The 49,597-nt window shown below is 46.2% G+C and carries 43 protein-coding genes and 2 pseudogenes; 23 read left to right on the forward strand and 22 right to left on the reverse strand.

Annotated features, from left to right (window positions below; translation table 11 throughout):
* Positions 1-257: 257 nt before the first annotated feature.
* The gene (gene ftsH / locus QUA71_RS03480) at positions 258-2,192 is read right to left on the reverse strand and encodes an ATP-dependent zinc metalloprotease FtsH (protein ID WP_333282186.1); all 1,935 of its coding nucleotides are present in this window, start codon (positions 2,190-2,192) and stop codon (positions 258-260) included.
* A gap of 322 nt (positions 2,193-2,514) precedes the next feature.
* Here ftsH and QUA71_RS03485 point away from each other — a divergent pair, with 322 nt between their 5' ends.
* The gene (locus tag QUA71_RS03485; RefSeq protein WP_190734354.1) at positions 2,515-3,060 is read left to right on the forward strand and encodes an NADPH-dependent FMN reductase; all 546 of its coding nucleotides are present in this window, start codon (positions 2,515-2,517) and stop codon (positions 3,058-3,060) included.
* Between the two features lie 159 nt (positions 3,061-3,219).
* Here the strand turns inward: QUA71_RS03485 and QUA71_RS03490 are convergent, their stop codons facing one another.
* Complete coding sequence (locus QUA71_RS03490) at positions 3,220-3,450, reverse strand: hypothetical protein (protein ID WP_006635545.1); 231 nt, start codon at positions 3,448-3,450, stop codon at positions 3,220-3,222.
* Between the two features lie 132 nt (positions 3,451-3,582).
* Here QUA71_RS03490 and psb32 point away from each other — a divergent pair, with 132 nt between their 5' ends.
* Complete coding sequence (gene psb32 / locus QUA71_RS03495) at positions 3,583-4,305, forward strand: photosystem II repair protein Psb32 (RefSeq protein WP_333282188.1); 723 nt, start codon at positions 3,583-3,585, stop codon at positions 4,303-4,305.
* A 59-nt stretch (positions 4,306-4,364) separates the two neighbouring features.
* Here psb32 and QUA71_RS03500 read toward each other — a convergent pair whose 3' ends face one another.
* Entirely contained in the window at positions 4,365-4,748 is a 384-nt protein-coding gene (locus tag QUA71_RS03500; protein ID WP_190657611.1) for a DUF4346 domain-containing protein, read from the reverse strand.
* A 338-nt stretch (positions 4,749-5,086) separates the two neighbouring features.
* Here QUA71_RS03500 and QUA71_RS03505 point away from each other — a divergent pair, with 338 nt between their 5' ends.
* Positions 5,087-6,049 carry a DNA (cytosine-5-)-methyltransferase gene (locus QUA71_RS03505; RefSeq protein WP_333282193.1) on the forward strand — a complete coding sequence of 321 codons (963 nt, stop codon included), beginning with the start codon at positions 5,087-5,089 and terminating at the stop codon, positions 6,047-6,049.
* A gap of 57 nt (positions 6,050-6,106) precedes the next feature.
* Here QUA71_RS03505 and QUA71_RS03510 read toward each other — a convergent pair whose 3' ends face one another.
* The 4 genes from QUA71_RS03510 to QUA71_RS03525 form a co-directional block, all read right to left on the reverse strand.
* Positions 6,107-6,490 carry a hypothetical protein gene (locus QUA71_RS03510; RefSeq protein ID WP_333282196.1) on the reverse strand — a complete coding sequence of 128 codons (384 nt, stop codon included), beginning with the start codon at positions 6,488-6,490 and terminating at the stop codon, positions 6,107-6,109.
* A gap of 326 nt (positions 6,491-6,816) precedes the next feature.
* Positions 6,817-7,227 (reverse strand): hypothetical protein, encoded by a 411-nt coding sequence (locus tag QUA71_RS03515; protein ID WP_333282199.1) that lies wholly within the window; start codon positions 7,225-7,227, stop codon positions 6,817-6,819.
* Between the two features lie 235 nt (positions 7,228-7,462).
* Positions 7,463-9,271, reverse strand: coding sequence for an aspartate kinase (locus QUA71_RS03520; RefSeq protein WP_333282202.1), 1,809 nt, complete (start codon positions 9,269-9,271; stop codon positions 7,463-7,465).
* Positions 9,272-9,564: 293 nt separating this feature from the next.
* A complete protein-coding gene (locus tag QUA71_RS03525; protein WP_333282205.1) occupies positions 9,565-10,329 on the reverse strand; it encodes a Uma2 family endonuclease in 765 nt (254 codons plus the stop codon).
* A gap of 111 nt (positions 10,330-10,440) precedes the next feature.
* Between QUA71_RS03525 and QUA71_RS03530 the strand changes: the two genes are divergently transcribed.
* Positions 10,441-11,100 carry an HAD family hydrolase gene (locus tag QUA71_RS03530; RefSeq protein ID WP_333282208.1) on the forward strand — a complete coding sequence of 220 codons (660 nt, stop codon included), beginning with the start codon at positions 10,441-10,443 and terminating at the stop codon, positions 11,098-11,100.
* Positions 11,101-11,508: 408 nt separating this feature from the next.
* Positions 11,509-14,850 carry a PAS domain S-box protein gene (locus tag QUA71_RS03535; RefSeq protein ID WP_333282211.1) on the forward strand — a complete coding sequence of 1,114 codons (3,342 nt, stop codon included), beginning with the start codon at positions 11,509-11,511 and terminating at the stop codon, positions 14,848-14,850.
* A gap of 579 nt (positions 14,851-15,429) precedes the next feature.
* On the opposite strand, the gene QUA71_RS03540 is transcribed toward QUA71_RS03535, so the two are convergent.
* The gene (locus QUA71_RS03540; protein ID WP_333282214.1) at positions 15,430-17,643 is read right to left on the reverse strand and encodes an iron uptake porin; all 2,214 of its coding nucleotides are present in this window, start codon (positions 17,641-17,643) and stop codon (positions 15,430-15,432) included.
* Positions 17,644-17,807: 164 nt separating this feature from the next.
* Between QUA71_RS03540 and QUA71_RS03545 the strand changes: the two genes are divergently transcribed.
* Positions 17,808-18,539: a sucrose-phosphate phosphatase gene (locus QUA71_RS03545; RefSeq protein ID WP_333282217.1), complete on the forward strand. Its 732-nt coding sequence runs from the start codon at positions 17,808-17,810 to the stop codon at positions 18,537-18,539.
* Positions 18,540-18,949: 410 nt separating this feature from the next.
* Positions 18,950-19,303 carry a DUF6464 family protein gene (locus QUA71_RS03550; RefSeq protein ID WP_190657625.1) on the forward strand — a complete coding sequence of 118 codons (354 nt, stop codon included), beginning with the start codon at positions 18,950-18,952 and terminating at the stop codon, positions 19,301-19,303.
* Between the two features lie 82 nt (positions 19,304-19,385).
* Here the strand turns inward: QUA71_RS03550 and QUA71_RS03555 are convergent, their stop codons facing one another.
* Entirely contained in the window at positions 19,386-19,736 is a 351-nt protein-coding gene (locus QUA71_RS03555) for a hypothetical protein (protein WP_333282220.1), read from the reverse strand.
* Between the two features lie 74 nt (positions 19,737-19,810).
* Entirely contained in the window at positions 19,811-20,119 is a 309-nt protein-coding gene (locus tag QUA71_RS03560; RefSeq protein WP_190657629.1) for a DUF1830 domain-containing protein, read from the reverse strand.
* 1,615 nt (positions 20,120-21,734) lie between these two features.
* Between QUA71_RS03560 and QUA71_RS03565 the strand changes: the two genes are divergently transcribed.
* From QUA71_RS03565 to QUA71_RS03575, 3 genes and pseudogenes are all read left to right on the forward strand, one after another.
* A complete protein-coding gene (locus tag QUA71_RS03565) occupies positions 21,735-22,757 on the forward strand; it encodes a reverse transcriptase domain-containing protein (RefSeq protein WP_333282223.1) in 1,023 nt (340 codons plus the stop codon).
* 25 nt (positions 22,758-22,782) lie between these two features.
* Positions 22,783-22,917 (forward strand): annotated as a pseudogene (locus QUA71_RS03570) (group II intron maturase-specific domain-containing protein); the annotation flags it as partial.
* An 84-nt stretch (positions 22,918-23,001) separates the two neighbouring features.
* On the forward strand, positions 23,002-23,391 hold the full coding sequence (locus QUA71_RS03575; protein ID WP_333282226.1) for an HNH endonuclease signature motif containing protein: 390 nt from the start codon (positions 23,002-23,004) through the stop codon (positions 23,389-23,391).
* Between the two features lie 138 nt (positions 23,392-23,529).
* On the opposite strand, the gene QUA71_RS03580 is transcribed toward QUA71_RS03575, so the two are convergent.
* From QUA71_RS03580 to QUA71_RS03595, 4 genes are all read right to left on the reverse strand, one after another.
* Positions 23,530-23,916 carry a response regulator gene (locus QUA71_RS03580; RefSeq protein ID WP_333217374.1) on the reverse strand — a complete coding sequence of 129 codons (387 nt, stop codon included), beginning with the start codon at positions 23,914-23,916 and terminating at the stop codon, positions 23,530-23,532.
* A 551-nt stretch (positions 23,917-24,467) separates the two neighbouring features.
* A complete protein-coding gene (locus QUA71_RS03585; RefSeq protein ID WP_333282229.1) occupies positions 24,468-27,914 on the reverse strand; it encodes a PAS domain S-box protein in 3,447 nt (1,148 codons plus the stop codon).
* 269 nt (positions 27,915-28,183) lie between these two features.
* A complete protein-coding gene (locus tag QUA71_RS03590; protein ID WP_333282276.1) occupies positions 28,184-30,106 on the reverse strand; it encodes a response regulator in 1,923 nt (640 codons plus the stop codon).
* A gap of 200 nt (positions 30,107-30,306) precedes the next feature.
* Entirely contained in the window at positions 30,307-31,593 is a 1,287-nt protein-coding gene (locus QUA71_RS03595; RefSeq protein ID WP_333282232.1) for a chemotaxis protein, read from the reverse strand.
* A gap of 631 nt (positions 31,594-32,224) precedes the next feature.
* Here QUA71_RS03595 and QUA71_RS03600 point away from each other — a divergent pair.
* The 4 genes from QUA71_RS03600 (at position 32,225) to QUA71_RS03615 (ending at position 36,070) form a co-directional block, all read left to right on the forward strand.
* Entirely contained in the window at positions 32,225-34,771 is a 2,547-nt protein-coding gene (locus QUA71_RS03600) for an ATP-binding protein (protein WP_333282235.1), read from the forward strand.
* Positions 34,764-34,937 (forward strand): hypothetical protein, encoded by a 174-nt coding sequence (locus tag QUA71_RS03605; protein ID WP_333282238.1) that lies wholly within the window; start codon positions 34,764-34,766, stop codon positions 34,935-34,937. Before QUA71_RS03600 ends, QUA71_RS03605 begins: the two co-directional genes overlap by 8 nt.
* A 23-nt stretch (positions 34,938-34,960) precedes the next feature.
* On the forward strand, positions 34,961-35,326 hold the full coding sequence (locus tag QUA71_RS03610; RefSeq protein ID WP_190734244.1) for a four helix bundle protein: 366 nt from the start codon (positions 34,961-34,963) through the stop codon (positions 35,324-35,326).
* Between the two features lie 66 nt (positions 35,327-35,392).
* The gene (locus QUA71_RS03615) at positions 35,393-36,070 is read left to right on the forward strand and encodes an N-acetylmannosamine-6-phosphate 2-epimerase (protein WP_333282279.1); all 678 of its coding nucleotides are present in this window, start codon (positions 35,393-35,395) and stop codon (positions 36,068-36,070) included.
* Between the two features lie 174 nt (positions 36,071-36,244).
* Here QUA71_RS03615 and QUA71_RS03620 read toward each other — a convergent pair whose 3' ends face one another.
* Entirely contained in the window at positions 36,245-36,604 is a 360-nt protein-coding gene (locus QUA71_RS03620) for a phage holin family protein (protein WP_006635567.1), read from the reverse strand.
* Between the two features lie 214 nt (positions 36,605-36,818).
* On the opposite strand from QUA71_RS03620, the gene mrdA reads away from it, so the two are divergent.
* Entirely contained in the window at positions 36,819-38,633 is a 1,815-nt protein-coding gene (gene mrdA, locus QUA71_RS03625; protein ID WP_333282241.1) for a penicillin-binding protein 2, read from the forward strand.
* 96 nt (positions 38,634-38,729) lie between these two features.
* Here the strand turns inward: mrdA and QUA71_RS03630 are convergent.
* From QUA71_RS03630 to QUA71_RS03640, 3 genes and pseudogenes are all read right to left on the reverse strand, one after another.
* A pseudogene (locus tag QUA71_RS03630) lies at positions 38,730-39,179 on the reverse strand (Uma2 family endonuclease); the annotation flags it as partial.
* A gap of 135 nt (positions 39,180-39,314) precedes the next feature.
* On the reverse strand, positions 39,315-39,470 hold the full coding sequence (locus tag QUA71_RS03635) for a hypothetical protein (RefSeq protein ID WP_333282244.1): 156 nt from the start codon (positions 39,468-39,470) through the stop codon (positions 39,315-39,317).
* 309 nt (positions 39,471-39,779) lie between these two features.
* A complete protein-coding gene (locus tag QUA71_RS03640) occupies positions 39,780-40,811 on the reverse strand; it encodes a hypothetical protein (protein ID WP_333282247.1) in 1,032 nt (343 codons plus the stop codon).
* A gap of 103 nt (positions 40,812-40,914) precedes the next feature.
* On the opposite strand from QUA71_RS03640, the gene QUA71_RS03645 reads away from it, so the two are divergent.
* Both QUA71_RS03645 and QUA71_RS03650 read left to right on the forward strand, forming a co-directional pair.
* Positions 40,915-41,850 carry a metallophosphoesterase gene (locus tag QUA71_RS03645; protein ID WP_333282249.1) on the forward strand — a complete coding sequence of 312 codons (936 nt, stop codon included), beginning with the start codon at positions 40,915-40,917 and terminating at the stop codon, positions 41,848-41,850.
* Positions 41,851-41,877: 27 nt separating this feature from the next.
* Positions 41,878-42,360, forward strand: a complete 483-nt coding sequence (locus tag QUA71_RS03650) for a PD-(D/E)XK nuclease superfamily protein (RefSeq protein WP_333282251.1) — start codon at positions 41,878-41,880, stop codon at positions 42,358-42,360.
* Positions 42,361-42,446: 86 nt separating this feature from the next.
* Here QUA71_RS03650 and QUA71_RS03655 read toward each other — a convergent pair whose 3' ends face one another.
* Positions 42,447-43,322 carry a DNA adenine methylase gene (locus QUA71_RS03655; protein WP_333282254.1) on the reverse strand — a complete coding sequence of 292 codons (876 nt, stop codon included), beginning with the start codon at positions 43,320-43,322 and terminating at the stop codon, positions 42,447-42,449.
* A 274-nt stretch (positions 43,323-43,596) separates the two neighbouring features.
* On the opposite strand from QUA71_RS03655, the gene QUA71_RS03660 reads away from it, so the two are divergent.
* From QUA71_RS03660 to QUA71_RS03675, 4 genes are all read left to right on the forward strand, one after another.
* Positions 43,597-43,800 (forward strand): DUF751 family protein, encoded by a 204-nt coding sequence (locus QUA71_RS03660; protein WP_190657763.1) that lies wholly within the window; start codon positions 43,597-43,599, stop codon positions 43,798-43,800.
* A gap of 341 nt (positions 43,801-44,141) precedes the next feature.
* Positions 44,142-44,534 (forward strand): PadR family transcriptional regulator, encoded by a 393-nt coding sequence (locus QUA71_RS03665; RefSeq protein ID WP_190657761.1) that lies wholly within the window; start codon positions 44,142-44,144, stop codon positions 44,532-44,534.
* A gap of 319 nt (positions 44,535-44,853) precedes the next feature.
* Complete coding sequence (locus QUA71_RS03670) at positions 44,854-45,387, forward strand: cofactor assembly of complex C subunit B (RefSeq protein ID WP_190734228.1); 534 nt, start codon at positions 44,854-44,856, stop codon at positions 45,385-45,387.
* A gap of 88 nt (positions 45,388-45,475) precedes the next feature.
* The gene (locus QUA71_RS03675) at positions 45,476-45,655 is read left to right on the forward strand and encodes a hypothetical protein (protein ID WP_333221169.1); all 180 of its coding nucleotides are present in this window, start codon (positions 45,476-45,478) and stop codon (positions 45,653-45,655) included.
* A gap of 70 nt (positions 45,656-45,725) precedes the next feature.
* Here QUA71_RS03675 and QUA71_RS03680 read toward each other — a convergent pair whose 3' ends face one another.
* Positions 45,726-46,049, reverse strand: a complete 324-nt coding sequence (locus QUA71_RS03680) for a DUF3155 domain-containing protein (protein WP_006635576.1) — start codon at positions 46,047-46,049, stop codon at positions 45,726-45,728.
* Between the two features lie 106 nt (positions 46,050-46,155).
* Complete coding sequence (locus QUA71_RS03685) at positions 46,156-46,323, reverse strand: hypothetical protein (RefSeq protein WP_333221171.1); 168 nt, start codon at positions 46,321-46,323, stop codon at positions 46,156-46,158.
* Between the two features lie 121 nt (positions 46,324-46,444).
* Between QUA71_RS03685 and QUA71_RS03690 the strand changes: the two genes are divergently transcribed.
* Complete coding sequence (locus QUA71_RS03690; protein WP_333282260.1) at positions 46,445-47,830, forward strand: GAF domain-containing sensor histidine kinase; 1,386 nt, start codon at positions 46,445-46,447, stop codon at positions 47,828-47,830.
* A 28-nt stretch (positions 47,831-47,858) separates the two neighbouring features.
* Positions 47,859-48,551: a hypothetical protein gene (locus QUA71_RS03695; protein ID WP_333282263.1), complete on the forward strand. Its 693-nt coding sequence runs from the start codon at positions 47,859-47,861 to the stop codon at positions 48,549-48,551.
* Positions 48,552-49,170: 619 nt separating this feature from the next.
* Here the strand turns inward: QUA71_RS03695 and QUA71_RS03705 are convergent.
* Positions 49,171-49,597: ATP-binding protein (locus tag QUA71_RS03705; RefSeq protein WP_333282266.1), on the reverse strand; the 427-nt coding region annotated here is incomplete at its 5' end.

Raw genomic sequence — 49,597 nt, forward strand, 5'->3', positions numbered from 1 at the left:
ATTAGTTAGTAGTGATAGCAATCCTCGCATCATTTGTTAATTTCTTACTCCCTCCCCTTCGTAAGGGGAGGGTTGGGGTGGGGTAAAAATTTACGACTCCTGCAAGGATTGCTATAGTAGTCATTAGTAATTAGTTAAAAGTCATTTTTTTGGGTTTGTAGTAAGGACTAAAGTCCTTATTTTTTGGAGAATGAGGAATAAAGTCCTCACTACAAACTTGAATAACTAATGACTAATGACCAATGACTAATGACTCTTTACGTTGGTGCCAACTCTTTTTTGGTCAACTGGGTGTACCGCTCGACAATTTGGCGGAATTCGTCGCCGTCGATCGTTTCTTCATCCAACAGCGCTTCAACAAGTTTGTCTACCAAAGCTCGGTTTTCGCGGATAATCCGGCGAGCTTCTTCGTAGCACTCACAGGCAATTTCCCGGACATGGCGATCGATCTTGATTGCCATGTCTTCGGAATACTCGGATCGCGAATTCCAGTTCTGGCCCAAAAACACCTCATTGTTCGGACTTTCCAAAGCCACAGGCCCCAAATCCGACATTCCGTAAAGCGTTACCATCTCCCTCGCGAGACTGCTAACTTTTCTGAGATCGCTACCGGCACCGGTGTCGATTTCAGCATCGCCATAAATTTCGGCCTCCGCCGCTCGTCCCCCCAAAGCTACTTTAATTCGGTTTAACAGCAAAGCCCGACTCCTTAAACCTTCGCTGTCGAGCATTTCGTCGTCGAGTACAAAGCTAGTAAAGCCTTCGATGCCGCCGGAACGGGGAATAATCGTTACTTTTTCCACCGGGTCAGCATTTTTGAGCATGGTCGCGACTAGGGCGTGTCCGACTTCGTGGTATGCTGTCATCCACTTTTTCTTGCTGTCCAGCAGCGGGTTGAGGGTAAGCCCGATCGTGATCCGGTCGATCGCGTCGTGAACTTCTAAGTTAGTAATCGTGTCTTTGCGACGCCTCGCTGTGAGAATAGCTGCTTCGTTGAGCAAGTTTGCCAAGTCGGCGCCGGAAAAGCCGGGAGTGCGGCGGGCGATCGTGTCTAGGGCAACTTCTGGGTCGAGTTTTTTGTTGCGCGCGTGAACTTGCAAAATCCCCAAACGCCCTTTGTAACTGGGTAAATCTACCGTTACTTGGCGATCGAACCTGCCGGGCCGCAGCAGGGCGGTATCGAGCACGTCGGGCCGGTTAGTAGCTGCAATCACAATCACGCCGCTGTTACCCTCAAAGCCGTCCATTTCTGTGAGCAACTGGTTGAGAGTTTGTTCGCGTTCGTCGTTGCCGCCGCCGATACCAGCGCCGCGCTGCCTTCCTACGGCGTCTATTTCGTCGATGAAGACGATGCAGGGCGAATTTTCTTTAGCTTTGCGGAACAAGTCGCGGACGCGGGAGGCGCCAACTCCGACAAACATTTCGACAAATTCGGAACCGGAGATGCTGAAGAAGGGGACGGCTGCTTCGCCTGCGATGGCTTTTGCCAGCATTGTTTTGCCGGTTCCTGGAGGCCCGATTAACAGAACTCCTCTGGGAATTTTGGCGCCGATGGCGTTGAAGCGTTCGGGTTTTTTGAGGAAGGTTACGACTTCTTGCAGTTCTTCTTTAGCTTCTTCGATGCCTGCTACGTCGTCGAACATCACGCCGGTTTTAGCTTCCATTTGGAAACGAGCTCTGGATTTGCCGAAGTTCATGGCATTTCCTTGAGATTGGGTCGATCGGCGCAGGATTGCCATCAACACTGCCAACACTGCAAAAATCACTAGCAAGTTTACTACTAAACTGACTGCGGCGGCGTTGTCGGCTGTTTGTTTGACTTCAAAGTCAATCTTTTTGGCGCGGATTTGCGAGTACAGTTCTCGGTTGTTGTAGTCGAACAGACTAACTGATTGGGTCTGATCGCTTTTTTGATTTTTTAGCCTAACCTTGGCAGTTTTTTGAGTTTCGTCTACTTCGATTTTACTGATTTGCCCTTTTTCTATGTTGTCGATCAGTTGGCTGTAACTCATGGTGTTTGGCGCGCTGTCGGCAAACACCGGGGTCGAGAGCAATATTCCTTGAGAAATCACCAAACTGCCCAGGATGCGCCAAAGATTCCGTCCTGGAATTGATTTTTTAGGATTCTGGCTCGACTTGTCTTTGTTTACAGCTAGATGCCCCAGCCATGCGTGTTTCCAAGAATTTTTCATATTGCTTTGCCCAATGTTGAAGACTGCCAAGATTGACCGCTTTTGGTTTGCTACGTTCATTTATTTTAACAAGATGGCGGGTGTTGGACGGGTTTATCTCTCGCGGGCATCTTAAGAGGCCCCTCAAAATAGCGGCTTGTAAACGATCCGAGTCTGTTTTCCCTTACCGGGCGAGCACTCACCCCTCCTACCCATAACCTTGTGTTCTTCCTTCTATTTTCTACATCGGAAACTTTACTTGACAGTTGCCGATCGAACTTGCTATGTTAATCATACTCGTAATGAGTACGCTTTAGTAAATCGGTTTTTGTTTTTAAGCTTTATGGTAAAAATTGTCGGCATTGGTGGAAGTTTGCGGGCTGGCTCCTACAGCCAGTTAGCATTGAAGGTGGCAGCAGAACGGGCGCAAGCCCTGGGCGCGGAAATTGAAATATTCGATTTGCGATCGCTCAATCTGCCATTCTGCAATGGTGAGAATGATTATATCGATTACCCCGATGTGGAAAAGCTGCAGAATGCGGTTAAGCAAGCCGACGCCTTGATTTTGGCAACGCCGGAGTATCACGGTAGCATCAGCGGTGCTCTCAAGAATGCCCTGGATTTGATGAGTTTTGAGCATTTGGACGGGAAAGTTGCGGGTGGGATTAGCGTTTTGGGAGGGCAAGTTAACAACAACGCACTCAACGATTTGCGCGTGATTTTGAGATGGGTGCACGCTTGGGTAATTCCCGAACAAATTGCGATCGGACAAGCTTGGAAAGCTTTTAGTCCAGATGGTAAATTGTTGGATGAAAAACTGTCTGAAAGGTTCGACGAATTTGCTCGGAGTTTGGTAGAAAATACGCGGAAATTGCGAGGAATTTCGTAATTTTATCTCATGACAAATGCCGTCCGGGACGCAACTGGCATAGTCTTTGGCTGCGTCAGTTGCAATAATTGCTCGATTTGAAGAGGTTTTGTCTCTAGTAGAGCAGCCGACAAGCTGTAATGTTAACTGTTAACAGTCAACAGTCAACAGTCAACTGAGTTAAAATGGCATATCGATCATGTCTCCGAAAGGATGGGGTACGTCGATCGGCATTCTTCCGGGTTTTGACTCATATTTGTCTATCCACTTTTTGGCCAATTCCAAAGCTTCCTCCTCAGTCTTGGCATTTTGGACGGCGACGTGGCGGTTGCCGCGACTATCCCAAACCTCGACGTAGAAGACTTTCTGGGATTGAATAATCCAACCTTTATAAGTGTCTGCTGGTTCCATAGTTAGAATCCTAAAATAATAGGGCGGGGAGTTCCAGTGGCTAGCTAATTGTAAATATTGCCCTGCATAAAATGAATTTTACGGGGGTTTCTATAGTATTTTTGGAAAAAAGTCAGTTTTACGGTTAACCTCATGACCCGACTCCTGAAGCAATTATTTAACTGGAGAAAATATCTCCAACCTTTGGCGGCGACGATCGCGATCGCCCTAATCGCATCCCAGATGGCAGTATTGCCGGCATTGGCGACTGGCGTTTACGAAATGCCCGTGTTGTCGGCGGGCGATCGAACTTGGGTGTTCGACAAAGGCGACGTGCTCAGCCGCAGCAGCGAAAGCAATATCAGCAGCGTGCTCGACAACCTGGAAAACAAAACAGGGAAACAAGTCAGGTTTGTCACCATCCACCGCTTAGACTACGGCGAAACGACTGCCACTTTCACCGACCAACTGTTTGAACAGTGGTTTCCCGCAAAAGAAGACCAGACTAATCAAATTTTACTCGTTCTCGACACTGTTACCAACAGCGCGGCAATTCGGACGGGGGAAGGGGTGAAATCCCTGCTACCCGATGAAATTGCCCAGAGTGTAGCTGGGGAAACCGTGCAAGTGCCGCTGCGGGAAGCCAATAAATACAACGAGGCATTTGCGGCTGCAAGTACGCGCATTGCAACTGTTTTGTCGGGCGAACCCGATCCGGGTCCTCCTGAAGTTGTTGACAACATTCAAGTTGAAGGCACGTTTAAAAAAGCTGAAGAAACAGACCAAGGCAATGCCACAGTTGTTGTGGTTGTGCTGTTGGTGTTGGCGACAGTGATTCCGATGGTGACTTATTTCTGGTATCAAGGTTTTTCGTGATCGGGTGCGGATAAATTCGATCGGTTGCCGTTTTGTCAAGAAATTAAGGCAGGGCTGCACTAATCTTGAACGTATTCTCGATCGCTCAACAATGCGATTTCTGCCCGTAAAAATTCCCGTCCCAGATAAGCCGCGTGATCTAACATTGTCACCGGACAGGGGCGGGTTTCTTCTAGGATTTTGACACAAAGTTCTTTGGCGGTTCGGCCGGTAAAAAGTGTGGATTGGGTGCGTTCTACTTTGCCACGGGCGGGGATGGGTTTGCCAGTTTCGGGATCGACGGCGAGGCCTCGATCGTCGATGATGTTGGTGAAATGTTTGGCACAAATTAAGCTGGTTTCGCGATCGAGATAGATGATGAAGTAGCCGCCCGGATCGAGGTCGATGTGGCGTTTGGATAGCTTGTCATCAATTGCGGTGAGGTTTTCCAAGGTTTGACTCATGGTTGGTGAAAGAAAGTAAACAATAGCTGTAATTTTTGCTGCTATTTCTAGTTTAGTCGGCTGCGGGACAAGTTTGGGACATTGGTTGGTTGAATGCGGGGGAAATTTTTGGCGATCGACAATTCCTGCAATTTGCCGATCTCTCCTATGCTACAGTCGATCGGACTCGACAGATAAATTGATGAGTAAACTTAAGACGCGATCGCTGTTAGAACCCCGACTTCTTCAAGAAGTCGGGGATCTGATCATTCTGTTTTTTTAGGCGTTGCTCACTTATCTATGATGCAAAATTGGTTATTATTGTATAGATGATTTGTTTGTGTTAAAGCTGAGCCAGAATGAAATTTATAGATTTGTTTTCAGGAATTGGAGGTTTCAGACAAGGGTTTGAAAAAATTGGCTTTAAATGCGTTTTTTCCTGCGAAATTAACAGCAAATGCCGACAAGTTTACACTGAAAATTTCGGTGAGGTTCCTTTGGGAGATATCAGTAAAATTAATCCCGTCGAGTTAGAAGACTTTGATATTTTAGTCGCCGGGTTTCCGTGCCAACCTTTTAGCATCTGCGGCAAAAAGCTGGGTTTTGAAGATACTAGAGGCACACTGTTTTTCGAGATTTGTAAAATTATCAAAATCAAGCAGCCTAAAGTTATCGTTCTCGAAAATGTCAAGCACTTAATCCATCACGACAAGGGAAATACCTTAAAAGTAATTATTGCCAGTCTTGAAGATTTGGGATACAGCGTGAATTACAAAATGCTGAATGCTAAAGACTTTGGAATTCCTCAACATCGTGAAAGAATATTTATTATTGCGACTAAAGGTAAACCATTCAATTTTTCTCGGCTTAAAACCCAGGTGACTCCAAAACTCAGGGAATTTCTAGACAAGACAGGGGCTTTTGAAATAGTGGATAAATCCGAGTATACTTTAATTGATTATCCGAGAAAGCAAGATTCGGGACTTTTGTTTGTAGGTTACAGAAATAAAGGTACTTGGAAAACTGGCGTGAGGCCAAATACAGAACATTTATCGAGGGTTCACAGACAGCCTAATCGCATTTATTCGGTAGATGGAGTGCATCCGACAATTCCTTCGCAAGAAACATCGGGCAGGTTTTTTATCTACATTCCTGAGCAAGATATGGTGAGAAAGTTGACGCTGAAGGAATGTTACCGTCTTATGGGTTTTCCTGAAAATTTTAAAAGTTATCCAAGTGCGGGGGAAAGTTACAAGCAAATTGGGAATTCGGTTTGTGTACCAGTGGTGGAGGCGCTCGCCAAAGAAATACTGGGCGCTTGAAACCGCCCAGTATTATCAGGGGTTTTTAACCCGGATTTGAGCAGACCACTTGCTAAGCTATGTTTGCGAAGGTTGCCATACGATGCTCGATCTCTCTGCTAACAAATCGGCCCATCTTTCAGCTTTGTCTCGGTCATCTTTCACGTGAGGTAAGCCGACAATCAGAGCGTGGGATGCTGAATCAGGTACTGCATCTAAGCCTAATTCACGAATTTGTCCTACTTGCAGACTAGCAACTCCGTAACAATTTTTGAACTTTGCTGCACATTGTTCGGGGGAACAAACACTGGCAATTCTCACCGATAAATCCGCTTCATTGGTTCGCAGTAAATAAGCGAAAGATAGAACTAAGTTTGCTTCGTCAATCCAGTGTTTGCCGAGTAAAGCTCTATAGACAATAGCACTGTCAGCTAAAGAATCGAATGGATAGTTTGTAGTCATAATTCGTTTGTTATAAGATATCATTCGGAGGGCGTTGCTGAATACAGGTATGAATTCAAGATTTCTCCATTGCTATAAGCCCGCTTGATGGTGAGTTTTGTAACTTCAAGCGAAAAGTTAATTCATACCGTGAATCAGCAACGCCTCATTCGGAGAGCAGAGGGGATAAACTCTGTCTACGAATAATAAATATTATAGCACACGTTTTAACACTTCTAAGAGTGTTTTACAAGAAATATATGAGCTACCTGGTATTTTACTTGCCACTGTAATGAATCCTTAGATATTTATGACTACATCTGATTCCCTCCGAGAATATTTATCGGTTATACCTTATTAAACCACTCTAGCCAATGGGCTAAGGTTGCTGCTGAAGTAATATCTTCCGAGCCATACTCCTCACTCTTTTGATGATAAATGTAAGCTTTCTCATCAGCATTATGCGGGCAGAACAAGCGTACTCTCCGATCGGCATTTACATTTTGCCAAGCAAGTCTGATACTACCTAGATCGTCTGTACCAGTGGATGCTTTAGGAAAATTATCACCCAAAATATCATAGGTTTCTACAATCAATTTCATCGCTGTTCTCAAAGCATACTCAGTCGGTCTCAAAATCCCGTACTCATCGTCTTGTTCTAAATCTAAAAGTTCGAGCAGACGTTCGACAGTGATGCGGAAATTCGATAAACCGCTGTTGCTACTGCTATCAGTAGTTTGTTCCTTTGCTAGAGTCATAAGATTAAATTCATTAAGTCGCTCACTCTTTTTATGCTAACACATTTAGAACTTACGCATCGAGGACGAGAAACCGGGTTTGAGGGAAGAAAATACGCACATTCCACCCAAAAGAAACCGGGTTTTTTGGAAAAACCCGGTTTCTTTGGTCGGAGTGCGTAAGTCCTATGAACTTTTGAAGCTTGTAGTTGCGCTTGAGTCCCGGCCGGCGCCCAAGCGCAACTACAAACCTCGATTAGGCGGGAACTTGGATTTTTTCGGTGCCGGCAAGTTCAAAGGCTGCGTGAATTGCTTTCAAAGCAGTTACACCTTGTTCCTCATCCACAACGCAGCTAATTTTAATCTCGGAAGTGGCAATCATTTGAATGTTGATTTGCTGGCGGGAAAGCGCTTCAAACATCTTTGCCGCTACTCCCGGATGCGCTACCATCCCGGAACCGACAACGCTAACTTTGGCTATTTGTGTATCGACTGCTACTTCGCCCCATCCAAATTCGGGGGCGGCTTTTTCGAGGGCGTTTTTAGCAGCTTCGGCGTCAATTTGTGCTACGGTAAATGCAATGTCGCGAGTTAATATGCCGTCAATATTGTGACAGCGCTGCGACTGAATGATTGTATCTACGCTGATATTTTCCTCGGCTAAAAGTCCGAACAGTTTTGCGGCTACTCCGGGGCGATCGGGCAATTGGCGAATTGCTAGACGCGCTTGATTGATATCCAACGCAACGGCGCGGACTGCAGGCGGTTTTTGGGATGAGGAACGCAGCCCAATAGGGGAGTTGGCAACATCAAATGTTTTGCAGAGTTCGGCAACGGCTCGATCGCAATCTTCGGCATCTATCGCACAACTAACTTTCACCTCGGATGTAGAAATCATTTGAATGTTAATTCCCGCATCCGCTAAAGTCTTAAACATCTGCGCGGCTACCCTCGGACGACCGATCATTCCCGCACCCGCAATGCTAACTTTAGCTATTGGCCGCTCTTCTGCTTTCACTTCCGGTTCTCCCAATTCGGGGCGAGAATTTTTGCCGAGGGCGGGGATAATTGCATCTGCAACTGCGGTGGCTTGTTGCAGAGATTTTCGCGTCACTGTGAAGGCAATATCATTAGTATTTCCTTCATGAATTGACTGGATAATTAAATCAACATCGAGGTTTTGTTGGGCGATCGCACCAAACAACCGCGCGGCTACTCCCGGGCGATCGGGCAAACGCAGCAGCGACACCCCTGCCTGATCTAAGTCAAATTCCACCGCATCCACCGCTGTTGCGAGCTCCAAACCCTCCAAAGGCCGAAGTTTCGGGGGTGGGGACACTACACGGGTACCGGGGGCGTCACTCCAGCTAGAAAGCACTACCAGCGGCACGCCGTAATTCTTGGCAATTTCTACCGCGCGCGGGTGCAGGACTTTTGCGCCCAAACTCGCCAATTCCAGCATTTCGTCGCAAGTGATTTCGTCCATCAATTGGGCGTCGGCAACCAAGCGCGGATCTGTAGTCAGAATTCCGGGCACGTCGGTATAAATTTCGCATCTGTCGGCCCGCAGCGCTGCAGCCAGGGCTACTGCGGTTGTGTCGGAACCGCCACGGCCCAAGGTGGTAATTTCCAATTCTCCGGCATCGGCGATACCTTGGAACCCCGCAACCACAACGACTTTACCGCTTTTTAACTGGCTTTCAAGCCGATTCGGGTCAATTCGCAAAATCCGGGCGCGGGTGTGGGCGGCTTCGGTGACAATGCCGACTTGGGCGCCGGTGAGGGAAATTGCGGGCTGTCCCATTTCCTGCAATGCCATGCTCAAAAGTGCGATCGAGACTTGTTCCCCAGTGGAGAGCAACATATCCATTTCCCGCTTGTTGGGATTTGCGGAAATTTCCTTGGCGAGTTTAACTAAACCGTCGGTGGTTTTGCCCATCGCCGAAAGTACGACAACGAGAGAGTTGCCGAGCTGTGCTGTTTTTACTACTCGTCTGGCTACTTCCAAAATGCGATCGACTGTGCCCACCGAGGTTCCGCCATATTTCTGAACAATTAGTGCCATAGGACTTACACAAAAAGTGATGTAATACTTAAGTTAATATACGCAAATTTTTGATAATAACCGATGAATGTTTATATCGTTTCTGAGGAGGCTGCTAGGCGATCGGGTTTTTACAGCACATGATATTCCTAGGGACACTGAATTGCCGTGTCCCTACCGACATCTGCGACTTATGCGAATTAAGATTTTTGATGGGAGAATTGAAGAATTGCCAAGGACTTATGAAGAACCCAACCCCGATAATCATCAGTCATCCCCAATCTAAAATCTAAAATCTAAAATCTAAAATCGAATTACCGTCCTTCTAACTCTCGCAAACGCGCTTCCAAAGCTTGAATTCGCAACTCAGCTTCTATTCGCTTTTGTCGTTCTCGTTCTGCCTCCAATTCGGCTTGTTCTGCCCGTTCCTCAGCAGCCAGCAGCAAATTGCCGGAAGCATCCCACCAGCGCAGCCAAGGCAATTCTACGCCCTGATAAACCCCTTGCCAAATACCTAATTCCACTCCTATTTGTGCGATCGCGTAATGTCCGCGCTCATTTGGTGGAACTAACTCGAACCGATCTTCTACCAAATGATACACTTCAACTTGTGCCTTTTTGACTTCATAAATGCCGTAAAAAGCAGGTCGAATTATCCGTTCGTAAATCCAGAATTTGCCCTGGCGAGGAGTCCTATCTCTTTCTTCACTGCCATCACCAGAAACAAATTCAAGTACAATCCGAGGCGGCATTAATTCCTGCCACATGACATAGGAGCGACGAAGATTTCCGTCAAGAGTTGGCGGCACGTCAGGCACGTAAAACCAATCAGGCGCTTCGGCTCCTCTTTCTGGCGGTTCCGGGGGCTGAGCCACTCGCCAGTAAATACCGGAATCTTGACCGATGCAGTATTGTCCGTCGGGATGAATTTGGTCTAAAATCGGTCGGATTGATGTTGTTAACAGGATGCTTTGAGGATGTTCTTGGAAGTTTTTTACAAAAGTACCGTCGGAGTCGGGTAATTGAGTGTGGTCAGGGAAATCTGTTGCTATAATTTCTGGTTTTTCGGTGACACTCATGTTGACCTCTTGAATGTTTAAAGATTATACTTATAATTAGTGACTTAGAGATTAATCATGCTATTACGTCATTGAAAACCTCCGATTGCTATATAGAAAATTTTCAGAAATATGAGTAGGTACAAGTTAATTATTTTTGACTTCGACGGCACCTTAGCAATTACTCACAAAGCTATTGTATTTTGCTTTACCAAAACTTTTGAAACTTTCAATATTACCCCGCCTGCTGCTGATACTATTATAAGTACGATCGGCATCAATTTACCAAATACTTTTAAAATCCTGCATCCGGCGATCGAGGAAAGCGCAATTCCTGAATGGGTTGAAACTTACCGCTCTTATTATCGGACGGAAGGTGAAAAGCAGGTAGAGTTATTTAGCGGGACAAAGCCAGTCTTGCAGTTGGCGCGCAAGTCGGGATTGAGCTTGGGAGTTTTTAGCAACAAACACGTTAGTTTTGTAAATTCGTTACTGCAAAAATTGAAAATTCACAGTTTTTTTGATTTGATTTTAGGTGACAACGGAGAAATGATTATGAAACCAGAGGCGGCGGTTTTTCACTCAATTATTAAACCGCTGTTCCCGGACTTGGATAACAGTCAAATTTTAATGGTTGGCGATACAGCGATTGATTTGCTGTTTGCTAAAAATGCTGGGATAGATGTTGGTTGGGCGGCTTACGGATATGGCGATCGCCCTCAGTGTCTCGCCCTAGAACCGACTTTCGCGATCGACGATATTTCAGAACTTGCTGTGTTCGTTCAATATTAATTTTTCCGGTTTTTTTATTGTATCTTTGGAATCGTTTAAATCCTATATCTTTTATTCAAAATATTTCAATAGAGACTCCGGGCATCAGATTTTGATTCACTCAAAAAAATAAATGCCCGAACTTGTAAGCTACCTAAACCCTGCCAAGCAAACCATACCAAAGATAGAGTGATCCCGGCAACAGCTATTATAAATTAACAAGTAGGATTCCTTTGAAGGTAGAAGGCACAAGGCAGAAGCAAAGAGGAAAAAAACGAGGGAAGCCTGATTTTTTTTAGGTAGAATTTACCGCCAAAATTCTGCATAATAGCCTTCTAACTTCTGCCTGTGGAAAACAGGCAATTCTGTTAAAGTCTAGGGTGTGCTGCCAGTCGAGATCTCTACAATAAACTCAATTTATAGAAAATCATGCAGATAGATATAAGCATTCCTTCTGAAACGCTATCGCCGACTCGTACTGGCGGCACACCGAATTTAATAGAAGAAGTATTTCGGCTGTACGATCGCGCCCTGGCAGCTACCAGCAACGGCATCGCGATCGCGGACGCTACCCGGCCGGACAAGCCTATAGTCTACTGCAACGGGGCTTTCGAGCGAATTACAGGCTACAATCGCAGCGAAATAATCGGGCAGAACTGCCGCTTCCTGCAAGGCCCGGATACCGATCGCGCTGCCGTCGATCAAATCCGTGTGGCCCTGAAAGAACAGCATGACTGCAAAGTAGTTCTGAAAAACTACCGCAAAGACGGCACCCCTTTCTGGAACGAACTCAGCATCTCGCCGGTGCGCGACAGCAGCGGGCTCGTTACCCACTTCATCGGCGTCCAATCTGATATCACCGATCGCTTCCAAGCAGAAGAAGCCCTCAAACAAGCCGAGGCAAAATACCGCAGCATCTTTGAAAACGCCACCGAAGGCATATTTCAAACCGCCCCAGACGGGCGCTACCTCAGCGCCAACCAGGCACTCGCCCGAATGTACGGCTACGATTCGCCCTCAGAACTGATCGCAAAATGTTCGGCAAAAAACCTTTACGCCGATCGCGGCCGCCGCGCTTCCTTCATTGCAGAAATCAGCAAAAACGGCTCCCTGAAAGAGTTTGAGTCCTGCGTCCGCCGCAAAGACGGCAGCACTACCTGGATCTCGGAAAACGTGCGCGAAGTCCGCGGCGAAGGCGGCGAACTCCTTTACTACGAAGGAACCGTCGCCGAAATCGCCGCCCGCAAACAAGCCGAAGCAGCGCTGCGAAATCAAGAATACTGGCTGAAAACCGCGATCGACGCCGTGCCCGACGCGATCAACCTCACAGACAGCGAGGGGCGCTGGCTGATTGCCAACGACTGCGCCCTCCAACTTTTGGGCTGGGAAACCTCAGACTACCAGGGCAAAACTACTGCCGAACTCGCTGCCGCCGCCGATCCGAGAGTCAGAGAAATCCTGCTAACTTGGCAGGAAACCGACGAAACCACCTGGGAAGCAGGCACTCTTACCTCCAGTCGCCAAAGTGTCCCCTTGCCCACAGGCGGCAGCAATTTGTTTGAAGTGCGGAAAGTGCCGCTGTTCAACCCCGACGGTTCGCGCAAAGGTTTGGCAGTCGCAGGGCGGGACATCACGCAGGAAGTGGAAGCGGACGCAGCTTTGCGAGACAGCGAACAGCGGTTTCGGGCAATTTTTGAACGCGCTGCGATCGGCATGGTAGTAGCTACCCTCGAAGGTGTTGCGATCGCCACTAATCCGGCATTTCAAGCTATGCTGGGGATCTCGGAAGCTCAACTGCGGGGTGTTGGCCTCGACGACTGCGCGCACCCGGAAGACGCAGAAGTTTCGCGCCAGTTGCGCCAACAGTTGGTCGCGGGCTCCCGCGAAGCTTATCAAATCGAGAAGCGCTACCTCCGCCAAGACGGCAGCATCAGGTGGGGACGCCTCAGCGCCTCTGTCATCGACAGCAGTCAGGGAACGCCACAGTTTATTTTGCAAATGGTAGAGGATATTACCGATCGCAAACAAGCCGAGTCAGCTTTGTTTCAAAATGAGGCTAAGTGGCGATCGCTGATTCTCAACAGTTCCGACATCATTACTATTCTTGACGCCAGCGGTCGCATTGTTTACGAAAGCCCTTCTGTAGAAAGAGTTTTGGGCTACGAACCCGATGAACTCGCCGGTCAAATTGCTCTCGATTTAATCCACCCTGACGACCTTCCCTCGGTGATGTCCGACTGCGAAAAACTGATCGCAAATCCAGGCGATTCGATCGCCCTAGAAGGTCGCTTCCGGCGCGCTGACGGTTCTTGGTGTTTTCTTGAAGGTGTCGGCATCAACTTGCTAGCAGACCCCGCTGTGAAAGGAATTGTGATCAACTCCCGCGACATGACGGCGCGCAGGCAAGCAGAGTACCGCCTCAGCAAAATCAACGAGTGCTTTTTGGGATTCACCACCGACGCCGCTGAGAACATCCAGCGGCTGACATCCTTAGCCGGCGAGCTTTTGGGCGGAAGCTGCGCCATCTACAGCCGCGTCGGTGGCGGTCTGCTGCGCGCGATCGGGACTTGGCAAGCGCCGCCGGACTACCCGCTGGTCGATCGCGCCGAGGGCCACATCTGCACCGACGTATGCAGCAAAGGAAGCGATCGGGCTGTTGCAATTCCTGACTTGCAGAACACGATCTACGCCCAAACCGATCCCGCTGTCATCCGCTACCAACTGCAAAGCTATCTGGGACAAGCAGTGCGGCTGGGCGACAATTACGTGGGTGCGGTGTGCGTTGTCTACACCGAGTCGATCGCGCCCACGGAAGCCGACTGCAAGCTGATCGGAATTATTGCCGGGGCGATCGGAGTTGAGGAAGAACGGGCCGCCGCCGCCGATCGCGATCGGCAAAAATCCCAAGAACTGCAAACAGCTTTGAGCGACTTGCAGCAAACTCAAATGCAGTTAGTACAAACCGAAAAAATGTCTTCCCTCGGACAGGTGCTAGCAGGAATTGCCCACGAAATTAACAACCCAGTTGGCTTTGTCGCTGGCAACCTCTGCCACGTCCGAGGCTACGTTCTAGACTTATTAGAAATCGTACAGGTGTATCGAGAAGAGTACCCAAATCCCCCAGCAAAAATTCAGCAACAAGCCGATGATATAGACTTAGAATTTCTAGCAGAAGACCTGCCCAAATTGCTCAGCTCGATGCAGACCGGATGCGAGCGCATTGTAGAAATTATTCAAACTCTTCGCAATTTCTCGCGGGCAGACGAAGCTAAAATCAAGACTGCCGACATTCACGAAGGTTTAGAAAGTACCTTGTTAATGTTGAACACCAGGCTAAAAGCCAAGGCAAAATGGCAGGGCATTAAAGTTATCAAAGAATACGGAGAACTGCCGCAAATAAACTGTCATCCCGGGCTGCTAAATCAGGTGTTTATGAATGTATTGGCAAATGCGATCGACGCCTTGGAAGAAAGTAGCAGCCAAGCAAAAGACACCGCAAATTCTATCTCTCCTACTATTACCATTCAAACTGAAACGATTGAGGACAAGAGCATTTTAATTCGGATCAAAGACAACGGTATGGGCATTCCCGAAGATCAGATTGTGCGTTTGTTTGACCCGTTTTTTACCACAAAACCCGTAGGTAAAGGCACAGGTTTGGGTTTATCAATTTCGCACCAAATTGTCGTTGAAAAACACAACGGCAAATTGCAGTGCCTCTCAGAACCCGGTAAAGGCACTGAATTTATCATCGAAATTCCAATTCGTTGACATCAGGACGACGCTAATCAGCATATCATATCAATTCCGGTTGCACTCCTCATGATTGTTGACTGTTGACTGTTGACTGTTGGCGGTTAACTCGGGGTCGAAAAACTGAAGGATGGTTGAGTGTTGACTGTTGACTCGATTTTACGCCCGACGATGAAGCGCGGATTTGCTATCAGTGGTTTGACACCCTAGTCTAATATCAATTCCGGTTGCATCGGAATATTCAAATCCAGTCAACAGTCAACAATCACGGATAGATGGTGTCACCGGAATTGATAGAATTTATCTGCGTTAATCTGTGTTTATCTGCCTGTATCTGCGGTTAAAAAAAGAGAATGTATTAACCGCAGAGGACAATGGATTGACGCTGATTCACGCAGAGGTCGAGAAGAGAGATAGGAAGAATTCCGATGTTAACAGATTTGATATAACGCGGTAAGGCGGTTCAGGCATACCTTACATATAGCAGTTTTCCAATGAGTCAGGTAATCTCCAGTCAGCACCCCATTACCCATTATTAATGTTTACCTGACTCAACTGAAAAAAACTATAATTAGGTTCAAGGCAGACCTAATTTACTTAAAAACTAAACTGCGTCCGCAAATTGCCCACAAAAATTGTCGGGTTGTTATCGAAATTATTGGCATTCCAGATCGCATAAAATGCCGGCACGAGCGAAATATTCTCAGTGATAGGGAAATAATAAGTGGCTTCAATTTCGTACTGCTTGCCACCATTCCCCCCGCCAGAAACCAGAAACCTCCGACCGCCCGTAACGTCAAAAGGTACTAAAAATGAGGCCGTAAACACAGCTCCTTTTTTGAAGAAATCAGGAAGTGCAAATCCTAACATATAAGATTGAGTTTTGATCGTGCCGTCGGGTCGGTCAGTCTTGGGAAATATATTGGTTTCGGCGTAGCCGTAGCGACCGAAAAGACCGAAACGGCGGCTGAGTGACCAATCGAAATTAAAGCTATAAGTATTGGCAGTAGCATTGCCGAGACGGCCACCGAAACCGTCATCTGCCAAACCGTTAATCGGCCTGCCATTCGGTGCTCCAATTAGCCCGCCAATTTGCTGGATGTTGGAACGGCTGTACAAAAACCGCAAATTTGCCCGCTCGCTCGGACTGAATGTTAGTTCGGCGGTACTCGTATTTGTCCCACCAAACAAGCCTTGAGACGGATTGGAAGCGGAATTAAACACCGGAGTGGGCAAAAATTCCATACTCTCGCCCAAATAGCCCACACGCAGTTTCAATCGGCGGCTGATATCCCACAAAGCCAAAGCACCTGCGCCGCGTTTGGTAGCAGTTAACAAAGTGCTATTGTTAGAATTAAAACTGCTCGCACCGTCCACGAAAAAGCTAAAATTATTGTTGTCAAAGTAGCGGTAGAAATTAATTCTCGGCCCGATTACTACTTGCAAGCTGTTGCTAACCGGGAACTGATAAGAAAGTTCTCGCAGAATAACTTCATTGGGATTCACCCCAGCAGTCTGGTCTAGAAAAGGAGTGCCAAAGGTATTAAAAAGACCTGGAGAAGTATACTGATTTGCTGGTGCAGTTCCGTTACCTACAGCTAGCTGTGTAATCAATTGGTCTTTCCCTGTAAAAGAAGTAGTGAGGGTTAACCAAACTAAGTGGCTGAAAGTAATTTCTGGGTCGTCCACTCTCTGCACGATCGGTCTGTTGGTGACAGGATCGCGTCCGGGTACTCGATCGAGCGGAGCAGCATTTCCATTTATTGCTTCAACTCGGACTCGCTTGCCCGCAAAAGCTCCACTCAGATTAAACCAAGCAAATGCGTTTAGTTTAGTAGTAGTTGAAAATTGGTTGGCTTCTAATTCGGCAGTCCGGGCTTCCAAAGCATCTACTCGACCGCGCAAGGTAGCTAATTCTGCTGCAAATTCTTCTTGCAATCTTTGCAAAGCAAGTAAATCTTCTCGCTTGACTAAATTACCAGTAGAACCGCCAAGTTGTTTGGTAATTTGGTCTAAGCAAGCGTTTAATCCGGCGGCGAATTCATAGCGAGTCATTGCTCGATTTCCTCGGAATGTGCCGTCTGGATATCCCGCAATGCAGCCGTATCTTTCTACTAGGGATTGTAAGGCTTGAAAAGCCCAATCTGTGGGGCGCACGTCGGAGAGCTGGGAAACAGAGGTGACTTGTGCTGCGTCTTCTTGTATGCTGAGGTCATCAGCGGTGCCCGTCTCGCTGCTGATGTCGGCAACTGTACTGGCTTCAGCAACTTGTTGAGACTGAGGAGAGTTTGCAATTTCTAACTCCTGGGGGGGTAATTCGCGAATTGCCCCCGTTATTTCTGGGGCTGTTGTTGCACGATCGACTGTTGCTATATCTGTTTCGGGTAAAGCACGATCGACTGTTGCTATATCTGTTTCGGGTAAAGCACGATCGACTGTTGCTATATCTGTTTGAGGTAAAGCACGATCGACTGTTGCTATATCTGTATCGGGTAAAGGGCGATCGACTGTGGCTATATCTGTTTCGGGTAAAGCACGATTCACCCATGCTGCATCTGTATCGGGTAAAGGGCGATCGACTGCTGATTTAGTCTCTGCGGCGATCGCCGCTAACGGCGGTATCTCAATCTTAACTGCTGCCAGCGCTGCGTCTGGGGTAGCCTCCGGGACGGCACTCGCTTCTAGCGCAACTTCTGGAGTTGAGGTATCCTGAATTTGAGCTGTTGCTGCGATCGGCCCCAAAGGCACTGCCGCACCAGAAATCAAGAAAGACAGCCAAAAAGCTTTAAGGGAGGTTGAATTATTCACCATACCACTCACACCACTTGTTGAAAATTAAATTTGGCCAATCTTAAACGATAAGCTTGCTTATAAATGTGTTTGGTTTAACAAATTCTTATAAATAGTTAAAAGAATTTTAGGAAGCCCTCGGTTCCAGATCGCTGATGACTACTGACTACTGACTAATTCCCAAAATGAAGTTTTTATTAGTTACAGATTTAGACAACACGCTAGTCGGAGATGACGAAGCAACTCAAGTTTTAAACCAGCGCTTGCAATCAAAGCGATCGCAAATATGTTTGGTTTATGCTACCGGGCGTTCTTATGCTTCAACTTGCGAATTAATTGCCCAAAAGGAACTACTAGCACCGGACTATTTGATCGCAGGTGTAGGCAGCGAAATTTACCAAGACGGAACCCTGGACTTAGATTGGGCGGAATATCTTTCTCAAGACTGGGATAAAATGGCGATCGCCTCTTTAGCTCAGCAGTTTTCCCAGCTTAAACCCCAATCCCTAAAAGAACAAAATCCTTGGAAAATCAGTTATTGTCTGGAACCAGCAGCAGAAAATAGTTCGATTGTCCAGACTTTGCAGCAAAAGTTAACTGAATTGAGACTGCCAGGTCAAATCATTTTTAGCAGCAATCGCGATGTGGATATTTTACCGCAAACTAGCAATAAAGGTAATGCCCTTACTTATTTACAAAAGCGCCTACAAATTCCATCTGAGGCAACATTAGTTTGCGGAGATTCTGGCAATGATATCAATATGTTTGAACAGGATGTCCGGGGAGTAATCGTCGCTAATGCTCTATCAGAACTCTTAGAATGGCATCGCGAATGCGGCACTGAAAATCATTATTTAGCTAGTTCTGCTTGCGCTTGGGGAATCATGGAAGGAATGGCATATTTTTGGGAATTATGATTGCCGAAAATCCGGTTGGGTTTGTAGTGAGCACTAAAGTCCTCATACAAATCACAGGACTGAAGTCCTCAGTACAAACGCACCCGAAGCACCCCAAGTCCTGCAAACCCTTAAAATCTGTTCAGGAATCTCAACCGCGTCTCGATCGAACCTGCGAGTTGCGATACCATCAGCGTCTACTGCTTTATCAAACCTAATCGAACTTAACTTTAGTTACCTCAAGCGAGTTGAAGTTTATTTCCTAGCCTGTTGGTTAGTCGGCTATCCGCCGATCGCCAAAGGTTCTATAGTTAAGTTTAGCGCCTCAACCGAAATTACTCTCTCTAAAAAAAGTTATCTTTCTAGATGAAGAAGATGTCGGTTTAGCTCACTATTTGCCCCTTTAGTTCAGTTCGCGAACGCACCGCCACATGGAACAAAATACTTTACCCGTAGAGGTGATTCTCTCTCACCCCCGCCAATATTTAGGTAGCATTCGGCTGGATTGGACGCCACAACCGGGGAACTATCTAGATTTAGAGGGACAAACCTACGCTGTTTTGGAACGCCACCACCGCTATCAACTCAAATCCGGCCGCTACCGACTGCAAAAAATTGCCCTGTACGTGCAGTCGGCCACACCGCCGACGGAAAGAACTTTTGTAAGCGGCATCTGGGTTATCGGAGATGCTAGCTGCCGTTTTAATGCTCGATCGGAAATTCTGCGCTGTGCTGTCAATCCCAATGGCCCGTGCAACTGCTGCTGCGATTACGAAAAGTCTTGAACCATCGAGTCAGTAAACAATTCCACCTCGCCCAACCGAGAGTGCCGAGAATCTCGGCGTCTCCCTCATTTACAACAAACTATCAAAACCAACTAGCAACTCTCGAATCAAATTTAACTTCTTCAGGCAGGCGGTGATCTATCTTCTGATAGCTGTGCAGCACCTCGCGAATTCCAGTATGAATCAAATTTTCTATGTGCAGCAATTGCTCTGAAGAACAGCGAACCTGAACTGTTTGGTTTGACACCGACTCGCTGGGGTCGATCGCAGTATATCTATTAGGAACTCGGCTGAGCACATAAGCAATTAAATCTTGTCGCAATCCCGAAGGCGAAAAAGCTTGTTGGTAGGGGTGCTTCGGATAAGACTCCAAGATAATTTCTACTTCCTCTGTGACTACAGCTAAGGTAATATTGACAAGATTTTTCTGCATTTTCCCCGTCCCGAAACACTCGTTAACTAATATTTTTGTGGCTGTTCTCGATCTCGTCTGATTTCTCATGAATTTTAACCGGCTAATACAGCCAATCGTTCTTCGGTCATCACCAGCTCGAACTCGGAACTTACCTCTTCTATAACCCGCAGCACGTAGCAGGGAATCTTGTCGGATAAAATAGCACTTGGCACCACACCAGTGTGAACTTCTAAGACTGCTTCTGCAGCAGCTTCAAACATCAGTCGCTGTCCGGGAAACATCACTCTTTCAAAGTACCAATTAGGAATGTTCCCAATCCGAACCACCTGAACTAGGTTGGTAACATTTGCGTAATAGCACAGAATCTGGTTGTTACCTTTATAAGATAGCTGATCAGACATTTAAAAATCTCCACACTCTTTCAAAAACTAACTGAGACTTGACTTTGCCGGTTAGTGGCAATTGCGAGTAGGGCTCTGGACAAAACGACCGACTTATTTGTGGGGTGTTATTCGAGAGCGCGAATCACATCTTCAGTTATTAATTTTTTTACCCTTGAGTTCTCCTGCCAACACTTAGAGGACTGGCGCACAAACCCCGTTTTTCCCCGTTAAAAACCGGGTTTTTGTGGTAGGCACTGCCTAACCCCTGACTTATTCAGGCTGGTTGTTCTGTAGCACCAGTTAATCGAAATTACCGTCACTGCCCCGAACTCTCCTGACAACAGGTTGGCTCTTTGGCAGTGGAATGGTGCTGAGATGGCATAGACTTTCAACTCAAGAGCTTGGACTAAATATTATCTAAAAAATATGAGGAAATTATGAAGACCATAATTTTTTTTGATAAATATACTTTTGCCGAAGCAGGGATTACAACAGTTAGGCAAAAACCTGGTTTTTTAGCCAAAAACTTGGTTTTATCTGTGTTCCTGGGTTAAAAAACCAGGTTTCTGAGGGAAATCTGCGTAAATCTTTGATTAGCAGGCTGAAACCTGGTTTTTTAGCAAAAACTTGGCTGCATCCGTGATTCCGGGTTGAAAAAAATCGTTCTTGAGGCAAGTGTGCGTAACTTCTGGAGGAGTTATTCGGCCTGTAAATACGGTGATAGCCCATCGGCTTTTTAGGTAACAAAAAACCCCGACTCCCTAAGATCATCTCTAGAACTTCTAGGGAATCAGAGTTTAAATTAATCAATCACCGATCGATCTCAAAGCTAAATCAAAAAAATGAGGAAATTATGAAAATAGCCGGAAAAACTAGGAATTTCCTGGACGCCTAAACCGGGTTTTCTAACATAATTGCGTAATTTTCGCAACAATCAAGAGAAGGAGAAAGCGGATTTTTGATCGTCATCCGGCTTTAATGCCTCCTTGATTCTTCCGTCGGGCTGGGCAGACTTTGTGGGTTAGCGCGACCTGAAATGGTCGTTTAGTACGGGAAGCCGACTTCCCTGGAGGATTCACACCCTCCACCCCCACGTAAAAGACTCTCAAAAAAGAGTTTGGTCACGACCTAGTAGGTAACGAAACAGTCGGAGTGCAGACCACGAAAGTAGCCGAAGCTAGCAGCCTAAGCTGGTTAGGAGCAAGGGGGAAAATCTCCAATGGTGAAAAGAAGTTAACTATCGATTAAACTGCGTCATTAAGTAAAGAGCCAAATAAGGCTGATAGGCTCTAAACCAAAAGGTATGTGGAAGGATTCAGGATTTGACCCTTTCTGGATCGTGTGAACAAAACCCACCGTAGAATAGATAGCACCTAAAGGAAGATAGAAAAACTAAATGACACAACAGGGTAAACCCCACAGAGTCTAAAAGAGGTCGATAACTTTTAGTAGGTCTGAGGTAACAAGGACGGAACTCTCTGGAGGGTAAAGGATGGAGGAGAAAGCGAATGCTGGCTTGTAATGAGTCAGATAGGGGTTGAAACATTACTTCTGACCGAAAGGAACAGCAGACTTCCTCTGGGTCTTATGCGGAAGAAACGAGATTAAGGAATCCAATCTAAGGAGAAGTTAGATGATGTCTACTGAGACAACAAACGGACTGAAGAAACGACTTGAAGACTGGAACCAAATCAATTGGTATAAGGTTAACAAGCTCGTTAGAAACCTACATCAAAGAATCTTTCGTGCGAGAAAACTTGGTGACTTCCGTAAGATACGAAGCTTGCAGAAGTTAATGTTACGAAGCTACGCCAACTTACTGCTGTCAGTTCGACGTATCACCCAGACCAATCAAGGTAAAGCAACGGCAGGAATTGACAAAGAAGTAGTCAATACCCCAAAGCAAAGGGTGATTCTGGTAAACAATTGGGATGGGGGCAACCTCAAACCAACTCGTAGGGTGGAAATACCGAAACCTAACGGAAAGAAACGACCGCTCGGCATCCCTACCGTGCGCGACAGAATCGAACAGGCAATAGTAAAGAACGCACTAGAACCCGAATGGGAAGCCGTATTCGAGGCACACTCGTATGGTTTCCGACCGGGAAGAAGCTGTCATGATGCTATAGCCCAATGCTTCAATAGGACAAGAATTGGATATAGAGGCGGTGACACTTGGGTTCTAGAGGCTGACATCAAGGGATTCTTCGACAACATCGCCCATGAATCCATCCTGACTATGGTGAGCAATTTTCCAAAGATAGAACTCATCAAAGGATGGTTAAAAGCGGGTTTTGTGTTCCAAGGTAAAATTAACCCGACAGAACTAGGCACACCACAGGGCGGCGTTATTTCGCCGTTACTTGCCAACATCGGTTTGCATGGCTTAGAAAGCTTTATAAAAGCCACCAATCCGAAGCTTGGAGTGGTACGATACGCCGATGACTTCATCGTTACGGCTAGAGACAAATACAGTCTCGAAACTGCCCAGAACCTAATTCAAGCATGGATGTCTGAACGATCTCTTGAACTCAGTGCTGAGAAGACGGTTATTACGTCAATGGAAGATGGCTTCGACTTCCTGGGGTTCAACTCCCGGCACTACGATGGAAAACTCCTAATCAAAGTCCAAAAGGAAGGTATTAGCCTTCTGTAAACGGATTGGTGAGGAAATCAAAAACCTGAATGGTGTAGAACAGGAAGTTCTAATTAAAAAGCTCAATCCAATTCTCAGGGGTTTTGCAAACTACTACAAAGGTGTAGTAAGCAAAAAAACCTTCGCCTATATCTCACACCGAGTATGGCAATACCTTTGGCGTTGGGCAAAGCGTAGACACCCCAACAAAGGCACTAAATGGGTAACAAAGCGCTACTTCAAAACCATTAAAGGTAATAAATGGATGTTCGCCTGCACAACAAGCGACCGCCGAGGGAAGGATAAAGAACTTGTCCTTTACCAGATAGCATATACAGCCATTGAACGCCATATAAAGGTCAGGGGTGACGCAAGTCCCGATGACCCCTCACTAAAAGGATACTGGGAAAAGCGCCACCAGAAGTATGGTAAATCTCGCTTTGAAAAAGGCTCCAAGCTATATAAGATAGCAGAAAACCAGAACTGGAAATGTCCAGAATGTGGCGAACTCTTATTCAACGGAGAGGAAATCGAAACCCATCACATAGTATCTGTGGCAGAAGGTGGAACTGACGACATGGAAAATCTTCTGCACCTGCACTCTTCGTGTCATAAGCAGATACACAAAACCCAAGTCAAATCTCGCTTGAAGTAAGGCTTGAGCCGTATGAGTGCGAAAGTCTCATGTACGGTTCTTAGGGGAGGGGAGAGTGGCAACGCTCGAACCTTACCCGACAGTAGCGATTTCAACTGCCGAGTTTGATATGCTATCTGCGATGTGTTTTACCCGAGTTTAAAGCAACGGTTCCCAACCCAGAATTTCCGCTACTTGCTGTGCCAAACTCAAAGGATCGAAAGGCTTTGCAATCACCCCCGCTACCCCCAAATCAGCAAATTGGCTCAAATCCATCGCCTGCACCTTAGCCGTCAGGAAAATCACCGGAATCCCCCGAGTAGCCGCATTATTTTGCAGCAAACCAAACAGAGTAAGTCCGTCAATATCCGGCATCATCACATCTAACAGAATAGCGTCAGGGAGGTGAGTTTCAGCTAAAACCAATCCTTGGCTGCCGTCAGGCGCGCTTAGTACAATCCAGCCGCCTAAATGTTCCAGACAGGCCTGAATCACGCTGCAGAGGTTTTTTTCATCATCGATGACCAGAATGCGCTTTGCTGACATAATTAAAACTCTAATTTTAAATTAATCATGGTAAACCGAAAAAAAACTTACGCAGGCTGCCTCATCAACCCGGTTTCTTGACAGATATAGCAGAAGGAAGAAGCAATAAAATTAAGAGTTTCAGCACTTAAGAACGTCCTAATCGAGCGAGGTTGCTATATTTTGCCACTCACCTACTGATATCATTTCCGGTTACACCGGAATGATGTTGACGGTTGACGGTTGACTGTTCACGGCGTCAACAGTCAACCGTCAACCGTCAACAGTGAACTCGAATTTACTATTCCGATGCTAACGGATTTGATATGAAACCCTGACCACAAAAATCGGGCGTTCGATAATGGCGGGATGATTTTGATTGTTTTGTGGGGTGGGCCCATGAACCCGTCCGATATATTTTCACCGCAGGCGGGACGCCTAACCCCTACTCCCCACAAGCATCATCCTCCAATTGTGCAACGCCAAAAATCGACATATCAGCCTCCCAAAATCATCCTACCCGCGTGTGTTTCCAAGAACTTTAGCTTTCGCGAGATCTGATCGAAGCAATCTCAAAACTCAAAACTTTTTCCCCCTTCGCCTTCCAACGGTGCGGGCACTGTGAAATAGAAACTGCTTCCTTCTGAGACAACACTTTCGGCCCAAATTCTGCCGCCGTGCTGCTGCACGATGCTGCGACAGATAGCCAACCCCAAACCCGTACCTCCTTTTTGGCGGGAGTCAGAAGCATCGACTTGTTGAAACCGTCCAAAGATTGTTTCTAGTTTATCCGCAGGAATCCCCCGCCCTCTATCTTTGACTTCAAATAAAACCCGATCGCCCAAATCTTCAACCCTGACAGTTACTTTACTCCCCGGAGCCGAGAATTTAATCGCATTGCTCAACAAATTTACCAACATTTGAACGATTCTGTCGGGGTCAGCCCAGATTTTTGCTGTTTCGGGCATAATCGACAACTCAATGTTACTTTCTGCCGCCAAAGAAAGTACAGCTTCTGTAGACTTCCGCATCAAAACCTGGGCCTCGCACCACTGCTTGACAAGGATAACTTGGCTCGACTCAAGCCGTTCTAAGTCTAGAATATCGTTGACCAAACGCACTAACCGTTCGGTATCGCTCGAAGCGATTTCTAACATCTGTTTGGCAGTTTCCGGTTTATTTTTCAGTACCCCAGCCGCCAGCAAACCTAAAGAACCGCGAATTGAGGCAAGCGGCGTTCGCAGTTCGTGGCTGACAATCGAAATAAACTCATTTTTCATTTTTTCAATTGCCCGACTTTCTGTGATATCTGTGACTGTGCCGACGTGACCGGTTAGTTGAGATCTGTCGGAAAAAATCGGAGCTGTTTTAAGCCGACAAAACCGAATGGTTCCGTCTCGCTGAATGTGGCGGAATTCGCAGGAAAATTCCCCATCTACCGATTGCGATTGAGACCACTTAGACAGAATTAGTTTGAGGTCTTCGCGGTGAACAAACCGCATCCAGCCGTTTCCTAAAGCTGCTGCCGGTGTGAAGCCACCAATTGCTTGACAGCGAGGATTTGTATAGGTACATTTCCCCTCTGTATCGATTTTGAAAATGCCCACGGGGGAACTCTCGCTCAGAGAGCGAAATAAAGCTTCGCTTTCCCGGAGTTCTGCTTGAGAGCTTTCTAGTTCTCTGGTTCGCTGCAAAACTCGCATTTCTAACCGTTCGTTGAGCTGTTGGAGGGCGGCTTCAGCAAGTTTGCGATCGCTAATATCGCGGTGTACTGATACCCAGTGGGTAAACTCACCATTTTCGTCCGCTAGGGGCACAATGCTCATTTCTACCCAAAATTCCGTCCCGTCTTTGCGGTAATTGATCGAGTCAACCCGCACCGGCTGCCAGGTTTTCAAAGCTGTCCGAACTCGATGGAGACTGGCGCGGTCTGTTTTTTCTCCTTGCAAGATGCGGGGCGTTTTGCCCACAATTTCTTCTAGCGTATAGCCGGTCATCCGCGTGAAAGCTGGGTTGACATAAAGAATTCGCGGGCCCGGTTCCTCAATCGGTTCAGCTTCGGTAATTAATACGGCGTCGTTAGTGGTGGTGACTACTGATTCCAACAGGCGCAACTGTAATTCTCTAGCTTTGCGATCGGTAATTTCTCTAACTGTCCCCACCATCCGCACTGCATCGCCGGCTTCGTTGTAAAAAAACTTACCCTTCCCCTCAATCCAGTGAATGCTGCCGTCCGGCCAAACCACGCGGGTTTCGTGACAGTAATCCGATCGCTGGGCGATCGCCTGATTTATAGCATTCTCCATACTTTTTAAATCTTCTGGGTGAATGCAAGTTGCAAAACTTTGATAAGTTCCGCCAAAAGTTCCCGGGGTCAACCCAAACAACTCTTCGTGTTCCCTCGACCAAACTATGCGGTTTTTCTGCACGTCCCAGTCCCAAAATCCAATTTTGGTAGCCGACAAAGCTAAGCTAAGCTGCTGATTGGTTTTCCGCAACTCCATGCTAGTAATAGCAACTCGAAGTTCTCGGGCTATTTCGATTTCGCACCGCTGCCAAGGCAAAGATTTTAACCTCACAGTTTCTTGCCACAAGTCAAAGGAATTGCGAGGAGACAGCGGTGGGCTGCCATCCGGTTTAACTTCAATTTCCCCGTCTGGTTTACCGGCCCAGTTGACAGTTTGAATTGTTTCTGGACGGAACCACAAAATGTAATAATTTTGCATTTCGGACATGGCAAGTACCAGCAAACCGCTAGCAACTTCTTTAAACTTCTCGGATGGCGGATACAGCTTTGAGAGAGAATCTGTATGAAAAAGATCATTATTTCTTTGAGTTTTTATCCAAGCAATTAAGCTCTCGATTTCTACCAATTCCGGGGTTTTGCCGATGGTTGTTAAATTTTCATTGGCACACACAACTCCACCGGTAGCGCCCACTAAGGTCAGTAATTCATCTGGGGATTTAAGTAAACCTTCTACAAACCAGTGTGATTGAGAAATTTTGGTGACAAACTTATGGCAATTTTCTTTTAAATAAATTGCATATTCCCAATTTTCGCTATCTTGTTTGTAGCTAAGTTCTAGATTCACAAACTTGGCTAGCAGTTCGCAAGCCTTTCTTGTTTCGTAGCTGACATACTTTCGTGTAGGGTGGTGACAAGCGATCAATCCCCAGAGTTTTTGATCTTTGATTAATGTCAAGGTCATGCTAGCACCAATGTTCATGTTTTTGAGGTATTGAACATGGCAAGGGGAAACTGCTCTCAACAAAGAGAAGCCCAGATCCAGGGGGCGACCGGTCAGCGGATTGCAGTGAGGAATTAGTTCTACAGGCTGACAGTTAATATCGGGAATAAACCGAATTAAATTCATGTTGAACAGGTTTCTTGCCTGGGGGGGAATATCGCTAGCCGGATAGTGCAGTCCCAAGAAAGGAGCCAAATTTTCTACTTTGTCTTCGGCGACAACTTCCCCCGCACCTGTGGCATCAAATTGATAGACGATCGCTCGATCGAAACCGATCATCCTCCGCACTTCTTCAACTGCTTTCTGACACAGCACTTGCAGGTTTGGTGTTTTGTGGATTTTGTCTATCGGCTCTTGGACTAAATGATAAAAATTGAAAGAATCGCTATGTTTTGGGGAAACAGCCGATTCGAGTTCAAGAATTACTGCTGAACTAGATTGATGCAGCGTCCCCTGAAAAAAAGACTGGCGGTTTTGACTTGTGAATGATAATCTGATACCGTTAGATTGATGGCAGTTTTCAAATAAAGCTTTTTCTATAGCCTCAATTTCCTCAGTTTCGACAAATTCCTGTAAAAATTTGCCCAAAAGTTCTTCGGGATAAATGCCGAGATCCTCAAAAATATTGTTGCTAACTTGCAAAATTTTCAACTCAGGAGATTCCAGCACTAAAAGGATGCCATGAGGTTGGATCGCAGCCGGGGCGTAAATTTGTTCGCCGTCGCTGTCATTGAGATTGTCTGTGTCTGAGGGCAATACCATTGCTTTCATCTGATTAATACTTCTCTAAATTAGCCTGTGTTCTCGATCGGCGCGCCAGCATCAATCAAAAGCACCGCGTCGGCATCACACCATCTAACAATCCCAAGTCTGGCTAAGGCTCCCTGAGTTGTTTCGGGCACGCACTGCATATTTGCTCCTAGTTATCCCATTTAAAAAAAAGACTACAACTGTAGGTACGCGATCGAAACCCATCTCTCATAAGTGATTTCCAGTTCTTCAATTCTTTAATTCTTTAATTTTTTAAATCTCAAATGGGATTAGCGCTGTGCTTGAGCCAGTCTGTTTCTGAGTTGAGTCCGCTCCAAACGATTCAGGAGGCGAGCAATTAATTCCGGTTTCACGATCGGCTTGTTAACGTAGTCGTCAGCACCTGCGACAAACATTTGGCGCACTGTTTCCGATTCGGAATGAGCTGTCAAAAACAGCACTGGAAGCTTGCTCCAGCGCAAATCGTTGCGAACTGCCAAACACAGCTCGATACCGCTGTAACCGGGCATCTCCACATCTAAAATTAGCAAATCCGGACAAGTCGTTTCCAGTACCTCCCAGAACTTTTCGGGATCGTCCAAGGTTGTTACTTGAAATCCCCAAGGTTGTAGAATTACTTGCAGTGCAGCCAATAGATGCACGTCATCGTCTACCACCATAACTTTAGCTTCAGCAGGGCCAGTCTGGTCGATTAGTTGGGCCACTGCTTTGAGTATATCTGCTGGGGGCATAGATTTGTGTAAAAAGCCCGAAGCTCCCAAACGAGCAACTTCTATTCGATCGCTCAATTGATTGTGTGCGCTAAAAACCATCACCGGAATTTCGGGCTTTTCACTGCGGAGTTCGGCTAAGAGAGAAAGTCCGTTTTCTTGAGATCTGGAAAATGTCAAATCCAGCAAAATCGCGTCGGGAGGCTGTCGAGAAATCGCATTTCTTGCCGCTTGCGGAGAGTTGGCAACTTCTATCTGGAAGCCGGAACCGGATGCTACTGTTTTCAGTTGCTCGCTCCCAAAAGTATCATCATCAACAATCAGCATTCGGCGCTTTTGGGAAACCGCAGGAACCAAATCGCCTTCTGGTTCGGGCGACGGGTCATCGAATATATGTTTGAGCTTATGCAGAAATCCCTCAATCTCCTGAGCCGTCCCCGGTTTCAAGATGTTTTCAGCCTTGAACAAATGTTCTATCTGGCGCGCAAATTCCGAACCTTTCGGCAGGCCTAACGTTCCCAGAGAACCGACTAATTTGTGAGCTTGAGCCTGGGCTTCCTCGCGCACTTCGCCCTCCAAGCTTCCGTTTTTCAGTTGAGCGATCGCGCGATCGAATATCGCCACCTTTTCTATAAAATTAGCTTTTAAATTTCCCCGCATTTGGGCAATCGCATTCAAGACTTTGAGACGGCGTTCGTCTTTGTTTAATTCCTGGCTGGACCCGCTGGATTCAGTAGATAAAGTCTCTTGAGTTTTAGCAGTTTCTGCCGTTTCCTGCCCAACTTGTTGGCTCTCAATCTCATCCGGCAGACTTTTGAGCCGATAGCCCAATCCGTACACGGTTTCCACTAAATCTACTGTCATCCCGGCTGCTTTCAGCTTCTGCCGCAGCCCCTTGATGTGAGCGGTAACGGCTTCTTCTTGAGGAAATTCGCCGGCCGACCAAATGCGATCGAGGATGGCGCTGCGACTGAAAATGCGCCGGGGATTTCTCAGGAAAAGTTCTAGCAAATTGTACTCTTTGGGAGTCAAGTGCAGCACTTTTTCGGCATAAGTTACTTCCGTAGTGTCCGGGTTGACTTGCAGTTTTTCCCATGTCAAATTTGTACTCGACAAAGTTGTCTTACCCCGGCGCAGCAAAGCCCGAATTCGAGCGATTAATTCTTCGAGATTAAATGGTTTGACCACATAATCGTCTGCACCCGCCTCTAAACCTTGGACTCGATCGTTGCTGCTATCTAGCGCTGTCAGCAGTAAAATCGGCATTTGGCAGCCGGACGATCGCAATTTTCGACACAAACTAATGCCGTCGAGTTTAGGAATCAGCACATCCAAAACAATCAGGTCGTAATCGTATGCCTGCACCAAATACAACGCTGTTTCACCGTCTGCAGCCGCATTCACATTGTAATTGTGAGAGTTCAGCGCTTGAGTCAGCAAACTGACTGTAACTGTGTCATCTTCTACCAGCAGGATTTTCATAAACGTCACCTGTACTTCCAACTATTTGGGGAACTTTTTATAAGTTTTTGTGGCTAATTAAATAGCCTTTTTACAACTGACTTTAAAAATTCCCCACCTTCAGTATAACAAATAGTATTCGTGAAATAAAATAATGGTAAATTATTATTTTAATTTTATTTTTTTCTCTCAAAATACCTCATTAGATTCGGGCTAGGATTTTATGGTTTTTTCGACTTCAGCGCCTGCTGAATCTTTTGAATCAGATATTGCGAGGACTCTTGATGTTTAACTAAGTCTTTTAACTCGGAAACCGCTACTTCGGCGTGTTCTCTCTCTCGAACTAAAGAATTAGCGGTAACACTTTTTATGACTCCCAAAGGTTCTTGGATAGCGGTCAATGAATTGAAATTTTTTTCAGCTATTAATTCTTCCAACTCTAGCAGGGCCATTTCTGCGCGATCGATCTTAATCGTCACTGATTTAGCCACATTAGCACCCGCTCTTGCTGCCTCCGTGAGTTCGTGAACTCGAAGTTTAAACCGACTGGCAATTTGCTCCATTTGAGTCCCCAATTCAAAAGTTTTACTTGCCAGTCTGCCAATTTCTAGACTCACTTTGCTCAGACCGCTGGGCTGACTTCCCATTTGATTGGTAACGACAGCCACCTGTACTGCTAAATGCCTGACTTGTTCGATCGCCTCCCGGATCGTTCGAGAAGTGCGGTTAACCGTTTCTAAATCGTTAGCTATTGCTTTGCCCACGCCCAAAATTTTATCTGTATTGTTGCAAATAGAATTAGCACCTTGAAAAGTAGCTTGAAATGCTTGGCGACCTTCCGAAGAAATCAGTTTCGCAATCCTCACAAATCGCTGATTCATTTGAGCAATTTCTTCAGCTTGTTTAACCAGTGCCACTTGCTGGGAATTGGGACTGGTCTGCAACTTTTCTGTTTGACGTTGTTGAATTTTTAAAAGCTCCTTACATTCGTGAAGCTTAGCCTGTTCTTGTTGAAGGAGCGCCAAATACTTGTGTCTTTCTACTCGGTATTTTTGAATAACTTTGTTAGCTTGCGATAAAAGTCTCGACTGGGCAATTACCAGAGTTTGAACGTCCAAAATGCGGTAGCTTTGGTTGTCCATTACCACGATAATCGGTTCATAAATCAAGTCTTTGTGCCTGTTGAAAGAGGCTTGCACTGCATCGTCAATTTTCCAGTTTTCCGAAAGCACCAAAGGCGGAATTCTAATAAAATCTAACAAGGCTCGAATCGGGTGTGAGCCGTAAAGTTTTACGCGATCGGGAAAACTCATTTGCTCTCGAAATTTGACGCGAGAAATCATGCCCAATACTTGTGATTCATGAGTAATAATGACTCCCGGCAGGTCGGGTTCTTGCTCAAATCTTTCAGCCACTACCTGTCCTGGAGTTGCAGCGCTCACTTGGAAGTCGTGACACGGCAGATGTCCGATCGTGAAATCGGGGGTGAGTTGAGTTAGATTGCTCATTTACCCGGATAGCGTTAAGTACAAGTTAACAAATTATATATTAATATAATACTGGAATAAGATTGTTGAAAGTAGTCAAAGACCCAGCACGGAAGTGACTGGGCTTGGGGCCTAAAACTTCATTTTCAGTTGACCAGCCTGAGACCTTTGATGTCTAGGTTTTTTGAGTAATGACACCAAGGGGATGCGTAGCTAGTTCCCTGTTCTGTCGTTAAGGGTTAAACATTTTTATTTGGGTTAAGGACGTGCCATTAGGCGAATCAGCTCAGAAAACAAAGGCGCGTGCTAACTTCACCCCAGCAATGGGAGTGGAATTGCTTAGTTTCCATCAACAACCCGGTTCACAAACACAACCAGAAGCGATCGATTATATAGCCGTATCCCTTCCCCCCGTTTCCTCCTACCGCTTTCGCGCTCGTAAAGCGCTGCAGCGGGGGTCACTCGCTCAGAAGAAAGATGACAACTATAGGGAGAAATTAGCTCTCTGGCTCCGGGGCCTTCTATTACCTACTTTCTGACTACTGTCATCTCAAGTCTGTTGGATGGGCCGCGCCTGCTGTGTCCCAGGTTCCGTCCTCACAACAGGGCCATTCATATTTTGTTCTTTAAAACAACCGGGAAAATATCTAGATTGAAACCAAAAACCTTAAATCGGACTTTGCCGCTAGCAACCTTTGAGGCTGCTTACCAGTTGTTACAGCAAATGGCTGAAATCCCAGGGGCGATTTGGCTTACCGACGATGCGATCGCTGATTCTCAAAATCGGGAATATTCGTCGGAAAGGTTTGCAGCAGTGGTATCAGATCATTTTAGCGCGCTGCTGCGGGGCAATCTATTAGATGAGTTCGCAACAAACGGACACAAGCACAGCGAAAAAAATCTCCATTCGCAATTGAATGTGCAGTTGACTTTCGACCCCGGGGCGATCGCCCATTTCCTGTCTCCCCTCGCAGACAAACTCGCAGAAATAACCCCCGCACCCTCGTGGCAAATTGACATTCGCGCCCTCAAAAAAGCAATTAAAAATATACAGCCCAACTCGGCAGTTCTTCAAAGCGAATTTACCCTAAATTTGCTGGATATTCTCGCTGTCAATGCCAGCCCAAATAATCGCCTGCCCCTACACAGCAAAACAGAAATAGAGGGAAAATCAGCGCCCAAAGTTATAGCTCCAGAAAAGCTACAGAGCCAGATTGCCGCAGCCGTCAATCAATTACAAATTGGCAGTCCCTGCATTTCATATTGTCAGCCAGTAGAAGATGCTTTGCAGCAGCAGCTCGAACAAGAGCGACTTTTGAATCAGGTGACAACTCAAATCCGCCAGAGTTTGGAATTGCCTGTAATTTTGTCAAAAGCATTGGAGCGAGTGCGAGAGTTTTTGGAGGTGGATCGCCTGTTAATTTATCAATTTGAAAAAGTGCCAGTATCGCACAATGGCGAGTTAGCTAAAGAAATACCTGCGGCGGTTTCTGGATCGGGCGAAATCCAAGAAAATTCCGGGTCTTACTTGTATTTAGGTCGCGTCACCTACGAAGCTTTAGCCAACGATGCTATCTCGTCTGTACTGAATTTTAGTGAAGGCGCGCAGTGTTTTACCAATGGAGTCATTGACAGAGAGAAATATCGCAAAGGCTTGGCTTTGTGCGTGGCGGATGTGGAAACAACTTACTCTTCGCAGCCTTGTTTTTTAGAGTTGATGCGGCGCGCGAAGGTGCGCGCGAAGTTGCTAGTGCCGATCGTAGTTCAAGACGAGTTGTGGGGACTGCTAATTGCCCATCACTGTACTGTTCGGCATTGGGAAGAAAGCAAAAAAACATTTTTGCGGCAAATAGCAGAACATTTGGCGATCGCCATTTACCAAGCCGAACTTTATGCACAAGTCCAGCAGCAAAAGCGCACCTCAGAACAGCGCGTAATAGAGCGCACGCAAGAACTGCGCGATGCACTGGTGGCCGCCCAGTCTGCCAGCCTCGCCAAGAGCGAATTTTTGGCAGCTATGAGCCACGAATTGCGGACTCCCCTCACCTGCGTCATCGGCATTTCCGACACGCTGCTGCGGTGGTCTTACGGCAAAGTTGGCAGTAAAGAAGTGCCGCTGCAAAAGCAGCGGCAGTACCTGCAAACTATCCGAGACAGCGGCGACCACTTATTAGAATTAATTAACGATATTTTAGATTTATCGCAAGTAGAAGCGGGAAAAGCAGTATTAAAAATTAGTGAATTTTCACTTTCTAAATTAGCTTCTCAGAGCCTGCACGCTCTCAAAGAAAAAGCTGCGGCTAAAGGGGTGGAACTGGTGCAAGAACAGCGGATAAAACAAGAGTGCGATCGCTTCATCGCTGACCCGCGCCGCTTGAGACAAATTCTCTTCAATCTTTTAGGAAATGCGATTAAGTTTACTCCCAAAGGCGGGCGAGTCATCCTGCGAGTTTGGGTGACAGAAGATAAAAATCGAACGCCTGCAGTGCGGCAGCCCGGTACTGCACCTGCTGGCAGTACCGCTGTTTTTCAAATCAAAGATACTGGCATTGGAATTCCAGAAAATCAGCGATCGCTTTTGTTTCAAAAATTCCAGCAGTTGGATTCCCCCTACCGCCGGGAATACGGCGGCACCGGTCTGGGATTGGCCTTAACTAAACAGTTAGTAGATCTTCACGGCGGCGCGATCGAAGTCAACTCTAAAGTTGATGTCGGCTCTACTTTTACCGTTTTTATACCCATCCAAACTCTAACCAAAGATGAATCCACAAAATTCACCTATGAAAAATCTAATTCATCTTTACCGCTGCATTATTCCTCGCGGGGCAGCCTCGTACTCGTGGAAGAAGATGAAGAAACTGCCATGCTGATTTGCGATATCCTGACAGCCGCAGGACTGCAAGTGGTGTGGATGATTGAAGGTTCGGCGGCGGTGGAACAAATTGAACTTTTGCAGCCCAATGCTGTGATTGTCGATATGCGTTTGCCCGGTATGAATGGCTGCGAAATAATTTACCAACTGCGCCAAAAACGCGCTACTGAAAATATCAAGATTCTAGCTTTAAGCGCTAATGAAATTCCGCCAGATCAGATATCTTTCGTGACGGCGGGAGCTAACGAGTGTTTGGCTAAACCGATTCACCCTGAGCAATTGCTGGACAAAATTATTTCTTTAATGACGGGGATTGGTAATGGGTAATTGGGGATGGGGCATGGGGGATGGGGCATGGGGCATGGGGCATTGGGCATTGGGGATGGGGCATGGGGCATTGGGCATGGGGCATTGGGCATGGGGCATTGGGCATGGGGCATGGGGCATTGGGCATTGGGGATGGGGCATTGGGCATTGGGCATTGGGCATTTAATATAATTAGTTTTTGAGGTAATTATGGGAAGACCTGATTTTGAGGAATTAGAGGTTTATAAGTTGGCGGAAAGTTTGGCGAATCAGATTTGGGAGATTGTTAAAAAATGGGATTACTTCACAAAAGATACGATGGGCAAACAGATAGTTCGGTCGGCAGATAGTGTCTGTGCTAATATTGCTGAAGGAAGAGGTCGTTATAATGACCAAGATAATCGGCGTTTTGTAAAAATTGCTAGAGGCTCTTTGTACGAAACAGTAAACTGGTTAAGATTAGCCTATGCTAGACAACTTATCACCAGCGAAGAAGTAAGCAAATTTAAACCAATTGTCGATAAACTACTACCAAAACTTAACGCTTATTTGAGTTCAATAGGGCACAGGGAATAAATTACAAAAAAAGCCCGATGCCCGATGCCCGATGCCCCATTCCCCATTCCCCATTCCCTATTCCCCATGATTAATTATCAAATTCCTACAGGATTAATTGTTTCTTGTCAAGCACCTGCTGATTCGCCGCTGCACGATCCGATCGTAATTGCGGCAATGGCTCGAACCGCCATCAATCGAGGTGCCTCGGGCGTGCGGATTGACACTCCGGCTCACATTGCAGCGGTGCGAAAACAGATATCCGCTCCCATAATTGGGATTTGGAAGCAGCAATTGCCGGGATGCGAGATTTACATTACTCCTCGGTTTGAAGACGCGCGGGCGATCGCGGCTTCTGGAGCTGATATTATTGCCGTGGATGCTACTCTGAGAAACCGTCCTGCTGGTGGCGAAGACTTAAAGACATTAATCGGCCGAATTCACAGTGAATTGGGCAAATTAGTGATGGCGGATGTAGATACAATAGAAGCTGCGATCGCGGCAACCGAAGCGGGTGCAGATACTGTAGCAACTACTCTTTTTGGCTATACTGCCCAAACGGAAAATTTTTCGCCGCCGGGATTTGATTTGCTTGCGGAAATGGTAGAAAAGCTTAAGGTTCCCGTTATCTGCGAAGGCGGAATATCGGGGCCGGAAATGGCTAAAAAAGCCTTGGATTTAGGAGCGGTGGCTGTTGTTGTGGGGACAGATATTACTGGGATCGATCTTAAGGTGAGAGCCTATAAGTCGGCAATTGGGAACTAAGAAGGAAGAGGGAAGAAGGAAGAGGGAAGAAGGAAGAGGGAAGAGGGGACAAGGAAGAAGGGAGAAGGGAGAAGAAATAGTCGGCGATTGAAATCGGTTCTAGACAAACGAAACGCGCAAGGCAAGGGTGGGAAAAATCGAGGGATTTCAATCGCCCTTTATCAGGGGAAGTTGCTAAATCAGTGCGCCATTGATAAAACTGCTAACTACAGCCAAGGCGATCGCTCCCAGTACCGCGCTCCAAAGGCCCATCCGCAAACTAAATCCTTCAACTAACTTCGCAGCCGAGGCAAAAACAATCACGTTCATGACAAAAGCAAACACGCCGGAAAGCAACCCCAGCGTCAGTAGGTTCGGCACGAAAAAAACGGCTTTCAGAATTGGCAAAATTAAAACGTTCAACATTCCCAAAACCGCAGCGGAAATTACTGCTTTCGGTGTGCTGTCAATTTCTACGCCGATCGGCAGTTGAGAAATTAGCAGCAAGCTGCTGCCTGTCACGAGCCAAGCAATCAAAAAATCGATCGGTTCCACAGCGCTCTTACCTCCTTAACAGTTGAATTGTCAGAAAAACCTGATATTTAACATCTACGCTAATCACACAATCCGGCTGATTCGTCTGCCAATCGACAGAATTTATGTCTGTTACTAAAGAGTTAGAAGTTATAATCCCTGTATCATCTGCCAAATCATCCGGATGGGAACCGTATCAACCTGTTAGTTGAATAAAAAGAGCAGATTAATTAATATGGCTGGCGATTTTTCTTTTAACTCTAAAATCCGATTAGACAAAAATGGCTTGGACAATCCTGCACGGCAACGCAGCCGCTCGCTCCAAGTTATGATTTTTATGCTGTTCGTCACTACCTTGGTGACGCTACCAATATTTCGTCTAGCCGAACTGCAACTGGTACAGGGAGCCTACAACCGACAGCGGGCGGAAAATAACCGCATTCGCCCTGTTTCAGTCCCAGCGACTCGCGGTCAAATTTTAGACCGCAGCGGCCAAATTTTTGCGGCAAACCGCGTATCTCGATCGGTCTATGTGTGGCCAAAAGAGCGATCGGCCCAGGAGTGGCAAGAGATCGCCGCTACACTCGGCCCGATCGTCAAACTTCCCGCGGCCGAAATTATCAAAAAAATCGATGCCGTTGGCTACAAATCAGCCCTACCAGTGCGAATTAGTAAAGATATCGATGTCGGTACTTTCGTCGCTTTGGGAGAACAAACTAATGCTTTGCGGGGAGTTGAAATTCGCGTAGAATCGAGCCGAGACAATCCCCACCAGCAATTAGCAGCTCACCTTTTGGGATACGTCGGCGAAGCTAGTTTAGAGCAATTAAAAGCTAATCCTGCATATCCGATGGGGATGCTCGTCGGTCAAATGGGAGTTGAAAAATTAGCCAATTCAACTTTAGAGGGCGTTTGGGGAAACCGTTTAATCGAGGTGAATGCTAAGGGCGAGGAAATCCAAGATTTAGGTGTAAAAGAGCCTATTCCCGGCAAACCGGTGCAGCTAACTTTAGATTTAGATATGCAGAAAACTGCGGAAAAAGCTTTGGGCGATCGCCTAGGTGCAGTTGTGGCGATCGACGTGAAAACCGGCGCTCTTTTAACAATGGCTAGTTGGCCGACATTTGATCCCAATATTTTCACCCGCAAGGTAACTCAAAAAGAATGGGATCGGCTGCAAGGGCCAGAAAAACCCTTTTTAAATCGAGCAGTTCAAGGTTATCCAGTCGGTAGCACTTTTAAAATTGTCACTGCTGTAGCCGGCATGGAGTCGGGCAAGTTTTCTCCTGACTCTACTTTGGTAAGTTCTTCTTCAATTAACATCGGCGGAATTTCCTTTAACGAACACGGCGCCGGTTACGGCACGATCGGTTTCCGCGATGCTTTGGCCTACAGCAGCAATACGTTTTTCTATCAAGTAGGCATGGAAGCCGGGCCGGAAGAAATGGCGAAATGGGCTAAGAAAATGGGCATTGGCGGTACTATTAATTTAGAACTTTTGGGGTTGGAATCCGCCAATCACGGTCAAGTTCCGATCCCAGCAGAGAAACAGAAAATGTATGGGGAAGATTGGTATGTGGGCGATACGGTAACAATGGCGATCGGTCAAGGTTTGGTACTTTGTACTCCCCTAGAATTGGCAGTGATGGTGTCAACTATTGCCAACGGTGGTTGGCGAGTGCAGCCACATTTGTTGGCTTCTCAAACCAATACGCCTGTTACTCAAAAAATTTCAACAGGTATTAAGCCGGCAACTTTAAATGTCATTAAACAAGGATTGATTGAGGTGGTGAAAAAAGGTACAGGCCGCGGCTTGAATGATGGTACTATTCCTTTAAGTGCGGGCAAAACTGGAACGGTGGAAATGCCCGGTCATCCTGACAATTCTATGTATGTGGGTTTTGCTCCTGCTGACAAACCTGAAGTTGCGATCGCAGTTATAGTTGAAGGCGGCGGATATGGTGCTGTAGCGGCGGCACCAATTGCTCACGAGGTATTTAGAACCTATTTTCAAAAGCAGGGTTTTAAACCTACTAATAAGCCTCTATAGTCATTAGTTAATTGTTGACTGTTGACTTTTGACTGTTCCGATTTTTTGTTATACTTCGATCGCACTATCCTTGATATCTGGGAAAAGTGCGATCGATCAAAAATTTTCCCCTACCACTCGTCTCACTTCCACGGTCGATAAATTCATCATTTGCGCTACCTGTTCCAGACTCATTCCAGAATTTAAAAGTTGAGTTACGAGCTGGCGCAATGTTGACTCCGCCGCCAGTCGTCCCAGGTTTTCTTCCTTGTGAGTCTTCAAAAACTCACCCGTTTCAGGAACTCTCAACCTCAATTCTCCTGAAATTATATGCAATTCCCGTCCCAGCACTTCACTGAACAACCACAGCGTATCGAAAGCGATATAGTTGGCTGCAATCGGCTCGTACTGATTGTTTATCAAACCTACTCCCTGTAAAATGGGATTCAGATAATCGGCCCACGGATCGTACTGAAAATATTCCCTAACTCCCAAAGACCCATAAATTTCTGGTTTAGTTTCTTGGTCTTTCGTATGAGTTGTTGCCGAAGTAATTTCTAACACAAAATCTGGAGGAAGTCCGCCTTATTCCCAAACTTTATAATTATCCCTTTGGTGGTTGGCAACTCTAAACACCACATAAATATCCCGAGCAAAAACCGCTTGGTTGTTCCCTTGTTCATAATAAATGAAAGAATTAGCTCACAGGTAAAAATTAGAACGTTCTTGAAAGTAAAGCTTGACAGCTTCTACACTGTAAGTCATGTAATCGCGCGTGATGCCGCTTTCAGCCCTCGGGTTTCCGTCGCTGCTGGGATATTCAATTTCTACTTGTTCGACTTGAGTTAAAATTGTCATTTTTCAATTTTTCTCAAAGTTAATTAATTTAATGTAGGGTAAATAAGCGTTCTAAGGTTTCTAGTGAGAACTTCATTCCTAGTAGTTTTATGAGGACTGAAGTCCTCACTACAAACCTATTTAATTGTGGTCGTGACCGCTGACATCATATGATTTAATGCTAGCCTTCTGTCGGAGGTGGGAAAAGTTCGATATTGCTCAAACAAATCAACAGCCGTAAGGTACGCAGGGAACACGCTACATAATTAGGTTCTGCGTCTTGGACTGTAAGGCTGGTAAGATGATGTACAGATACAGACTCTTTAAATTCTAATTAATCCCTCTATCTAAAATAATCATTTCCGAACCAACAACCGGACTTCTAGCTATTAACTTGCCTTGCATATTCGCAATTTCTAACTTGCTGAAATCGAGTGCGTTAGCCTCCTTCCACATCTTCGTTGCTAGTTGATTTTGCTCAACTTCGCTGAGTTTGTACCAATCTTCAGCGACTTTTACTGTCAAAATGCTGCTGGAAAAATTAGCTTGAACAGACTCAACTAAACTGCCGCCCAGTCGATTCTTAATGTCAGTAACTTGATTTTGAATCGCAGCAATCAGAGACTGTTCGGGCGTCAGCGGTGGCGGTGGGATAATTTCTACTGGTTGCGGTTTCTCCGGAGCCACTAAATCGGGCAACTTGCTTTTGAATTTAGCAGAGATTGGCTTAGACGGTGCGATCGCCTCTGGGGATTTCGGCGTTCCCGGCCCCACAAAATCGTCAAAGGTTGGCGGCGATTGCGGCGCTGCTGCCAGAGGCACTTTTGCTAATTTCTCCGGCGGTTTTGCCGAGAAACTATTGAAAGTTAAACCGACTACAACGATCAGAATTGCTGCTATGGCGGCGTTTAAAATTGGATCGGACAGCTTCTGGTTCGTAGATGGTGGCAGTAGCGATCGCACTAACCGCACAATACTTTGCCAAAGTACACCGGCGTTCTCTAAAAAGCTCCCTTCCCTGCGTTGGGATACAGGCTTTTTATCAAATTTTACAGCAACTTTTGGTGGCACGCTGTTAACTTCCGCAGCAACAGCGGGAGGAGTTACTGTTGCTGAGTCAAAAGCGGTGGGCGCGATCGGCTTTTGGGGCTGCAACGGGGGTTCGGCTGGTAATTTTTTGCCTTTTTTTCCCAAATTCCCAATCGAGGCAATCAAAGCATTGATTCTCTGATTTTTGGGAACCGCGCTGCTGGCATTTTGAGTTTTGCTGCCAGTGGGGGCAGACTTTGCAGCCGAATCAACCTGCGGTGTCGGAGATTGAGACGGTTCTGGAGTTGACTGGTTTAGTTGTTCTTCTGACATTTTCTCTGCCTTGGGGCGTTGCAAATATATCTAAAAGCGATAAATTTTTAGTTGAGCCATCTCAACCTTAATTTATCATTTCATTAGTTGTAACTGAATCAAAATGAGCATCAAACGCCGTCACTTTCTAATTTTAGGCAGTCTCAGCAGCTTAGGTTTGGCCGGAGTCTGGAAAATGTTTCAGCTTCGGACTGCCTGGGGTACAGACGCCAAGGCTGCTGTGCCTTCTAACGTTGAGGCAGAAAGGGCGAGCGTCCCATTGCCGGCCTCACCGCCTATTTTACGCTTTATTTCGGTGGCCCACACCGGTACCGGCGCTGAAGGTCAGTATGCTGTGGCTGAGGCGATGGCGCAATATCACCGGGAAAACCCTTTTAATGTTGCTGTTCTCGCCGGCGACAATATCTACAATAACGGCGAATTTGAAAAAATTAATGCTGTTTTCGAGAAGCCTTATCAGCCGTTATTGCAGCAAAACGTAAAATTTTATGCTTGTCTGGGAAATCACGACATCCGCACTGGTAACGGCGACCAGCAAGTTAAATATGCTGGTTTTAATATGCAAGGTCGCTACTATACTTTTCGCCGCGATCCGGTACAGTTTTTTGCTTTAGATACCAATCACAATGCTGACTGGGAAAATCAGCTTGTTTGGCTGGAAAAAGAGTTGAGTCAGAGCACCGCACCTTGGAAAGTTGTGTTCGGTCACCACCCGATTTATTCCTCTGGCGTCTACGGATCGAATCAATCTTTTATTAAGAGTTTGGCGCCTTTGTTTCAAAAGTACGGCGTGCAGCTTTATATCAACGGACACGAGCACAGTTACGAACGCACTCGCTCGATTAACGGTACGACTTATTTAATTTGCGGTGCCGGCGCGGGCACTCGTCCCGTGGGGCGTTCTGAGTGGACGGAGTATTCTGCTAGCCGCCTGAGTTTTGCGACGTTTGATGTCTATGATGACCGGATGTTTGTCAGTTCTATCGGTACTGACAAACGGGTTTTCGACCGAGGGGTGATTCAAGTGCGATCGGCTTAATTCAGATTATATTCAGGAGCAAACAAAATGAATAGGGGTTTTAGAGCCAATAAAACTGGTTTTGTTTTAGAAACAACTGTAGAAGGTACGTTGAGAGGCCACGGATATCTCGAAATATGCCCCCAGTTGCCGAAAAAGCGCAAGCGAGATTGGCTCTTAATCTCTACTGAAAATCCCAAGCGATATGCTAAACAGGTTTATATCGGGTCTAGCATTTATGAAACTGAAATAAATGTCGATTTTTATATTGTGGGTTCCGGTTTGTTTCCTCGGGGTCTAATTGTTGAGTGCAAGTGGCAAGAAGACAAAGGTTCAGTAGACGAGAAGTATCCTTACCTCAATTTAAATATTAAAAATTGTTATCCGGTGCCAACTATTGTTATAGTGGGCGGTGACGGTATGAGGCAAGGTTCGATCGACTGGTTTAAAAAACAAATTCCTGAGAATCAAAATCTGTTGGCAGTTTACAAGCTCGAAGGTTTTATTACCTGGGCTAACAAATATCTGTAACAGGAATTACAAAACTTTGCCGAGTGTCGCAACCACGTATTGCTCATACAAAATATGCTTAATTAGAGACTTGGCTTAAGTAAGATTTAAAATGAACGTATTAATAATTCCTGGATTTTTCCGCGTTTGAGACTATTACAATTAATTCCCCTTGAGGCTGATATTTCAATGAGTTTTGGTAGAGACTTCTTTGGAAAAACTTGAGTATCACTGTAGATTTTTTCAATAAAATCGCAGTTAGAATTAGACAGCATAACTTTCACGCCCCGTTCTGCAAGTTCTGCAAAAATATCTCTCAGTTTAAGCTGTTCCGATTCTTTGAAATTATCGCGGCTGTAAGTCGTGAAGTTACTGGTAGCACTGATTGGATAATAAGGCGGGTCAAAATAAACAAAGTCTTCGCTGCTTGTAGCAAAATTCAAAATTTCCTCGAATTTTCTGACTTCTATTTGAGCGGGCGCGAGTAAAGATGAAACCGCTCGCAGTAAATCTGCTTGACAAATGTTAGGATTTTTGTATCGACCTATGGGAACATTAAATTCACCTTTTGAGTTTTCTCTGTAGAGGCCGTTGTAACAAGTTTTATTTAGGTAAATCAGGCGTGCTGCTTTTTCTGTATCTGTTTTGTAGGAGCGCGATCGCACCCAGTAATAATAATCTTTATTGTCCCTACTATGTTCTAACTGATGCTCCTCTAAAAGTAGAATCAGTTCCTCAACTTTATCCCTGACACAGCGATAAGCATTAATCAACTCAGGATTAATATCTGTTAAAACAGCTTGCAAACCAGGGTGCTGCTGTGCTAAGTAAAAAAATACAGCTCCGCCACCCAAAAAAGGCTCGTAGTAAGTTGTGAACTTTTCAGGAAAATAAGGTTGATATTGTCCAATCAACCTAGTTTTGCCTCCTGCCCATTTCAGGAAGGGACGTGGCAAGACGAAAGAAGTTGCGGCAGCAGACATTTATCTAGAAATAACGGCCCTATAATATTTATCACAACTAGAACTCAATAGAAATACTTCTGAAGTTCTTACCGGAGGTCGCGTGGCATTAAACAGACAGTGCCGGAGCCATCGGCGAAAAGTTTTCGTTAGAATTATATATGTCAGCCTCGGCGGCAAAAATGCCCGATCGCCCGATCGGCAGATTTAGCTTCGGCTGTGCCAAAATTGTCTAACTCGCTCACAAGTGTTACCAGTCAAAGATGGTGCTGTGACACTTTACCCCACCAAGCTCATGCAAGATTTTATTAATAACGTCTCTCGCTACCCGCGCTTTTTCATCACGATATGTCTGGGAATTTTCTTTTTCCTGTTCGAGCGACTCAAACCCCTGCTCGATCGACCGGCAACTGCAATCGCCCTGATTAGTTCGATTGTAGCGACTTTTGTCTTTCTAACTTTTACACTGCGCGCCATGTTAGGCCTGAGTTCGGTTTAAAGCCAAGCTAAAGCGCAAATATCAACGGCAAATTCAGTTAAAACACTAACTTCCAAAGTAACTGCCAACTCTTGCAGGCGATCGCACACTTGACAAGAGTCGCTGCGATAGATTGGAAGAGGAAAAAATTGCGCTAGTTACGGCAGTGCTCCTCAACAAAGGGGCAGGCAAACATTACCGAAGTGCAGGACAAGCCTTTGGGGCCATCAACATTCACTGGGGAAATACTGCACCTCTGTTTCCCCGATGTCCACTTAATCCTTAGGAAGCGGCATCTCCCGCCCCGCTTTCCTCTCCCGTTAACCTGACGGTATCACGAGAGTTTCCAGCGGACAAGACAGATGAAGTTTGAACATATCTATCAATTTTTTCAAGACCCCCCTCCTGTTTATCTAAACAAGGAATTAGCTGTGTGCTACATTCTCTCCGTGTTATTGCGCGGAGATTCCTACGGTACAGAACTGATTGGCCAACTAGAGAGGGAATTCCCCATCTACCGACTTTCTGATACCGTTCTTTACAGCGCTTTGAAATTCCTCGAAGATGAAGGCGTAATCACGGGTTACTGGAAAAAAGTAGAAGGACGCGGCCGCCCCCGCCGGATGTATCAAATCCTCCCTGAGTGGCGGCACCAAGCTCAAGACCTAGCTCGTCTCTGGCATGAGTACATCGGTCAGGGAAACGGCGCGTCCGATCGTCGTTCCCGCGCCTTAGAAACTGGTCAGACGGGTTAACCGAGTTTGAATCGGATGCCTAAACCCAAGAGAAGCTGGCGCTACTTGCAAAGCGATTTGCCCGATTGCCTTCGCTTTGCTCGATCGCCCGCGGCACAGCTATTAAAGCAGCTACACTACGTCAGGACTTACGCATTGTCACTTGAGAATTAGCGACGATGGGGAGATATGGGAATTGGGTGATGCAGAGCAAAACCTCTTGCTACAAAGCTTTCTGCGAATTTTGATAACAAAGTGTCTGCGTAAGTCCTCGATCGCTTTCGTATGTCAAGTTCTGTAAAGTAATAGTAGAGAATTTCAATTACACAAACTTCTACCGATGGATACTGCTGTTCTTCCTTCAACATTTGTGCTAACGCTACTGCTGGCTGTTGGCTTGTTTTTCTTCATCAAGGCTTCAGTCAAAGATCGAATCGAACAAGTCAAGCTGGCTTCCGAGAGCGCCCAAGAGTTACTGTTAGCCGACTTACAACAGTATTTTGCCGATAGAGCTTACCGAGTTGCAGCCGTCGATGCCCCCAACTATAAAGTCACGTTTGAGGGTTTTGTGCGGCCGAGTTGGTTTCTAGCTATTTTTCTAACTCTGCTGAGTGCAGGCGGCGCTCTGTGCTTGGGGCTGGTTTTGGGGATGCTAGTTCCCCAACAGGGTCAAATTTTCCTAGCTTTGGTACTGCTGTCCCCGCTGGCGGGGGTATTTTACTGGAAAAAAGCTGGGCGCTCTGAGCAAGTCTCCCTCAAACTCGAATCAGTTGCTGAGTCTGGAAGCCAAACCAAGAGCTTTGTTACTGTCAGAGCTCACCGCGATGAACTAGCAGCCATGCAAAAAGCTTTAGATTTGAAACCGCTCGATTAAAAGTTTGACGCGGAACGTTTTTTGATATGCTAGATGCCGTAGTTAGACTTCGATCTGACAAACCGATGACTCAAGAGGGGCTTCCTCGTTGGCTGTTTTTTTGATCCACTTGTTCGATCGACCAAACAGTAAAAAAAACCATTATCGTGAAAGTGCCAATTGTGGCGATCGCCCTTGGGCTGCGATCGAGCCTTTTGCGATGGCTCCTTATACCCTAATTCCTAAGGACTTTTCGCATAAATTTCAGTTGGCACTCTCCAGACAATGAGAACTCTCGCGCTTTTGTTAAAAGACTTAGAAAAACATTGCTGTCAATGTTTTGAGCTAAACATTTTGAGCTATGCGCGGCTGGCTGACACCACAGGAATTTTTTCTGTGGTAGCTTCCAACATCACCTTTAAGCTGGGAAACAAGAAATGGTTCTCTTCTACGTATTGGGCTCCAAATAAACCTTTTTCAGCCCAGAAGTATCTGTCAGTGGTATGCTCGTTACGCTTGACTAACAGCAAAGCTGGGGGAGCAATGCCTTCTGCATGGATGAACTTGCGAGCCGCTGTTACGGGTTTATCTTCGCCGCTCTCGATGCTATATTGAGGCACACACTCTAAAATTCTGCGTCCTTCTTGTCGGCGGCGACTCTTGCGTTTGCGTCTCCTGGCCAATTTCTTTACCTCCTCTGTGAGCAGACAGTATGAGCAGACAGGTTGTAATGATAGCTACCAAATCCGAGGCCAGTATATCCGTTCTAGCTCAAAAATTCAACTGTTTTTAATATATCGACATAATCTTAACATTCCTGCCGATCGACAAAAGTGTAGCGGTTGTGGTATGGTGGGCCGCAACTTCCGGCAAGAGCCAAGCTTGGGGATCGGTGGAAACTACGCGGACCCGGATGCGGGGCAATTTGGGTTCATGAAAGCCCCATGCCTTCAACATAGCTGGCTTCTATCAAAGCGAAAAAACCTGAAATCTAAAAGTCTCTCATCAGTAATCGGTAGCCGCTCGTTTGTAATTTACTTAGAATTCCGTTAGATATCTTAATGTGGCGCTCATGTTAATGCCAGCCAGTTCCGAATTTGTCAAACTTTGCCGCTCGCAGGTGGCCATCGCCGTTAGTTTGGGAGCGAAATTCAGCGCGGTATACCTGACACAAGAGTTGGTAGAAGGCAGCGAAGCAAAGTTGGTGCAGATCGCTGTTTACCCAGAAACCTCAGCCGAATCGGAAGAAAATCAGGGGTTGAGGTTGCAATCTTCCGAAAGCTCGACAGTCAAACCGGTACCGCGACTGCTGGCGCCGCCTCTTGTGGCAGAAGAATCAACGGTAGAGGCGATCGCACCCGAGCGACTTCCGGGTGAGGAGCGCAGTTCCCATCAGTGTCAAGGCCCGGAGAATGTGTGGCAGCAGCGCAGGCAAATTGTGACGCCTCTGATACACGAGGGAGCTGTAATGGGACTTCTAGTCAGCGGTCGGCAAGACAGACCTTGGAACGAGCGAGAGGAGGCTCAGATACAACAAATTGCTCGCACCTTAGCCCTAGCCTGCATTTTAGACCAGCGATCGCAGTGGATGCAGCAGGAATTGGGTACGAGTCGGCAAATCCAGGCTCAGGTTTACGACACGATGCACAATTTGCTGCACCAGTTCAAAAGTCCGCTGACAGCGTTGCGAACTTTTGGCAAGCTGTTAACGCGGCGGCTGGTACCGGAAGACAAAAACCGCAATGTGGCTTTTAGTATTGTCCGAGAGAGCGATCGGCTGCAAGAGTTGCTCGGCCAGTTCGATCGAACCGTTGACACCGGCGAAGCACATCTAAAACTGCGATCGGGTACTTCAGAAAAAGCAATCTCCAATGTGGAATCAATGCGGCATTCTCCTCTGTCGCTGTCACCTGCTGCCAATTTGCAGGAATCCTGTTTTGTGGCAGAAGTCTTAAAACCGCTGTTAATTTCCGCCGAAGCGATGGCATCTGAAAGGAATCTGAAATTAGTAGCCGACATTCCGGCGGATTTGCCACCTGTCTGGGCGAACGATCGAGCTTTGCGCGAGGTTTTGAGCAATTTAATTGACAATGCTTTGAAATATACCCCTGGCGGCCGCCAAATTTATATTAAAGTAAGGTACAAAGCAGCGGATGGCGATCGGGCCGGATACAGCCAACTGCCTGCCATAGCAGTTGCAGTCAGCGACACTGGTTCCGGCATTCCCCCCCAGGATTTAGAGCATTTATTTGAGCGGCACTACCGGGGAGAAAAAGCGCAGACCGAAATTCCTGGGACAGGATTGGGTTTGGCGATCGCCCGGGATTTAGTCCGCCAAATGCAAGGAGAAATAGAAGTATTTTCCCCAGTCAATCCTGAATGGCTGCCCTCAGCAGAAACTAATTTATTATATCCAACGGAGCGTGGCACTACATTTGTGGTTTGGCTACCCGTGAATAAGTAACGATCCCTATTGAGCAGAGACATTTTTTATGAAGCATCTGCATTTATTCGATCAAATTCCCAAGCTGTCAAATTCTTTAGAACTTTTCAAAAAACACTTTTTTCGTGTACGGTTTTTAGCGGCTTTTAACATTCTGACTGTTCTGATTTTGGGCTGGCTGAGCGTATACGCAAAACTCAACAATCAGGGAGACGGAGTTGAACGCCTGTTTAGCGATCCTTTTAATTTCTGGTTTCCTTACGAAGGCATTTTAACCGGAGTTTCCGAAATCCTCTGGTGTGCCCCAGTCGCACTTTGTGCATTTACTTTCGGAGTGCTGCGCCATAAAAATCCGCGCAGTCGAGCGGCAATCTTCTTATTTTTTAGTGCTTTACTACTCGGAGTCTTTTTCCTGGATGACAGGTTTCGGATGACTTTGATTATTTCTCGGTTGGGAATATCTAAGAAATTAATTTATTTGTGTTATGGTAGTGCTGTTTTCCTTTACGGAGTTAAGTTTTGGCGATACATGAAAACCACTCCTTACCTGCCATTAGTCGCAGCCTTTCTCTTGTTCGCTATCTCTCGGTTTGCGGATATGTTAAACTTGCAAAGTCAAGGAGTACACGCGATGTTAGAAGATGGCACTAAATTATTAGCTCTTCTGAATTTAGCCCTGTATTTTTGGCACGTATGTCATCAGGAAGTTTGGCGGCATTTGCAGCAAAGCAAAGATCGTTGAGCAGATGGTATTACAAAAAAAGGCGTTGCTGAATTAGGGTATCACTAAGCAACGCCGGCGATCGCATACGATGCAAATAATTTCTTTGATTTTGATAGGGCATCGGAAGATGAGCAAACTTTAGATAGTGAATTAATAGTCGAAGGGAATGTCTGAGCAACTTGTTGCGTGATGTAGAATAACAAAAAGTTTTTCCTGTCAAACGAGCTATCAGGATGTGTTAATCTTGTATTTACGCGCTCAACAATTCAGCAGCGTTCTAATTGATGTATCACCGGGTTCATAGGCTTTAACTATTTTTTTACGAAACTCGATCGAATAAAGTGTTATTTGAGCCACTTATCTACTGAATGCAGTGTACTAAACATACATGGAATTTGCTGTATTTTTACGGCACAGTTGGTAAAGGCTTGGAAGAGATTGTTAAAAAATATATTAAAAACCAACACAATTAAGTTAGAAGAATGCGGCTTTCATCCGCAGTGCCTATCACCACCCCTTCAGGGGTGGGGATAGGCGCCAAAAAAGTCTGTCAGAATTCTGATTACTTAGCAATTAGCAATTACCCGGTTCTCATGCAACTGAAAACCGCTATACGATCAATTGCCAGATGAGCTTTCTAAGCCATAGCTACCGCGAGATGGGGTGCTATACAGATAGTAGGCATCTCAATAATAAACTGCGTTCCCTGCTCTGGCGTAGAAATACAATCCAATTGAGCGCAGTGTTTTTCTAGCAGAATTTTTTTGCTGATTGACAATCCCATGCCTGTACCTTTTCCGATTGGTTTAGTAGTAAAAAAGGGAGTGAAAAGTTTAGCACGAACTTTCTCGGTCATGCCAGCGCCATTATCGGCAATTGTTATCCGAATGCCTGAACCCGTGCTAATGTTCTCCTGCGAACTACCCGGTATGACTTCAGTACGAATCAAAATCTGCGGGTAAAAAACTCTACCCTCTTCTCTACTTCCCCGCTCTTCCAAAGCATCTATAGCATTCGCTAAAAGGTTCATAAACACCTGATTAAGCTGACCTGCATAACAGGTC

The organism is Microcoleus sp. MON1_C5 (genome assembly GCF_036701875.1).
GTDB lineage: Bacteria > Cyanobacteriota > Cyanobacteriia > Cyanobacteriales > Microcoleaceae > Microcoleus.

Bases quoted from the DNA above. Each gene is read 5' to 3' on its own strand.
- QUA71_RS03520 (WP_333282202.1), bottom strand. From the start codon at position 9,271: ATGGCACTAATTGTTCAGAAATATGGCGGAACCTCGGTGGGCACAGTC.
- QUA71_RS03615 (WP_333282279.1), top strand. From the start codon at position 35,393: ATGATTAATTATCAAATTCCTACAGGATTAATTGTTTCTTGTCAAGCA.
- QUA71_RS03650 (WP_333282251.1), top strand. From the start codon at position 41,878: ATGAATAGGGGTTTTAGAGCCAATAAAACTGGTTTTGTTTTAGAAACA.
- QUA71_RS03535 (WP_333282211.1), top strand. From the start codon at position 11,509: ATGCAGATAGATATAAGCATTCCTTCTGAAACGCTATCGCCGACTCGT.
- QUA71_RS03670 (WP_190734228.1), top strand. From the start codon at position 44,854: ATGGATACTGCTGTTCTTCCTTCAACATTTGTGCTAACGCTACTGCTG.
- QUA71_RS03610 (WP_190734244.1), top strand. From the start codon at position 34,961: ATGGGAAGACCTGATTTTGAGGAATTAGAGGTTTATAAGTTGGCGGAA.
- QUA71_RS03685 (WP_333221171.1), bottom strand. From the start codon at position 46,323: ATGTTGAAGGCATGGGGCTTTCATGAACCCAAATTGCCCCGCATCCGG.
- QUA71_RS03585 (WP_333282229.1), bottom strand. From the start codon at position 27,914: ATGAAAGCAATGGTATTGCCCTCAGACACAGACAATCTCAATGACAGC.
- QUA71_RS03695 (WP_333282263.1), top strand. From the start codon at position 47,859: ATGAAGCATCTGCATTTATTCGATCAAATTCCCAAGCTGTCAAATTCT.
- QUA71_RS03645 (WP_333282249.1), top strand. From the start codon at position 40,915: ATGAGCATCAAACGCCGTCACTTTCTAATTTTAGGCAGTCTCAGCAGC.
- QUA71_RS03590 (WP_333282276.1), bottom strand. From the start codon at position 30,106: ATGAAAATCCTGCTGGTAGAAGATGACACAGTTACAGTCAGTTTGCTG.
- QUA71_RS03540 (WP_333282214.1), bottom strand. From the start codon at position 17,643: ATGGTGAATAATTCAACCTCCCTTAAAGCTTTTTGGCTGTCTTTCTTG.
- QUA71_RS03580 (WP_333217374.1), bottom strand. From the start codon at position 23,916: ATGTCAGCAAAGCGCATTCTGGTCATCGATGATGAAAAAAACCTCTGC.
- ftsH (WP_333282186.1), bottom strand. From the start codon at position 2,192: ATGAAAAATTCTTGGAAACACGCATGGCTGGGGCATCTAGCTGTAAAC.
- QUA71_RS03660 (WP_190657763.1), top strand. From the start codon at position 43,597: ATGCAAGATTTTATTAATAACGTCTCTCGCTACCCGCGCTTTTTCATC.
- QUA71_RS03565 (WP_333282223.1), top strand. From the start codon at position 21,735: ATGATGTCTACTGAGACAACAAACGGACTGAAGAAACGACTTGAAGAC.
- QUA71_RS03665 (WP_190657761.1), top strand. From the start codon at position 44,142: ATGAAGTTTGAACATATCTATCAATTTTTTCAAGACCCCCCTCCTGTT.
- QUA71_RS03525 (WP_333282205.1), bottom strand. From the start codon at position 10,329: ATGAGTGTCACCGAAAAACCAGAAATTATAGCAACAGATTTCCCTGAC.
- QUA71_RS03545 (WP_333282217.1), top strand. From the start codon at position 17,808: ATGAAGTTTTTATTAGTTACAGATTTAGACAACACGCTAGTCGGAGAT.
- QUA71_RS03550 (WP_190657625.1), top strand. From the start codon at position 18,950: ATGGAACAAAATACTTTACCCGTAGAGGTGATTCTCTCTCACCCCCGC.
- QUA71_RS03560 (WP_190657629.1), bottom strand. From the start codon at position 20,119: ATGTCTGATCAGCTATCTTATAAAGGTAACAACCAGATTCTGTGCTAT.
- mrdA (WP_333282241.1), top strand. From the start codon at position 36,819: ATGGCTGGCGATTTTTCTTTTAACTCTAAAATCCGATTAGACAAAAAT.
- psb32 (WP_333282188.1), top strand. From the start codon at position 3,583: ATGACCCGACTCCTGAAGCAATTATTTAACTGGAGAAAATATCTCCAA.
- QUA71_RS03640 (WP_333282247.1), bottom strand. From the start codon at position 40,811: ATGTCAGAAGAACAACTAAACCAGTCAACTCCAGAACCGTCTCAATCT.
- QUA71_RS03490 (WP_006635545.1), bottom strand. From the start codon at position 3,450: ATGGAACCAGCAGACACTTATAAAGGTTGGATTATTCAATCCCAGAAA.
- QUA71_RS03505 (WP_333282193.1), top strand. From the start codon at position 5,087: ATGAAATTTATAGATTTGTTTTCAGGAATTGGAGGTTTCAGACAAGGG.
- QUA71_RS03500 (WP_190657611.1), bottom strand. From the start codon at position 4,748: ATGAGTCAAACCTTGGAAAACCTCACCGCAATTGATGACAAGCTATCC.
- QUA71_RS03605 (WP_333282238.1), top strand. From the start codon at position 34,764: ATGGGTAATTGGGGATGGGGCATGGGGGATGGGGCATGGGGCATGGGG.
- QUA71_RS03530 (WP_333282208.1), top strand. From the start codon at position 10,441: ATGAGTAGGTACAAGTTAATTATTTTTGACTTCGACGGCACCTTAGCA.
- QUA71_RS03510 (WP_333282196.1), bottom strand. From the start codon at position 6,490: ATGACTACAAACTATCCATTCGATTCTTTAGCTGACAGTGCTATTGTC.
- QUA71_RS03575 (WP_333282226.1), top strand. From the start codon at position 23,002: ATGTTCGCCTGCACAACAAGCGACCGCCGAGGGAAGGATAAAGAACTT.
- QUA71_RS03690 (WP_333282260.1), top strand. From the start codon at position 46,445: ATGCCAGCCAGTTCCGAATTTGTCAAACTTTGCCGCTCGCAGGTGGCC.
- QUA71_RS03485 (WP_190734354.1), top strand. From the start codon at position 2,515: ATGGTAAAAATTGTCGGCATTGGTGGAAGTTTGCGGGCTGGCTCCTAC.
- QUA71_RS03635 (WP_333282244.1), bottom strand. From the start codon at position 39,470: ATGACAATTTTAACTCAAGTCGAACAAGTAGAAATTGAATATCCCAGC.
- QUA71_RS03595 (WP_333282232.1), bottom strand. From the start codon at position 31,593: ATGAGCAATCTAACTCAACTCACCCCCGATTTCACGATCGGACATCTG.
- QUA71_RS03555 (WP_333282220.1), bottom strand. From the start codon at position 19,736: ATGCAGAAAAATCTTGTCAATATTACCTTAGCTGTAGTCACAGAGGAA.
- QUA71_RS03655 (WP_333282254.1), bottom strand. From the start codon at position 43,322: ATGTCTGCTGCCGCAACTTCTTTCGTCTTGCCACGTCCCTTCCTGAAA.
- QUA71_RS03515 (WP_333282199.1), bottom strand. From the start codon at position 7,227: ATGACTCTAGCAAAGGAACAAACTACTGATAGCAGTAGCAACAGCGGT.